Annotated in this window: 52 protein-coding genes and 2 pseudogenes (1 of these 54 cut by a window edge); 19 read left to right on the top strand and 35 right to left on the bottom strand. The window is 63.6% G+C overall.

Annotated elements, in window-relative coordinates:
* The 15 genes from pyrE to NG701_RS09335 form a co-directional block, all read right to left on the bottom strand.
* A protein-coding gene (gene pyrE / locus NG701_RS09405) for an orotate phosphoribosyltransferase (protein WP_193340778.1) crosses the window boundary here: on the bottom strand, positions 1 to 309 show its 5' portion. 273 nt of this gene lie to the left of the window's left edge; the window shows 309 of its 582 coding nt (coding positions 1-309); its start codon is at positions 307 to 309; the stop codon falls past the left edge of the window.
* A gap of 127 nt (positions 310 to 436) precedes the next feature.
* The gene (locus NG701_RS09400; RefSeq protein ID WP_252567172.1) at positions 437 to 2,704 is read right to left on the bottom strand and encodes a gluconokinase, GntK/IdnK-type; all 2,268 of its coding nucleotides are present in this window, start codon (positions 2,702 to 2,704) and stop codon (positions 437 to 439) included.
* Between the two features lie 53 nt (positions 2,705 to 2,757).
* Positions 2,758 to 3,987 (bottom strand): D-mannonate dehydratase ManD, encoded by a 1,230-nt coding sequence (gene manD, locus NG701_RS09395; RefSeq protein ID WP_160677348.1) that lies wholly within the window; start codon positions 3,985 to 3,987, stop codon positions 2,758 to 2,760.
* 45 nt (positions 3,988 to 4,032) lie between these two features.
* Entirely contained in the window at positions 4,033 to 5,463 is a 1,431-nt protein-coding gene (gene uidB / locus NG701_RS09390; protein ID WP_252566837.1) for a glucuronide transporter, read from the bottom strand.
* A gap of 297 nt (positions 5,464 to 5,760) precedes the next feature.
* A complete protein-coding gene (locus tag NG701_RS09385; RefSeq protein WP_252566834.1) occupies positions 5,761 to 7,188 on the bottom strand; it encodes a mannitol dehydrogenase family protein in 1,428 nt (475 codons plus the stop codon).
* The gene (gene uxaC, locus NG701_RS09380) at positions 7,185 to 8,591 is read right to left on the bottom strand and encodes a glucuronate isomerase (protein WP_252566832.1); all 1,407 of its coding nucleotides are present in this window, start codon (positions 8,589 to 8,591) and stop codon (positions 7,185 to 7,187) included. Before uxaC ends, NG701_RS09385 begins: the two co-directional genes overlap by 4 nt.
* Positions 8,592 to 8,671: 80 nt before the next feature.
* Positions 8,672 to 9,733, bottom strand: a complete 1,062-nt coding sequence (locus tag NG701_RS09375; RefSeq protein ID WP_252566829.1) for a LacI family DNA-binding transcriptional regulator — start codon at positions 9,731 to 9,733, stop codon at positions 8,672 to 8,674.
* Positions 9,734 to 9,838: 105 nt separating this feature from the next.
* The gene (locus NG701_RS09370) at positions 9,839 to 11,005 is read right to left on the bottom strand and encodes a Gfo/Idh/MocA family protein (protein ID WP_252566826.1); all 1,167 of its coding nucleotides are present in this window, start codon (positions 11,003 to 11,005) and stop codon (positions 9,839 to 9,841) included.
* A gap of 42 nt (positions 11,006 to 11,047) precedes the next feature.
* Positions 11,048 to 11,908, bottom strand: a complete 861-nt coding sequence (locus tag NG701_RS09365; RefSeq protein ID WP_252566824.1) for a sugar phosphate isomerase/epimerase family protein — start codon at positions 11,906 to 11,908, stop codon at positions 11,048 to 11,050.
* 47 nt (positions 11,909 to 11,955) lie between these two features.
* Positions 11,956 to 12,861 carry an ATP-binding cassette domain-containing protein gene (locus NG701_RS09360; RefSeq protein WP_252566822.1) on the bottom strand — a complete coding sequence of 302 codons (906 nt, stop codon included), beginning with the start codon at positions 12,859 to 12,861 and terminating at the stop codon, positions 11,956 to 11,958.
* Positions 12,858 to 14,732: a dipeptide/oligopeptide/nickel ABC transporter permease/ATP-binding protein gene (locus tag NG701_RS09355; protein WP_252566820.1), complete on the bottom strand. Its 1,875-nt coding sequence runs from the start codon at positions 14,730 to 14,732 to the stop codon at positions 12,858 to 12,860. Before NG701_RS09355 ends, NG701_RS09360 begins: the two co-directional genes overlap by 4 nt.
* A complete protein-coding gene (locus NG701_RS09350; protein WP_252566818.1) occupies positions 14,729 to 15,670 on the bottom strand; it encodes an ABC transporter permease in 942 nt (313 codons plus the stop codon). Before NG701_RS09350 ends, NG701_RS09355 begins: the two co-directional genes overlap by 4 nt.
* Positions 15,671 to 15,786: 116 nt before the next feature.
* A complete protein-coding gene (locus NG701_RS09345) occupies positions 15,787 to 17,313 on the bottom strand; it encodes an ABC transporter substrate-binding protein (RefSeq protein ID WP_252566817.1) in 1,527 nt (508 codons plus the stop codon).
* A gap of 193 nt (positions 17,314 to 17,506) precedes the next feature.
* Positions 17,507 to 18,520, bottom strand: coding sequence for a Gfo/Idh/MocA family protein (locus tag NG701_RS09340; protein WP_252566815.1), 1,014 nt, complete (start codon positions 18,518 to 18,520; stop codon positions 17,507 to 17,509).
* Positions 18,517 to 19,377, bottom strand: coding sequence for a sugar phosphate isomerase/epimerase family protein (locus NG701_RS09335; protein ID WP_252566811.1), 861 nt, complete (start codon positions 19,375 to 19,377; stop codon positions 18,517 to 18,519). The genes NG701_RS09340 and NG701_RS09335 overlap by 4 nt, the downstream gene beginning before the upstream one ends.
* Before the next feature lie 221 nt (positions 19,378 to 19,598).
* Between NG701_RS09335 and NG701_RS09330 the strand changes: the two genes are divergently transcribed.
* Complete coding sequence (locus NG701_RS09330) at positions 19,599 to 20,615, top strand: LacI family DNA-binding transcriptional regulator (protein ID WP_252567170.1); 1,017 nt, start codon at positions 19,599 to 19,601, stop codon at positions 20,613 to 20,615.
* 140 nt (positions 20,616 to 20,755) lie between these two features.
* A complete protein-coding gene (gene nadE, locus NG701_RS09325; RefSeq protein ID WP_252566809.1) occupies positions 20,756 to 21,577 on the top strand; it encodes an NAD(+) synthase in 822 nt (273 codons plus the stop codon).
* A gap of 206 nt (positions 21,578 to 21,783) precedes the next feature.
* Here nadE and NG701_RS09320 read toward each other — a convergent pair whose 3' ends face one another.
* Positions 21,784 to 22,566: an IclR family transcriptional regulator gene (locus NG701_RS09320; RefSeq protein ID WP_252566807.1), complete on the bottom strand. Its 783-nt coding sequence runs from the start codon at positions 22,564 to 22,566 to the stop codon at positions 21,784 to 21,786.
* Positions 22,567 to 22,765: 199 nt separating this feature from the next.
* On the opposite strand from NG701_RS09320, the gene NG701_RS09315 reads away from it, so the two are divergent.
* From NG701_RS09315 to NG701_RS09305, 3 genes are all read left to right on the top strand, one after another.
* Positions 22,766 to 23,485 (top strand): CoA transferase subunit A, encoded by a 720-nt coding sequence (locus NG701_RS09315; protein ID WP_252566805.1) that lies wholly within the window; start codon positions 22,766 to 22,768, stop codon positions 23,483 to 23,485.
* Positions 23,486 to 23,550: 65 nt separating this feature from the next.
* The gene (locus NG701_RS09310) at positions 23,551 to 24,273 is read left to right on the top strand and encodes a CoA transferase subunit B (protein ID WP_252566803.1); all 723 of its coding nucleotides are present in this window, start codon (positions 23,551 to 23,553) and stop codon (positions 24,271 to 24,273) included.
* Positions 24,270 to 25,466 carry an acetyl-CoA acetyltransferase gene (locus NG701_RS09305; protein WP_252566801.1) on the top strand — a complete coding sequence of 399 codons (1,197 nt, stop codon included), beginning with the start codon at positions 24,270 to 24,272 and terminating at the stop codon, positions 25,464 to 25,466. Before NG701_RS09310 ends, NG701_RS09305 begins: the two co-directional genes overlap by 4 nt.
* Before the next feature lie 142 nt (positions 25,467 to 25,608).
* Here NG701_RS09305 and NG701_RS09300 read toward each other — a convergent pair whose 3' ends face one another.
* Together NG701_RS09300 and NG701_RS09295 are read right to left on the bottom strand one after the other, a co-directional pair.
* Complete coding sequence (locus NG701_RS09300; RefSeq protein WP_252566799.1) at positions 25,609 to 26,394, bottom strand: ankyrin repeat domain-containing protein; 786 nt, start codon at positions 26,392 to 26,394, stop codon at positions 25,609 to 25,611.
* Between the two features lie 10 nt (positions 26,395 to 26,404).
* Entirely contained in the window at positions 26,405 to 26,989 is a 585-nt protein-coding gene (locus NG701_RS09295) for a GlcG/HbpS family heme-binding protein (RefSeq protein ID WP_252566797.1), read from the bottom strand.
* A 232-nt stretch (positions 26,990 to 27,221) separates the two neighbouring features.
* On the opposite strand from NG701_RS09295, the gene NG701_RS09290 reads away from it, so the two are divergent.
* From NG701_RS09290 to NG701_RS09280, 3 genes are all read left to right on the top strand, one after another.
* Entirely contained in the window at positions 27,222 to 28,484 is a 1,263-nt protein-coding gene (locus NG701_RS09290) for a sensor histidine kinase (RefSeq protein WP_252566794.1), read from the top strand.
* Positions 28,481 to 29,107, top strand: coding sequence for a response regulator (locus NG701_RS09285; RefSeq protein WP_252566791.1), 627 nt, complete (start codon positions 28,481 to 28,483; stop codon positions 29,105 to 29,107). The genes NG701_RS09290 and NG701_RS09285 overlap by 4 nt, the downstream gene beginning before the upstream one ends.
* Positions 29,108 to 29,335: 228 nt before the next feature.
* Positions 29,336 to 29,539, top strand: coding sequence for a cold-shock protein (locus NG701_RS09280; protein WP_013599688.1), 204 nt, complete (start codon positions 29,336 to 29,338; stop codon positions 29,537 to 29,539).
* Positions 29,540 to 29,619: 80 nt separating this feature from the next.
* Here NG701_RS09280 and NG701_RS09275 read toward each other — a convergent pair whose 3' ends face one another.
* Complete coding sequence (locus NG701_RS09275; protein ID WP_252567168.1) at positions 29,620 to 30,753, bottom strand: acyl-CoA dehydrogenase family protein; 1,134 nt, start codon at positions 30,751 to 30,753, stop codon at positions 29,620 to 29,622.
* A gap of 163 nt (positions 30,754 to 30,916) precedes the next feature.
* Between NG701_RS09275 and NG701_RS09270 the strand changes: the two genes are divergently transcribed.
* Positions 30,917 to 32,644 (top strand): AMP-binding protein, encoded by a 1,728-nt coding sequence (locus NG701_RS09270; protein WP_252566788.1) that lies wholly within the window; start codon positions 30,917 to 30,919, stop codon positions 32,642 to 32,644.
* A gap of 2 nt (positions 32,645 to 32,646) precedes the next feature.
* Positions 32,647 to 33,153, top strand: coding sequence for a MarR family winged helix-turn-helix transcriptional regulator (locus tag NG701_RS09265; protein WP_252566785.1), 507 nt, complete (start codon positions 32,647 to 32,649; stop codon positions 33,151 to 33,153).
* 33 nt (positions 33,154 to 33,186) lie between these two features.
* Here NG701_RS09265 and NG701_RS09260 read toward each other — a convergent pair whose 3' ends face one another.
* Positions 33,187 to 33,765 (bottom strand): helix-turn-helix domain-containing protein, encoded by a 579-nt coding sequence (locus NG701_RS09260; RefSeq protein WP_252566782.1) that lies wholly within the window; start codon positions 33,763 to 33,765, stop codon positions 33,187 to 33,189.
* A 66-nt stretch (positions 33,766 to 33,831) separates the two neighbouring features.
* On the opposite strand from NG701_RS09260, the gene NG701_RS09255 reads away from it, so the two are divergent.
* Complete coding sequence (locus NG701_RS09255) at positions 33,832 to 34,806, top strand: NAD(P)/FAD-dependent oxidoreductase (RefSeq protein ID WP_252566779.1); 975 nt, start codon at positions 33,832 to 33,834, stop codon at positions 34,804 to 34,806.
* 58 nt (positions 34,807 to 34,864) lie between these two features.
* On the opposite strand, the gene NG701_RS09250 is transcribed toward NG701_RS09255, so the two are convergent.
* Genes NG701_RS09250 through NG701_RS09235 form a run of 4 tightly spaced genes read right to left on the bottom strand, consistent with a single transcriptional unit; the run spans position 34,865 to position 39,166 of the window.
* Entirely contained in the window at positions 34,865 to 35,641 is a 777-nt protein-coding gene (locus NG701_RS09250; RefSeq protein ID WP_252566777.1) for an enoyl-CoA hydratase, read from the bottom strand.
* Positions 35,642 to 35,689: 48 nt separating this feature from the next.
* Positions 35,690 to 36,604, bottom strand: a complete 915-nt coding sequence (gene mmsB / locus NG701_RS09245; RefSeq protein ID WP_252566774.1) for a 3-hydroxyisobutyrate dehydrogenase — start codon at positions 36,602 to 36,604, stop codon at positions 35,690 to 35,692.
* Positions 36,597 to 37,667 (bottom strand): enoyl-CoA hydratase/isomerase family protein, encoded by a 1,071-nt coding sequence (locus NG701_RS09240; RefSeq protein ID WP_252566771.1) that lies wholly within the window; start codon positions 37,665 to 37,667, stop codon positions 36,597 to 36,599. Before NG701_RS09240 ends, mmsB begins: the two co-directional genes overlap by 8 nt.
* Positions 37,667 to 39,166 (bottom strand): CoA-acylating methylmalonate-semialdehyde dehydrogenase, encoded by a 1,500-nt coding sequence (locus NG701_RS09235; RefSeq protein ID WP_252566768.1) that lies wholly within the window; start codon positions 39,164 to 39,166, stop codon positions 37,667 to 37,669. The genes NG701_RS09240 and NG701_RS09235 overlap by 1 nt, the downstream gene beginning before the upstream one ends.
* 231 nt (positions 39,167 to 39,397) lie before the next feature.
* Here NG701_RS09235 and NG701_RS09230 point away from each other — a divergent pair, with 231 nt between their 5' ends.
* Entirely contained in the window at positions 39,398 to 39,616 is a 219-nt protein-coding gene (locus NG701_RS09230) for a hypothetical protein (RefSeq protein WP_252566765.1), read from the top strand.
* Positions 39,617 to 39,721: 105 nt separating this feature from the next.
* Here NG701_RS09230 and NG701_RS09225 read toward each other — a convergent pair whose 3' ends face one another.
* Entirely contained in the window at positions 39,722 to 40,996 is a 1,275-nt protein-coding gene (locus tag NG701_RS09225) for an AGE family epimerase/isomerase (RefSeq protein ID WP_252566763.1), read from the bottom strand.
* A 429-nt stretch (positions 40,997 to 41,425) separates the two neighbouring features.
* On the opposite strand from NG701_RS09225, the gene NG701_RS09220 reads away from it, so the two are divergent.
* From NG701_RS09220 to NG701_RS09200, 5 genes and pseudogenes are all read left to right on the top strand, one after another.
* Positions 41,426 to 42,205, top strand: a complete 780-nt coding sequence (locus NG701_RS09220; RefSeq protein ID WP_252566760.1) for a DeoR/GlpR family DNA-binding transcription regulator — start codon at positions 41,426 to 41,428, stop codon at positions 42,203 to 42,205.
* Positions 42,202 to 43,122, top strand: coding sequence for a 2-hydroxyacid dehydrogenase (locus NG701_RS09215; protein WP_252566757.1), 921 nt, complete (start codon positions 42,202 to 42,204; stop codon positions 43,120 to 43,122). The genes NG701_RS09220 and NG701_RS09215 overlap by 4 nt, the downstream gene beginning before the upstream one ends.
* Positions 43,119 to 43,642, top strand: a pseudogene (locus NG701_RS09210) (glycerate kinase). The gene NG701_RS09215 and the pseudogene NG701_RS09210 overlap by 4 nt, the downstream one beginning before the upstream one ends.
* Before the next feature lie 37 nt (positions 43,643 to 43,679).
* Positions 43,680 to 43,937, top strand: coding sequence for a glycerate kinase (locus NG701_RS09205; RefSeq protein ID WP_252566754.1), 258 nt, complete (start codon positions 43,680 to 43,682; stop codon positions 43,935 to 43,937).
* Positions 43,934 to 44,260: a glycerate kinase gene (locus NG701_RS09200; RefSeq protein ID WP_308292595.1), complete on the top strand. Its 327-nt coding sequence runs from the start codon at positions 43,934 to 43,936 to the stop codon at positions 44,258 to 44,260. The genes NG701_RS09205 and NG701_RS09200 overlap by 4 nt, the downstream gene beginning before the upstream one ends.
* Before the next feature lie 103 nt (positions 44,261 to 44,363).
* Here NG701_RS09200 and NG701_RS09195 read toward each other — a convergent pair whose 3' ends face one another.
* The 10 genes from NG701_RS09195 to NG701_RS09150 all read right to left on the bottom strand — a co-directional run bounded on the left by NG701_RS09195 (position 44,364) and on the right by NG701_RS09150 (position 54,489).
* Positions 44,364 to 45,824, bottom strand: a complete 1,461-nt coding sequence (locus tag NG701_RS09195; protein WP_252566751.1) for a phosphomannomutase/phosphoglucomutase — start codon at positions 45,822 to 45,824, stop codon at positions 44,364 to 44,366.
* 82 nt (positions 45,825 to 45,906) lie between these two features.
* On the bottom strand, positions 45,907 to 46,104 hold the full coding sequence (locus NG701_RS09190) for a hypothetical protein (protein WP_252566750.1): 198 nt from the start codon (positions 46,102 to 46,104) through the stop codon (positions 45,907 to 45,909).
* A gap of 83 nt (positions 46,105 to 46,187) precedes the next feature.
* Positions 46,188 to 46,931: a sulfite exporter TauE/SafE family protein gene (locus tag NG701_RS09185; RefSeq protein WP_252566747.1), complete on the bottom strand. Its 744-nt coding sequence runs from the start codon at positions 46,929 to 46,931 to the stop codon at positions 46,188 to 46,190.
* A complete protein-coding gene (locus tag NG701_RS09180; protein ID WP_252566744.1) occupies positions 46,931 to 48,370 on the bottom strand; it encodes an NAD-dependent succinate-semialdehyde dehydrogenase in 1,440 nt (479 codons plus the stop codon). The genes NG701_RS09185 and NG701_RS09180 overlap by 1 nt, the downstream gene beginning before the upstream one ends.
* 13 nt (positions 48,371 to 48,383) lie before the next feature.
* Entirely contained in the window at positions 48,384 to 49,409 is a 1,026-nt protein-coding gene (locus tag NG701_RS09175) for a M24 family metallopeptidase (protein WP_252566742.1), read from the bottom strand.
* Positions 49,410 to 49,492: 83 nt separating this feature from the next.
* The gene (locus NG701_RS09170; protein WP_252566739.1) at positions 49,493 to 50,308 is read right to left on the bottom strand and encodes a carbohydrate ABC transporter permease; all 816 of its coding nucleotides are present in this window, start codon (positions 50,306 to 50,308) and stop codon (positions 49,493 to 49,495) included.
* Between the two features lie 4 nt (positions 50,309 to 50,312).
* Positions 50,313 to 51,278 carry a carbohydrate ABC transporter permease gene (locus NG701_RS09165; protein ID WP_252566737.1) on the bottom strand — a complete coding sequence of 322 codons (966 nt, stop codon included), beginning with the start codon at positions 51,276 to 51,278 and terminating at the stop codon, positions 50,313 to 50,315.
* Positions 51,275 to 52,558 (bottom strand): ABC transporter substrate-binding protein, encoded by a 1,284-nt coding sequence (locus NG701_RS09160; RefSeq protein WP_252566734.1) that lies wholly within the window; start codon positions 52,556 to 52,558, stop codon positions 51,275 to 51,277. The genes NG701_RS09165 and NG701_RS09160 overlap by 4 nt, the downstream gene beginning before the upstream one ends.
* A 128-nt stretch (positions 52,559 to 52,686) precedes the next feature.
* Complete coding sequence (locus tag NG701_RS09155) at positions 52,687 to 53,571, bottom strand: aldolase (RefSeq protein ID WP_252566732.1); 885 nt, start codon at positions 53,569 to 53,571, stop codon at positions 52,687 to 52,689.
* A gap of 15 nt (positions 53,572 to 53,586) precedes the next feature.
* On the bottom strand, positions 53,587 to 54,489 hold the full coding sequence (locus NG701_RS09150) for a PfkB family carbohydrate kinase (RefSeq protein WP_252566729.1): 903 nt from the start codon (positions 54,487 to 54,489) through the stop codon (positions 53,587 to 53,589).
* A 139-nt stretch (positions 54,490 to 54,628) separates the two neighbouring features.
* Here NG701_RS09150 and NG701_RS09145 point away from each other — a divergent pair, with 139 nt between their 5' ends.
* Complete coding sequence (locus NG701_RS09145; protein ID WP_252566726.1) at positions 54,629 to 55,774, top strand: Gfo/Idh/MocA family protein; 1,146 nt, start codon at positions 54,629 to 54,631, stop codon at positions 55,772 to 55,774.
* A 283-nt stretch (positions 55,775 to 56,057) separates the two neighbouring features.
* Positions 56,058 to 56,889, top strand: a pseudogene (locus NG701_RS09140) (FAD-dependent oxidoreductase); the annotation flags it as partial.
* Between the last annotated feature and the right edge of the window lie 109 nt (positions 56,890 to 56,998).

The following is a 56,998-nucleotide window of genomic DNA, read 5'->3' as shown; positions in this document are numbered from 1 at the left end:
GGCGTCCACGGTGCGACCGGCGTCCACGGCGGAGTGCATAACAGCGGTGCCCACGGGGTCAGCACCCATGGTCAGGCCACCGGCGCACTCAAAGTCGATCCCGGCGTCGTCCGTCAGTGCCAGCATGACCTGGCCCACCAGCTTGGAGGCTTCATGGTGCAGCGTGATGCGGCGCAGGTCGATGTAGTAGTCGGCCTCGGCGCCGCTGGACAGGATCACCTTGCCGCGGACCACGGCCAGTTCCTTGATCAGTTCCAGCAGGCGGGCACGGGCAGCAGTGTTGGAAGCAGCATCAGGGGTGGCAGTCATGGTCTCCAGTTTACTGGAGGCCCCGACGCGGAAATGGCCCTGTGACGCAGAAATGGAATGGCGCTACGCGTATACGCGTAGCGCCATTCCATCTGCGAGTCGTCAGCCCAAAACCGCAGCGATAACCCTAGAGCCGGGTGTCGAAGGAATCGCAGAAAACGTTCTCGTTGAACGTCCCCTGGAACTCGGACTTGCCCATGATCTTCTCGATCGTGGCCCGGATGGCCTCCACGGTTCCCGCATGGGCGTGGATGGCGGTCTTGACCATCGGCACGTCGATGAGGTGGTTGGGCTGGTTCAGCGACACAAATACTGTGGGAACCTCGGTGGCGTACCAAGGGATTTCCGCGGCCATCGGGGTGGACCACTTGATCCGGATGGCCGCTTCCTGGGCGAAGCCCTTGACGTTGGCGAAGACAAACGCGGCGTCATACTTGTCCGCGTAATCGCCGGTGGCTTCCTCGGAGATGACGGACATAAAGTTGATGCCCGTCTCCCCCGCAGCAGTGCGCTGAGCGGCCGTTTTGAACAGGTGCACCTCGAAGCCGGCTTTCTCCAGCTCGTCCTTGACCGTGTCCAGGTAGCCGAGCGGATCGGCCATGGTGAAGTCCGAGCCGCCGGAGATGCCGTACAGGCGGATCCGCTTGTGCGTTTCCGGCCGGATGGGCAGGTTATGCGCCGTGTCCTTGACCAGGGTGACGGTCTTGTCCGCGATCTCCGCAGCGATGGCGCGGTGGGCGTCGCTGCCGATCACAGCGAGTGCCTCCACCGGAGGAACCAGTTCGTTGCGGTCCTTCAGGTGCAGCCCCAGCGAGGCCTTGAGGGCAAGGATGCGGCGCAGGGCGTCATGCAGGCGCTGCTCGGTGATGACGCCGGACTTGTAGCCATCCAGCATGTACTGGAAGTCTTCGTCGGCGTTGCGGAAGAACAGGAACATGTCGCAACCGGCGGCAATGGTCGCAGGAACCAGGTCCTTGCGCTTCATAGCCTGGGTGAGCCCGATCATCTGCGAGGCGTCCGTGAGGATGAGCCCGTTGAAGCCGAGTTCGCCGCGCAGCAGGTCCTGGAGCAGTTCCGGGGCCAGTGTGGCGGGACGGATGTCCTTGTCCGCCAGGCCCGGGCGGAAGTGCCGGGAAAGCTCCGGAGCGCCGATGTGCCCGATCATGATGGACTGCACGCCGTGCCCGATCATTTCGCGGTAGACGTGGCCGTACGTCTTGTTCCACTCGTCGTAGCCGAGGGTGTTGTAGGACGTGACCACGTGCTGGTCGCGCTCGTCCATGCCGTCGCCCGGGAAGTGCTTCATGGCGCAGGCAGTGGGTGATTCACTGATGCCGTCGAAGTACTCCTTGGCCCGCTCCACCACGATCTCCGGCGTGTTGCCGAAGGCCCGGGTGGAGATGACCGTGTTCCGCCAGTTGTAGTGGATGTCCACGATCGGGGCGAAGGCCCAGTTGCAGCCCAGGGCTGCGGTTTCAACGCCGGCAACCTGCCCCATCCGGTGTGCGATGGACTTGTCCGGGTGCGAACCTGCCTGCAGGTGCGTGGATACAAACGTGCCGTCGTCGCAGCTTCCGGCGCCACCCATTTCCGGGTTGGACGCCACCAGCAGCGGCACCTTGGACTTCGACTGCGCGTGCCGAATGTGTTCCTGCACGGCAGCGGACGGGCCTGGCCGGTACCGCATGCCACCCACATGGAAGTTCTCCAGCACACCATCGAGGTATTCCGGGGAGTAATCGTTGTTGTGGTTGATGAACAGCTGCCCGATCTTTTCCTCAAGCGTCATCGATTCCAGCGTGGTGTTCACCCAGGTGACCGCTGCATCGTCGAGGTAGAACGGCGCGGCCTGGAGGTCGACGTCGAACTGGCGCAGTGGGGTGCCCGTGGCACCGGTGGCGGAGGTTCCGACGGCGGCAGTCACCGCAGCTGCCATGCCCGCCAACGCGTCGGCCACGACCTGGTCCACTGGACCGGCGATGTCCACCACAATGCCTGCCTCGTCGGCTTCCAGCGCTTCGAGGGTGGCCAGCTGGGATTCCAGCAGCGCGGGCGGCATGAAGTGCCCGGAGCGGCCTTCGGTCCGTGCCCTAAGAACGTCTTTGCTGCCGTGCAGGTGCAGGAACACCGTGTCCGGCGCCTGGGCGCGGATGGCGTCGCGGTAGCTGCGGCGAAGAGCCGAGCAGGCCAGAACCAGGCCGCCCTTGGCGGCTGCCAGTTCAGAGCCCACCGTGGCGAGCCACGGCCAACGGTCCTCGTCGGTCAGCGGAGTGCCCGCTGCCATCTTGGCGACGTTCTCCACCGGGTGGAGGGAATCGCCGTCGAGGAACTGAACGCCCAGCTCGCGGGCCACCAGGTCACCGATGGTGGTCTTGCCGCAGCCGGAGACGCCCATAACGATGACGCGGGGACCGGAGGCTCCCGCTGTGGAGGGGGATGTAGTGGCGGTCACCAGTCGTGCACCGTTCCGTCCACCAGGCGGTTGTACGGCAGGTAGGCCTGCTGATACGGGTACGCCGCTGCGGCTTCCTCGTTGAATTCGACGCCGATGCCAGGCTTGTCGCCCGGGTGCAGGTAGCCGTCCACGAAGGTCATGGACTGCTCGAAGACCTCGTTGGTCTTGTCGGAGTGCTGCATGTATTCCTGGATGCCGTAGTTGTGGATGGCCAGGCCCACGTGCAGCTGGGCGGCGAAGCCTACCGGGGAGATGTCCGTGGGGCCGTGGAAGCCGGACTTGATCTGGTACTGGGCGGCGAAGTCCATGACCTTCTTCAGCGGGGAAATACCGCCGAAGTGGGTGGAGGCTGCGCGCACATAGTCGATCAGCTGTTCCTTGATGATGGTCTGGTAGTCGTACACGGTGTTGAAGATTTCACCAATGGCCAGCGGGGTGGTGGTGTGATGGCGGACCCAGCGCAGTGCTTCTTGGTTTTCGGCCGGGGTGCAGTCCTCGAGCCAGAAGAGGTCGTACGGTTCCAGGGCCTTGCCGAGCTTGGCGGCCTGGATGGGGGTCATGCGGTGGTGTCCGTCATGCAGCAGCGGCAGCTCGGGACCGAATTCGTTGCGCACGGCTTCGAAGACGGTGGGCAGGTGGCGCAGGTACGCGCGGGTGTCCCAGTCTTCCTCCACGGGGAAGGCGCCGCGGCCGGCGGGCTCGTAGTCGTAGCGCTCGCCCGAGGCCTGGGCTTGGGCAGCAACACCGTAGACGGCCTTAATGCCGGGGACAGCGGTCTGGATGCGGACTGACTTGTAGCCCAGTTCCAGGTGCTCACGGACGGAATCGAACAGCGACTCGATGTCCGCGCCGGACGCGTGGCCGTAGGCCCGCAAGCCGTTGCGTGACGCGCCGCCCAGGAGCTGGTAGACCGGCATGTTCGCCATCTTGCCCTTGATGTCCCACAGGGCCATGTCGACGGCGGCGATGGCCGCCATGGTGACCGGGCCTCGGCGCCAGTAGGAGCTGCGGTACAGGAACTGCCAGGTGTCCTCGATCCGGTGCGGATCCTTGCCGATCAGCAGCTGGGCCACATGCTCTTTGAGGTACGCGGCAACAGCCAGTTCGCGGCCGTTCAGGGTGGCGTCACCGATGCCGGTGACCCCGTCGTCCGTAGTGATGCGCAGGGTCACGAAGTTACGTGACGGGCTTGTCACGAAGACTTCGGCGGCAATGATTTTCACGGCAGATCCTTTCGGGGACTTCTGGTCAGTTGGTGGTGCTGGAAGTTAGTGGCTGGCAGTTTTGCCGGCGCCAACCGGCGTGCCGGCGTCAGCGGTGGTGCTGGCGTCAGCGGCGGTGGCGTCAGCGGCTTCGCCGGCGCCGACAGTTTTGGTCCGGCGTTCCTGGATCTCCTTGAGGATTTCCGCGTGCTTGGCGTCGGTCAGCGTGTACTTGGACATTACTAATACGGCAAGGATAGTCAGCACTGCAGGGATCGCACCCGCAGCGATCTGAATGCCGAACAGGGCGTCAGCGGTCTGGGCCGCGCCGGACTTGTAGCCGCCCAGTGCCAGGGCGTATGCCGCCAGGGCGCCGCCCACAGCCTGGCCGGACTTGCGGGTGAAGGAGAACAGGGCGTAGGTGATTCCTTCGGTGCGGACACCGGTCCGCCATTCGCCGTACTCCACTGTGTCGGCTTCCAGGGCCCACACCACGATGTTGACGGCGAGGACACCCACCAGGCTGACCACGAGGCCGGTAAAGCCCATCCAGACCTGGCCGGCCGGGGTGAAGAAAATGATCGCACCGCCGAGGACAGTGACCAGCGAGGAGTAGATGTAGACGCTCTTCTTGCCAACGTTTCGGACCAGCCTGGGCATAAAGGCGGCCAGGAAGAAGGTGAGCGCCAGCTGGATGATGGACAGTACGGGGTACAGGTCCAGGCGGCCCAGGACGTCGCGCAGGTAGTACAGCTGCACGGAGGTCAGGGCGAGGTAGCCGGAGAGGAAGAAGAAGGAGCTGAGGCACAGCATCATGAGGGGCTTGTTGCCCTTGAGGGTTTCCACACTCTGCTTGAACGTCACCTTGGGGACCGCTCGATGCACGCGCTCCTTGGCGGTCAAGGCCGTGAAGAAGTACAGCGCCGTTCCGATGACCACGAAGACCACGGTGATGGTGGTGAACGTCGACTGGAGGTCGGCGCCCGGCTTGATCAGCGGTGCAACGAAGATACCCAGGGCAGAGCCCACCAGCAGTGCACCCACCATGCGGGCCGAGCCCAGCTTTGCGCGCTCTCCCGGATCCTGCGTCATAGCGCCGGCCAGCGAGCCGTACGGAATGTTCACGAGGCTGTAGGCAAGGCCAAGGGCTGCGTAGGTGACGTAGGCGTACAGCAAGGTGCCGGATTCACCCAACTGCGGGACGGAGAACGTTGCCACGCTCAGCAGGAGCAGCGGGATGGAGCCGAACATGATGAACGGACGGAACTTGCCGAAGCGCTTGCTGTAGGTCCGGTCTACGAGCCGGCCGGCAAAAACATCGGCGAAGGCGTCAAAGAGCCTGACTACCAGCAACAGGGTTCCGGCGGCTGCGGCGGAGATACCAGCAACGTCGGTGTAGTACACCAGCAGGAACATGGTGGCGGTGGTGAAGGCGAGGTTGTTGGCTGCATCGCCGGCGCCATAGCCGATGATGCTGAGCTTGTTTAGCTTTTTCATGAATTGGGCTCCTTTACCCTTGCCGCCGTGTTGGCCAGCGAAAATTATTGAAATGCTATGAAGCGGTGAATCTTTGGCGATGCTGCAGTGGGGAGAATCCGCATCGCTCGGCATACCGCCGGGTGTTTCTCGTTGCCTGTAATCCTAGTCACTTGGCAATAAGATGGCAAGCGGTTGCCATAAATTTCTGTTAATGCTTCATAAACTGCCCGTCATCGAAACAGCACTGCCCGGTCCAGGACCCTGGACCGGGCAGTGCTGTTCATTACGCAGCAGAAGTGCGCCTTGGCATAGTGCTTAGGAGCCCGCCGCGAATGTTCCGAGCAGGCCGGAAACGAGCTCCACGACGGCGTCGTCCGCTGCGACAGCGGGATCCACCAGCGCCAGGACCGCCCGCACGCGCTCCGTGCCTACCAGCTGGTTGGCCGCGGCTACCTCAGTTGCCAGCGGATCGTGGAACGTCCCGGCCGCTGCGCTGAAATCAATCCAGGCCGCGATCATCAGTGCCGCAGCGGCACCGGACTTGCCCTGGGCCCGTTCGGCCAAGAGGACAGGCACAGCCCGCATGCGCAGCTTGGTGCTGCCGTCCATGGCGATCTGGGCCAGGTGGTGGGCAATGCGCGCATTGCTGAAGCGGGCCAGCAGGGCCGCGCGGTACGCCGGGATCTGCAGGTCCGCGCCACCGGCCGCGGCGCCGGACAGGTTCGCCTCGGCTTCGTCCCAGAAGCTTTCGACGGCGGTCAGGCACTGCGGGTCCGCGAGGGCCTGCGCCACCGTGGTGTGTCCGCGGAGCTGGCCGGCGTAGGCCAGCAGGGAATGAGCGCCGTTCAGGAGCCACAGCTTGCGGTTCTCGTAAGGCTCGATGTGGTCAACGAAGACCGCGCCGGCATCTTCCCAGCGCGGACGGCCGGCCGGGAAATCGCCGCTGAGCACCCAGTTGGTGAAAGGCTCTGCCACTACAGGCGAGTTGTCGCGGTAGCCGCAGGCGGCCTCGACGGCGGCGATGTCCGCTTCCGTGGTGCGCGGCGTGATGCGGTCCACGGACGTGCTGACAAAACTGACATTTTCCTCGACCCAGGCAGCGAGCTCCGCGTCCCAGGCCTGTGCCAGGCCCGCCACGGCGTTGCGGGCTACCGTGCCGTTGTTGGCGAGGTTGTCGCAGCAGACAACGGCGAGCGGCCCGGCTCCCGCAGCCCGGCGCGCGGCGAGGGCGAAGACCAGCCGGCCCAGCGGCGTCGACGGGTTTCCGCTGCCGGAAGCCAGCAGCGCAAGGTCGCTGGCGACGTCGGGCGCCGTAGTGTCCAGCTGTCCGTCGGCACCGAGGCGGTACGCCGCTTCGGTGACCGTCAGGGTGACCATGGCGGTGGCAGGTGCCGAAACGAGCTCTGCGAGCCGCTGCACGTCCGCGCCGTCGACCGCTTCAACGATGCTGCCGACGACGGCGAACGAGTCGCCGCTGTCAGCGCGCTCCACGAGCGTAAAGAGGCCGTCCTGCTCGGCAAGAGCCAGCGCAGCGTCTGGGCGGCGGCCGGTGAAAGCGGCAATGCCCCAGTCCGAGGCGTCGCCGGCCTGGCTGGTGTACCAGGCCTGGTGCGAGCGGTGGAAGGCGCCGAGCCCGAGGTGGACGATCCGGACCGGCGGTTTGGCGGCAGCGTGGACGGTCCGGTTCAACTGCGGCAGTGAAACGACTGCCTTGACTGCTGCGTCCGTCTGTTCGATGCTCACAGTTTGAAAACCCTTCGCGGGGAGGAATCAACGGTATCCACGATGATTTCGTGGGCACGGTCTTCGCTGACACGGTGCTCGGCCACGAGACGGGCCAGGAAGGAGGCCTCGATCCGGCGGGACGCATCGTGGCGGGCGGGGATGGAGCAGAAGGCCCTGGTGTCGTCGATGAAACCGGACGAGCGGGAGAACCCGGCCGTTTCGGTCACGGCGGAACGGAACCGGAGCATGGCATCCGGGGCGTCCAGGAACCACCAGGGTGCGCCGAGGTAAACGGACGGGTAGAAGCCGGCCAGCGGTGCGAGCTCGCGGGAAAACACGGTCTCGTCCAGGGTGAACAGCACCAGGTGGAAGTCCTTGGCCGTGCCGAAGTCCTGCAGCAGCGGCCGGATGGCCTCGGTGTAGTTGGTGGCGAAGGGGATGTCGTGGCCGGTGTCCGCACCGAAGGCCTCGAACGTGGGCGTGTGGTGGTTGCGGAACGAACCCGGGTGGATGGTCATGACCAGGCCGTCCTCCACCGACATGCGGCCCATCTGGTACATCATGTGGGCTTCGAAGGTGTTGCGGTCCTCAGCCGTGGCCTTGCCGGCGCGGGCGAGCTCGAAGATCCTCTCGGCTTCGGCGCGGTCCAGCTTAAGCGTTGCCGGGGTGAGGACGCCGTGGTCGGCGGAGACTGCGCCGTGCTCCACGAAGTAGCGGCGGCGGTTTTCCAGGGCCGTGATGTAGCCCGCGTAGCCGTTGGCGCCGTCACCGGCAGTTTCGATCAGGCGGTCAACGTTGGCGCTCCACGTGGGGTGCGCAATGTTCAGGTAGGCGTCCGGGCGGAACGTCGGCAGGACGCGGCCGTTGAAGGTGGAGTCCTCGGCGATGGCCTTGTGGCTGGCGAGGTTGTCCAGGGGATCGTCCGTGGTGGCAAGGACTTCGATGTTGAAGTCCTTGAACAGCTGGCGGGGACGGAAGCCCGGTTCCACGAGTTTGGCGGCGATGGCGTCATAGCTGGCGTCAGCGGACATCTCGCCCAGGTCTGCGCCCAGGTTGAAGACGCTGTCGAACTGATTGCGCAGCCAGTAGCCGGAGGCCGTGCCCTCGAAGAGGGGCCAGGCATCCACGAACGTGCGCCAGATCTCGCGTGACTCGGGCGTGGTGGGACCGCCGGCGCGCAGCTTGTCCAGTGGTGCGCCGTTGGCGTGGATCAGGCGGGTGACGTAGTGGTCCGGGCTGACGAGCAGCGCTGCCGGGTCCGGGAACGGCGTGTTGAGCTCGATGACGGCGGCGTCAACGTGGCCATGCGGGGAGATAATGGGGAGGTCCTGTACGCGCGTAAGGAGGTCCCGCGCAATGCTGCGCGTTCCGGGGTCGGCGGGCAGGAGCCTGTCTGGGTTGGCAGCAATCGACTGTGACATAGATCAATAATCTGCCTCGCGCCTCGCTTTGTCAACCGGTTGCCATAAATTGCCAAATGCTGGAATCGGCCCGTCAGTATTCACTTCGCGGGCAGGATCCTACCGCTGGACCCGCGCAGCACCAGCTCAGTCTCCACGCTCAAAGTGCCGGTCTGCTCCCCGCTCCCGTGGAGAAAGTCCAACAGGCGCGTCGCTGCAGCTTCGCCGCACTCCCCCAGCGGCGAACGCACCGTGGTGAGCGGCGGCGTCGTGAAATCCGCGCCGAAGATATCGTCAAAGCCTATGATGCTGATGTCGTCGGGCACCACCATGCCGGCGGCCTGGAGTTCCTGCATGAGCCCGATGGCTAGCAAGTCGTTGTACGTCATGACCGCGGTGGCACCGCTGGCGCGGACATCGCGCGCAGTCTGCCGGCCGCCGTCGACCGTTGGTTTGGTTGACTCAAGCCGCACGGCCTCAAGCCGGGACCATTCGCAAGCTGCCTGCACACCCTCCCAACGGCGTTCGGACATCCAGGACTGCGGCGGCCCCGCTACATAGGCGATCCGCTGGTGTCCGTTGGCGGCCATGCTCCGGATCGCCTCGCTGATCCCCTTGTTGACGTCCGGCACCACGCACGGCACGCCCTCTACTTCGCGGTTGATGACCACCACGGGCTTGTCCTGGGCCAGGGCGCGGATGTTGTCATCGTCCATGCGCGGGCTAGCGAGAATAAGGCCGTCGACGGTGGCCATGAGCCGCCGGGCGGCAGTCAGTTCAGTAGCCGGGGACTCCGCCGACTCGGCGAGCACCAGGGTGTAATCCCTGCTGGTTGCGGTGGTCTCGGCGCCGCGGATGATGTCAAAGAAGGTGGGGTTGGTGATGTCCGCGACGATGAGGCCGAACGTGTTGGTCTTGCCCGTGGGAAGTGCGCGCGCAAACGGATTGACCTGGTAGTTCAGCTGGGCGGCCGCATCCTCGATGAGCTTCTGTGTTTTGGAGCTGACCCTGCCCGGCTTGCTGAGTGCCCGGGAAACGGTGGACGCGTTGACGCCGGCCATCTTGGCGATATCGTAGATGGTCGCGTTGGATTTGCCGTCGCGGCCATGCTTTTTGACCGAACCCGTTGACGGGGCGGTGTCCGGCGTTTGGGGTTCACTCACCGCCCCATCCTAACGATGAAAAAACCCAACTGGGTCGCAGTTAATGTCGTTTCGGGCGCTCATAACGACATTAATTGCGACCCAGTTGGGCTTAGGGGGCAGCGACTAGGCGCGCTGCGGGAACTTGCCCTCTTCGGCGATGCGCTTGTTGAGCTCCGCCAGGAATTCGTTCTCGTCGAAGTCCAGTCCAACTTCCTTGCCGGTCCAGGCCGAAAGGTGGATGGCGTTGGCCAGGCGGACTCCGTTGATGCCGTCCGAGCCCGGAGCGAGCAGCGGCGTGCCGTCCAGGATGTTGGCGGCGAAGTTCTCCAGGACGCCGGCGTGCTGAGCACCCCAAGCGGACTCGAACTCGATGACCTCAGTGGTGTAGTACTCCTCCGGGTTCAGCTCGCCCATAAAGAGCTTACGGACATCGTCCATGCCCATGCCGTCGCTGAGCTCGCGCTCGGGCTTCTTCAGGCGTGTCACGGTGGCGGTCTTGCTGCCCTCGACGACGATCTTGCCCTGGTCGCCCAGGATCTCGAAGCGGTCGGTTCCGGTCAGATCGTGCGTGGCGGTGACAAAGACGCCGGTAACGCCGTCTCCGTAATCAACCACCGCGGTCACTTCATCTTCGACGGCGATGTCGCGGCGGAAGCCGAAGGAAACCTTGGAGTAGACGGACTTCGGCACGCCGCAGATCCACTGCCACAGGTCCAGCTGGTGCGGTGCCTGGTTGACCAGGACGCCGCCGCCTTCGCCGCCCCACGTCGCGCGCCATTCGCTGGAGTTGTAGTAGCCCTGGGGACGCCACCAGTTGGTAATGATCCAGTTGCTGCGGCGAATCTTGCCGATCTCGCCGTTTTCCACGATCTCTTTGAGCTTCTTGTACAGCGGGTTGTTGCGCTGGTTGAACATGATGCCGAAGGAGAGTTCCGGCTTGCTGGCAGCGAACTCGTTCAGTTCCTTGACCTGCTTGGTGTAGACGCCGGCCGGCTTCTCCACCAGCGCGTGGATGTTGCGCTTGAGGGTCTCGATGCCCATTTCGGGGTGCAGGAAGTGCGGAACGCAGGTGACGACGGCGTCAACGTCGCCGCTTTCCAGCATGGCGATGTAGTCGTCATAGAAGGGAGCGTCCGGGTACGTGGCCGAGGCAAGTTCCTTCTTGGCCGGATCAGTGTCGCAGATGGCACCGATCACCATGTTGGGGACCATGCAGTCCGTGATGAACTTGGCGTAGGCGCCGCCCTGCTGGCCCAGGCCGATGATTCCGAGGCGTACTTTCTTGCTCATGAAATGAATCTCCGTATTCTGTAGTGCTGGGTCTTGGAAGTCTTAGAAAAGATCGGACTGGCCCAGGGCAATCAGGTTGTCGTAGGAAGTCTGCAGCGCTTCCCAAACCGTGCGGCCATAGAGTTCGTCCTGCTCCACCAGCAGGTACTCGGCGCCGGCAGCCTGCGCGGCCGGGATGATGGATGCGAAGTCCAGGTTGCCTTCGCCCACTTCGGCGAACTGGACAACATTCTTGAACTCGGCCATGAAGCCCATAAAGTCGCCGGAATCCAGCAGACCCATGGCCGACTCCGGCATTTGGCCTATCCGGTAGTCCTTCAGGTGGACCATGGCCGTGCGGCCGGCGTACTTTTCCAGGGTGCGGACCGGGTCCAGGCCGCCGCGCTGGACCCAGTGCACGTCGATTTCCATGCCCATGGCCGGGGAGTTCTCCGCAATGATGTCCAGCATGTATTTGCCGTCGAACTTCGCGAACTCGATGTGGTGGTTGTGGTAGTACAGCCCCAGGCCCTGCTCCTGCAGGCGCTCGGCGTACTCGTTGGCCTGCTTGGCGAAGTCAATCACCGCGCCGATGGACGTCATTGCCTCGAACGGCAGCATACCGATCCGCAGCAACTTCGAGTCCAGGCTCTTTGCGTCATCCACGATCTTGTCAAAGTGCTCCGCCAGGGAATCGCCAGGCCGGCCCTTGGGGGTCTCCATGGCCACGGAAAGGGCTGCGATGTCCATGCCCAGCTCGCTGCGGGACCGGTCCAGTTCCGCGACGTTTTCCGGCGTCATCGGGATCTGGGAGATCTCGACGGCGTTGTAGCCGATGTCGCTGACCTTACGGAGCGTTTCGAACGCCCCGATTTCGGTGAAGCTGTCCTTCAGCATCATTGCCTGCACGCCAATTTTGGCCACGTTATTCCTCCATTGTTGTTGCTGTTGAGTTAGTTCGGGCACGAGCCCTAGGCAAGGACAGCGGCCTGCTCGTTCTGCTGGCGCTGTTCTTCGAGCAGCCGGTGACGGTCGGCACGGCGCTTCTCCTGGCGGTCCGGATCCGGCACCGGGGAAGCGAGCAGCAACCGCTGGGTGTAGGGGTGCTCGGGGTTGCGCGTGACGATCTCTGCCGGCCCCTGCTCCACGATTTCTCCACGGTACATCACGGCTACACGGTGGCTGATGTGGCGGACCACGTCAAGGTCGTGGGAGACAAACAGGTAGGAGACGCCAGTGTCCTTCTGGATCTGCAGGAAGAGATCCAGGACGCGGGCCTGGGTGGACAGGTCCAATGCGCTGACCGGCTCATCACAGACGATGAGCTTGGGAGACAGCGCCAGGGCGCGGGCAATCGCCACGCGCTGGCGCTGGCCGCCGCTGAACTCGCGCGGAAGCCGGTGGATGGCATCCGACGGGAGGCCAACCTGGTCCAGGAGTTCCTTCACGCGCTTCTTTGCTGCTGCCTGCTCCATGCCCTGCACGCCCAGGGGTTCGGCCAGAATGTCGCCAATTTCCAGGGCGGGGTTCAGTGACGTGTAGGGATCCTGGAAGACCACTTGCATGTCACGGCTGAGGACGCGCCGCTGCTTGCGGGTGGCGTGGCTGATGTCCTGGCCTTCGAAGGTGATCTTGCCGCCGCTCACCGGCGCGAGACCCAGTACAGACCGGCCCAGGGTGGTCTTACCCGACCCTGATTCGCCCACCAGGCCCAAGGTCTCACCCTGGCCGATGCTGATATTAATGTCGGTCAGGGCGCGGAATTTCCGTGCACGGAATCCTTTGCCGGGGTACTCGACCACCAGGTTTTCCACGCGAAGGAGTTCTTCGCGTGCCGGGGCTGATACCGCGGCGCTTGAGGCTGCAGTTTCCGTCACAGGACATTCTCCTTAGCACTTGATGACGCAGTTGAAGACGAAGCAGCTGAAACCAGCATGGTCATCGGTTCTTTGCCTTCCAGCATCGAAGCCAACAGAGTCTGGGTATAGCGTTCCTTCGGTTCGCGCAGGATCTCCCGCACGGGGCCTTCCTCCACCAGCCGGCCGTTCTGCATGACCACAACACGGTCGCAGAGGTCAGCCACAACGCCGAAGTTGTGGGTCACCAGGATGACGCCGACGCCGAGCCGGCGCTGGAGGTCGCGGATGAGGTCCAGCACATCGGCCTGGACCGTGACGTCCAGTGCCGTGGTGGGCTCATCGGCAATGATGAGGTCCGGTTCGCAGCTGATGGCGCCGGCAATGAGCACACGTTGGGCCATGCCGCCGGATACCTCGTGGGGGTAGGCCTTGAAGGTGCGCTCCGGGCTGACGATGCCGACGTCGGAGAGGAGCTTCATGGCTCTCTTGGTGGCCTCTGCCTTTGAGATTCCCAGGACGCGCATCATGGGCGTAACCAGCTGGTAGCCGATAGTGAAGGCCGGGTCCAGGTTGCTCATGGGTTCCTGCGGGATGTAGGAAATCCGTTTGCCGCGCAGCTTGGAGAGGCGGTGCTGATTGACCTTGTCCTCACCTGGAGCGACCGTGTAGTTGCCATCGAACTGGATGGCGCCGCCCACGATTCGTGCGGTGTCCGGCAGCAGGCCCAGGATGGAGAAGGCCGTCTGGGACTTACCCGACCCGGATTCGCCCACGATGCCGAGGATTTCGCCGCGGTCAACGTGGAAGGAGACGTCATCCACCACTTTCTTGATGGATCCGTCGGCCTGGGGGTAGCCGACGCCGAGGTTGGTCACCTTGACGAGGTGGTGTTCGGTTCCGGCCTCGACGGCCGCAATGGTCTTGCGCGCCGCCTTGGCGGCGCTGGCTGCGGCCGCATCTTCGGCTTGATGAGCTTTCTGCCTGCGGTGCTTGATCTTTTCGCCGTCTTCCAGGGCGTCGCGGATGGCGTTGCCCAAGAGGACAAGGGCACCGATGGTCAGCGCCATGGCAAATGCAGGCCAGAAAAGCAGCGTCGGGGTGAGGTAGACGTTTTTGAAGCCTTCGCTGAGCATCACACCCCAGGTGGCCTTGGCCGGATCGCCCAGGCCCAGGAACTCGAGTCCGGACTGGATGGCGATGGCCACGCCGGCGATCGCCGCCGTCTGGATGATGATGGGCGCGCGGACCACGGAGAAGATGTGGCGGGTGATGATGCTGAGGTCTGACAGCCCGGAGACGCGCGCGGCGTCAACGTAGAGCTCGTTGCGGACCGACTGCACCGCTGAGCGCGTCAGGCGGAAGTAGGAAGGGCTGATCAGCACACCGAACGCGATCATGGCAATCCACACTGACGGACCGAAAGCGGCCCGGATGGTCAGCAGGACGATCAGGCCGGGGAGGCTCATGAGGATGCTGACAACCCAGTTGGAGACGGCTTCGAACTTGCCGGCGTAGTAGCCAGCCACGAGGCCGGCGGGCAGGCCGATCGCGATGGCGACGGCGGCGCAAAGGAGCGCGGAGCTGAGCGTCAGCTGCGCCCCGAAGAGCAGCCGGCTCCAGACGTCACGGCCTGAGCTGTCAGTGCCCAGGATGTTAACCGCGTCCGGGGCTGCGAGAGTCTTGGAGATGTTGGCGAAGTTTTCGTCGAACGGGGCCAGGACATCGGCGAAGACGGCCATGCTGGCCATGGCCAGAAGGATGGCGATGGAGATGATGCCCATTGGATTCTTGAACAGCCGTTTGAGGACTGTTGACCGGACGACAGTTCCGGTCTGGCCTGACGTTCCGGGGATGGGTGTCAGGGCTGAGGTTTCGACGGACTCGGTCACGAGGCACGCACCTTCGGGTTAAGCCAGCCGTTGAGCAGGTCAACGATGAGGTTGACCACAATGACGACGGCGACAGTGTACATAACAACGCCCATGACCACCGGCTGGTCACTCTGGCTGGTGGCGGCTACGGCCAGCGGCCCCATGCCGGGAAGGGCAAAGATCTGCTCGATGATGACCACGCCGCCCAGCATGCCGATCAACTGGAGGCTGAGCACGGTCAGTCCAGCCGGAGCTGCGCTGCGCAGGACGTGCTTGAACAGGACCTCGCGCTCACCGATGCCGCGGCTGCGCAGGGTGCGGACGTAATCGCGTTCGAGCTGCTTGATGACTGCGCTGCGAATCTGCTGGGCACCGCCGGTGACGCCGTTGATCAGCAGGGCGATCACCGGAAGGGTCAGGGAAAGCACCCAGGCATCCGCGCCGACACCGGGCGAAATGGTACTGGTGGCGGGGAACAGGCCCATCTGGATAGCAAGGATGGTCACCAGGATGATGCCGATGACAAAGCCGGGGACAGAATCGCCGATGATGGCACCGATCTGGACCACGCGGTCCACCCAGCCGCGCTTTACTGCTGCGGCGACGCCGATGAGGGTGGCGATGATGGAGATCAGGAGCATGGCTGCAATCACCATGGTCATGGTCACCGGAATGCGCGTGGCGAGGGCGTGGGAGACGGGTTCAGAGGTGAACCAGGATGTGCCCAGGTCCCCCTGCAGGGCGCCCGTGAGCCAGCTGAAGTAGCGCGTGATGATGGGCTGGTCCAGCCCCAGCTCGGCTTCCTTCACGGCCAGCTGATCCGGCGTGGCCTGGTCGCCCAGGATGTTCCGCGCAATGCTGCCGCTCGATACGTAGAGCAGGGAAAAAACGAGGATCGAGACGGCGAACAGGACTACGAGTCCGCTGCCGAGGCGTTTAAGGATGAAAGTGATCATTGCTGGCTCCATTGAACTGGCATGGATTGGTTGCCCGGTCCGGCAGCCCACCGTTGGTTGGGCTGCCGGACCTGCGCCTGAATTGTGTGGCTACGTGCCCGGTGCTTCCTTGCGGGTTACTTGGCGGGCGAGTAGTTGTAGATCGACGGAACGGCCTGCTGGACCTGCGGTTCCACGGTGATCTTGGAGTTGTGGTAATACATCTGGTTCACGCGGAACATCGGGGCGAACCAGGCCTGCTCCACAACGTACTTGTTGACTTCCTGGGCCAGCTTGCCAGCGTCCTTGCCGCCCTTCTCGACTGCATCGATCTTGGCCTGCAGCTCGGGAGTGGTGTTCTTGAACGGGTTGTAGAGGGCCTTCGTGGAGATGATCTGGTTGGTGGCAACCCACGGCTCACCCTGGAAGAGGGAGAAGAACATGGTGGTGAACTTCTGGGCGGCGACATCGCTGGTGAACGTGTTGGTGATGGCGGCACCAATGTTCACGGTGATTCCAACGTCCGCCAGCTGCTGCTTGATCACTGCGAGCTGGGTTTCCCAGCCCGGAACCGACGGGATGTCGAGGACGACGCCGGTCTCGTAGCCGGCTTCCTTCAGGAGGGCCTTGGCCTTGGCCGGATCGTAGCTGTAGTAGTTCTCCAGCTCTTCGGTCCATGCACCGCTGGCCTTGCCGAACGGCTGCGACGTGGGGGTGCCCTGGCCCATCAGGACCTGGTCCAGGATGGTCTTGCGGTCAAAGGCGTAGTTGATCGCCTGGCGGACCTTGACGTTCCCCAGCGCGGGGTTCTTGGTACCGTCGCGGTCCATCAACAGGAGACCCTGCCAGTCCACCTCGGTGGCGACCAGGTTCATCTTGGCGCCTTCAGCCTGCTTGCCGGTCTTGGGGTCCAGCAGCGTGGCGTCCACCTGGCCCGAAACGAGGGCGTTGGTGCGGGCGGTCAGGTCAATCAGGATCTTGAAGGTGACCTTCTCGAACTTCTGGAGGTCCTTGTTCCAGTAGTCCTTGCGGGCGGCGAACACCGACTGCGAGTCCTTCACTGTGGCGGCCTTGTCCATAACATACGGGCCGCTGCCTACGGGCTCGGTCTTGATGGCGTCGGTGCCCAGCGCCTTGGGGCTGCCCATCAGGCCGGCGGCCTGGCTGAGGTAGAACTCCAGGGACGGATCCGGGGCGGTCAGGTTCAGTTCGATGGTGTCGGCGTCAACAACCTTGACGTCTGAGACGGCGGTCAGCTGGGCCATCTGCGGGCCGTTGGCCTTCTTGAAGTGGTCCATGTTGGCCTTGGCGGCCTCAGCGTCGAACTTTGCGCCGTCGCTGAAGGTCACGTCCGTGCGGAGGTCAACGGTGAGCTTGGTGTTGGTCTCGTTGTACTTCCACGCGGTGGCCAGCATGGGGCTGAGCTTGCCGTCCGGTTCCCGCAGGATCAGGGAGTCGTACGCTGCCTGGTAAGGCTGGAGATAGTGACCGACGTGGGCCTGTGCCGGGTCCCAGGAGCGGAGTTCCTGAACTGCACCCAGTGACAGCGTCGCTGTTTTGGCCGTTGCGCCGGCGCCGGCGGGAGCGCCGCCGCCGCAGGCGGTCAGCGCCAGTGCTGAGCTGATGATAAGAGCGGCAGCTGCCGCCTTGGGACCTAACTTCATTGTTGGCTCCTGAATCTGTGGAACGTGAGAGTTGCGATTGGGCCGGTGTGGCGTGGGCCACACCGACCTTCCGAGATTCAGAGTACGCATGATTGCCAACTTTGGCAACCGATTGTCAATATTGTTGCAATCTAAGCGAGAATCGCCGTGAATGAAACGTTCTAAAGGCCTTCAACCGGTTGCCGCGAGGAGGTCAGGAGTCTTTCGCCGCCGCGTCCGGGTAGCTCTGGCGGTAGATTTCCTTGACGATCTTCAGAGATTTCTCTGCTTCTTCCGGATCGATCCAGAACGGGCCTTCGTCACCGAGCCGGGCATAGAAGTCACTGATGAGCAGCTCATGCGAGACCCCCCAGTAGGCGCGCCCGCCGGACTCCACCACACGCTCGGGGACCACGTCCACGCGGCCGTCCGCATAAGTGACCGTCAAGTCCCCACGAAGACTGAGAGTCGCTCTTTCCGTGACAATGTCCAGCGTGACCGGCGCGTTCACGGCGTTGGCCAGCGTTGCGTAGAAGGCGCTGCGCGCACCGTTGGCGTGCTGGGCAACAAACTCCGCCGTATCCTCCACCTCGATGGTTTCGCCCAGGAACCTGGTGGCCGCGTTGCCGGACAACGAAACGACGTCGCCCACCAGCCACTGCAGCAGGTCCACGGTGTGGATGGCCTGGTTCATCATGAGCCCACCACCGCCACCCGCCCAGGTGCCGCGCCAGGGCCGGCTGCGGTAGTAGTCGGCGTCGCGGTGCCACAGCACCGTAGCTGACGCCCCTAGTACCGCGCCCAGTTCGCCGGAGGAAAGCAGTGCGTGCATGGCCTGCGCGGTGGCGTTGTAGCGGTTCTGGAAGCAGACGGCGATCTTGGCAGTGGACGCTTTGGCGGCCTCCACCAGCCGGCGGCCCTCCTCGAGCGTATGCGCCAGCGGCTTTTCCACAATGACATTCACGCCGCGCTCCAGGCAGTCCGCCGCGATGGAGGCATGCATGTTGTGCGGCGTCGTAATGTGCACAACATCCGGCCCCACGGCCTCGATCAGGCTGAGGTGATCCGGGAATCCCGGGACGCCATAGGCGGCCACAGCGGCCGCAAGGCGGCCGGGATCTGAGTCACAGACACCGGCCAGCCGCGCGCCGTCGAGCTTTGCGATGGCCTCAAAGTGCACTGCCGAAACATCACCGCAGCCGATGACTGCGGCCCTGAGGCCGGTCACGAAAGTACGATTCCGTTCTTGGCAGCCAGGCCCGCGAAGGCGCGGGCGGCGGAGCCAAAGGCAACCGGCCCCGAGAAGCCGCCCAGTTCGTGGTGGCTGGCCAGGTGGGGCTCAAGGGAGGCAAAGCCGGCATAACCGTCCGCCTTCAGGGCGGCAATGGTGGCGTCGAGTTCGCCGTCGCCCTCGCCGGAAGGCACAACTTCACCCGTAGCCATGATGGCGTCCTTAACCTGGAGGTATTCGAGGTACGGGCGCAGCATGGCGTAGCCGTCGGTGTAGGGCCGGACGCCCACCTGGACGAAGTTGGCGTTGTCCCAGGCGATCCGCAGTGCGGGAGAGTCCACGGACTCCATGATGTCCAGGACGCGCTGCGGCGTATCGCCGTAGATGTCCTTTTCGTTCTCGTGCAAAAGTACGACGCCGGCGCTTGCGGCTTCAGCGGCCAGTGCCCGCATGCGCGTGATGACGTCGTCGCGGATTTCCTCCGGCGTCTGGTCTTCGCTCCGGAAGAAGGAGAAGATCCGGATGTACTTGGTGTCCAGGCCCTTGGCCACGGAGATGATCTGGCGGAGGCGCTCGACCTCGTGCTCCACGGGCAGGCTGATGTCCACCTTGCCGATGGGGCTGGCGACGGCGGAGACCTTCAGGCCCTTGGCGTCCAGGAGTTCCTTGAGCTCGGATACCTGCCCAGGCGTCAGTTCGGAGACGTTAACGCCCCAGGCGCTGCGTACTTCGATGTAGCTCGCCCCAAGTGCCAGCAGGACAGCGGCCTGGATGGCGGGGTCCGTATCCACTTCATCGCCGAATCCTGAGAGCGTCCAGACTGTGCTGGCCGCTTCGGTTGTTGCTTCGGTCACGGGAATCTCCTTCGGTATGCCCGCGACGGGACAGCCTTGGTGCCGCTCCGGCGCGCGGGTGACTCAGTTCACAAAAAGTGCTGCCCTAAGTCTAGACACGTCAACCATCAATGACAACCGATTGCCAAATGATTGCATGCTGTGGCAACCTAGAGCTACAGGGATGTGGCAACCGTCACAAGCCCCCTGTCATCCCGTTCAGTGAGGAGCGCGCCATGGCGATGCAAGCAGCCGGAACAGACCGCCCGGCCACCATCCATGACATCGCCGCGATCTGCGGGGTGGCCGCCTCCACCGTGTCCCGCGCACTTTCCACTCCGGACCGGGTCAACATCCGTACCCGTGCGCGGATCGAAGCGGCAGCGGCCGAGCTGAACTACACGCCGAACAGCCAGGCGAAGGCGCTGAGCTCCGGCCGCACCGGCGCCGTCGGCGTCCTGGTGCCTGACATCACCAATCCGTTCTATTTTGACCTCATCCGTGGCACACAGCTGCAGCTCAAGGCGGCCGGATACACCCAGCTGCTTGTGGACACGGAAGAGTCCGACGAGGTGGAGGCCTCCACCGTGGAGCAGCTGCGCAAGAGCGCTGACGGAATCATCGTCACCGCGTCCAGGCTCAGCGATGAGGCGCTGCTGGCCGCGGCCGCCAAGATTCCCATGGTGACCATCAACCGCGACGTACCCGGCGTTCCCGCCGTCGTCATTGACACGCCGTCCGCCACCAGCCAGGCACTGGACCACCTGATTTCCCTCGGCCACATCCGGATCGCCTACATGGCGGGACCACTGACATCCCAATCCAGCACCCTCCGCTGGACAGCCCTGGCGGCCGCCGCCGAGGACCGCGGCGTGGATGTGCGCAGGCTGGGCCCGTTCGCCCCTAAGACGCAATCAGGTGCCGCCGCAGCAGACGCGGCCGTGCACTCCGGTGTCACCGCCTGTATTGCCTTCAACGACCTCATCGCCATCGGCATGCTCCAGCGGCTGCGCGAACGCGGCATCCGGGTCCCGGAGGACATGAGCGTGGTGGGCTGCGACGACATCTTCGGCGCGGACTTCTGCAATCCCCCGCTGACCACCATGGCTTCCCCGATCGAACAGGCCGGCCGCGTGGCCGTGTCCATGCTCCTGGCCCAGCTCAACCCGCTGGCGGGCGGTGGCAGCCGCAGCCGCTCCCTGATGCCCACGCATCTCACAGTGCGCGGTTCAACCGGAGCGGCACCCGCAGCGCTGTAGCCCCGGGGCCCCAAGTGTCCCTTCGCGCTGGGTTTTCAATTGTCCGTTCGCGCCGGGCGGTGAGTGGTTCGGGTGGACACGTGGGTGGTTCGGGTGGACACAGTTGAGCGTTGTTGACAGCGCTGACTAGGCTGGATCACATGCGCGAACTCCAAGCCACCATCATCGAAGAAATGGGCGTGCAGCCCCGGATCGACCCCCTCGGGGAGGTTCGCAAGCGGGTGGATTTCCTGAAGGATTACCTCCGGGCAACCCACACCAAGGGCTTTGTCCTGGGCATCTCGGGCGGGCTGGACTCCTCCCTCGCCGGCAGGCTGGCCCAGCTGGCTGTGGAGGAGCTGGAAGCCGAAGGCGTGGAGGCCAACTTCGTGGCGGTCCGCCTTCCGTACGGCGTCCAGCATGACGAGGACGACGCCCAGGCCGCACTGGACTTCATCCAGGCCAAGACGGAATGGACCTTCAACATCTCCGCCGCCGTGGATGGCTTCGAGGACGAATTCGAGAAGACTGTGGGCAACGGAATCTCCGATTTCCACAAGGGAAACACCAAGGCACGCACGCGGATGATCGCCCAGTACGCGCTGGCCGGCGAGCACAACTACCTGGTGATCGGCACCGACCACGGCGCAGAGTCCGTCACCGGGTTCTTCACGAAATTCGGCGACGGCGGCGCGGACATCCTGCCGCTGTTCGGCCTCAACAAACGCCAGAACCGTGAACTGCTGGCCGAACTGGGCGCCCCTGCCCGGGTCTGGGAAAAAGTACCCACCGCGGACCTTCTGGACGGCAAGCCCGGACGCACCGATGAGGACGAACTGGGCCTGAGCTATGACCAGATCGATGATTACCTAGAAGGCCGGGACATCCCCGAGGCGGCCGCCGAGCTGATCGAGCAGAAGTACCTCCGCACGCGCCACAAGCGCACCGTGCCGGTCACCATCTTCGACACTTGGTGGAAATAGGCGGCAGCCGAGGTACGCCGGGTCGGGCTGTCAGCCGAACCGGGGCACTTTGAACCCTGTCTGGACCGGTCCCGCCCGGAACACGGCGTGTCCGTGTCAAAGTGCCCCACAATGGCCCGCGGGGTATCCCTGGCGCGCTCCAGCCGGCGCGCTCCAGCCGGCGCACTCCAGCCGGCGCGCGGGTCAGTCACACTCCGCCGAGCAGTTCAGACGGCGCCCGCCGAACGGGTCAGCACCGTGGTGATCCGGTGGGCTTCCTCCATCAGCAGTTTGCCGAGGAACTCCTGCCGTTCCGGCCGGAACCGGGGTTCGATGCCGGTGAGGGACAGCGCGCCAACCGGCCGGCCCAACTGGTCGAACACGGCCGCCCCCATCCCCCAGCTTCCCTCAAGCACCAGGCCGGGATTCACGGCGAATCCATGCAGCCGGGTCCGTTCCAGATTCCTGCGCACCACGTCCACGCTGTGGCCTGCTGCGAAACTGCCGGCGTGATGGTCCCAGCCGGACAGGATGGCGTCCTGAACGTCATCCGGGAGGAACGCCATGATCGCAGTCCCGGCCGAGGCCACGCCCAGCGGAAAACGGACTCCCTCATGCAGCACAAAGGAGCGTACCGGGAAGCTGCCCTCCTCCCGCAGCACGCAGACCGTCTCCTGGCCCCTGCGGATGGAATAGAAGGCGCTTTCGCCGGTCTCCTCGGCCAGCCGGCGCAGGCTTGGCCGCGCCAGGTCCTCAAACGGGAAGCGGGCCGCCGCCACTGATCCCAGCAGGAAAATCTCCGGGCCCAGGATCCAGTTTCCGCTGCGGGCATCGTGGTCCAGGAGGCCCTCCGCGGCAAGGGATCTCAGGAGCCGGTGGACGGTGGGGCGGGTCAGCCCGGACTCCCGGACCAGCCCGGCAATCGAGCTGCCCTCCGGCTTCCGGCCGACAAGCCGCAGCAGTGACGCCACACGGCCCACCACCTGCGCCCCTTGGACTGGATTTGTCATTCGGCTTACCAACTCTCAAAAATCCTCCACAATGTGGACACCTCAAAGTCTAGCGTCCACGCTGTGAAATATCTGTCATTCTGGCAAGTTTTCGCCGTTGACCAGCTTCAGCGCGCCGTCTAGGCTCCCTTATCAAGACCCATGTCCACAAAGTGGATATTCCCGAATGGCTCTGCATGCTCGATGACGAGGAGACGGAATGTCCAAACTGAAATCCAACGCCGCCGCTACCCTGGCCGAAGTGCTCCGGGACGGCATGACGCTCGCCGTCGGCGGATTTGGCCTGAGCGGCATCCCGGCTGACCTCATCGAGGCCGTGCGGGACTCCGGCGTGCGTGATCTGACCGTGGTGTCCAACAACATGGGTGTGGACGGGAAAGGTCTCGGCGTGCTGATCGAAGCCGGCCAGGTCCGCAAGGTGATCGCCTCGTATGTGGGCGAGAACAAACTCTTCGCCGAGCAGTACCTCGCGGGCCTGCTTGAAGTGGAGTTCACCCCGCAGGGCACCCTGGCCGAGCGCCTCCGCGCCGGCGGCTCCGGCATCCCGGCCTTCTACACCAAGACCGGCGTGGGAACGCTGGTTGCGGAAGGCAAGCCGCTGGCAGAGTTCGACGGCGAAACGTACGTCCAGGAGCGCGCCATCCGCGCCGACGTCGCGCTGGTCCACGCGCACACCGCCGACACGGACGGGAACCTGATCTACCGCTACACGGCCCGGAACTTCAACCCGGTGGTGGCCACCGCCGGCCTGGTGACCATCGCCGAAGCCGAAGTCATAGTGGAGCCGGGCTCACTGGATCCCAACCACATCATCACCCCGGGCGTGTACGTCCAGCACCTGGTCCAGGCGAGCGGCCGGGTGAAGGACATCGAACAGCGCACCGTCCGCCCCCGGACCGCGGCAACAATCCCCGCCTGAACGCCACCCCACCGGCGCGAACGAACACTTAAGCCCCCACAAACTTTGAACCCAAGGAGAACCCCATGGCCTGGACCAGGGACGAAATGGCTGCCATCGCGGCCGAGGAACTGAACGACGGCGACTACGTGAACCTGGGCATCGGCATCCCCACGCTGGTGGCCAACAACCTGCCCGACGGCGTCCGCGTGGTCCTGCAGAGCGAAAACGGCCTGCTCGGCATGGGCCCGTTCCCGTATGAGGGCGAGGAAGACGCGGACCTCATCAACGCCGGCAAGCAGACCGTCACGGTGCTGCCCGGCGGCAGCATCTTCGACTCCGCCACATCGTTCGGAATGATCCGCGGCGGCCACGTTAAGGTGGCCATCCTGGGCGCCATGCAGGTCTCCGGCAACGGGGACCTCGCCAACTGGACCATCCCCGGCAAAATGGTCAAGGGCATGGGCGGCGCCATGGACCTCGTCGCCGGCACCCCGCGCGTGGTGGTCCTGACCGAACACAACGCCAAGGACGGCACGGCAAAGATCGTCACCGAGTGCACCCTGCCGCTCACCGGCCTGCGCTGCGTGGACCGGATCATCAGCGACCTCGCGGTTTTCGACATCGTGAAGACCGAACAAGAAGCGGACGACGACGGCGGGCGGCAGCTCACGCTGACCCGACTTGCGCCGGGGGTCACCGTAGAGGAAATCCGCGAAAAGACCGACGCCGGGTTCACCGTCGCCCTGGAATCAACACTGAACGAAGCAACACTGAACGAATCAACGCTGGAAGGAGCCAGGGCATGAGCCTGAAGGAACAGTTCGGCAAGGACGTCCTGCTCACAGGTTGGGGCCACAGCCGGTTCGGCAAGCTCACCGACGAGACCCTCGAGTCCCTGATCGTCCAGGTGGCCGCCGAGGCCATCGGCAACGCCGGGATCGAGCCCGGCCAGATCGATGAGATCTACCTGGGCCAGTTCAACTCCGGCATGATGCCGCTGGCCTTCCCGTCGTCCCTGGCGCTGCAGGTCTCGCCCGACCTGGCCAACGTCGCGGCCACGCGTGTGGAGAACGCCTGCGCCTCCGGTTCGGCCGCGTTCCAGCAGGGCACCAAGTCGCTGCTTGCCGGGACGGCGAAGACCGTGCTGGTGATCGGGGCCGAGAAGATGACCCACGCCGGTGCCGACGTTGTGGGAGCCGCCCTGCTGGGCGCCGACTACGACATGGCCGGCCAGACGTCCACCACCGGCTTCACGGGCCTGTTCGCGGACGTCGCCAAGCACTACGAAAAGCGCTACGGTCGCGGCGACGGACAGCTGGGCGACGTGCTGGGCTCCATCGCGGCCAAGAACCACCGCAACGGCGTGGACAACCCCTACGCCCAGCTCCGCAAGGACCTCGGCGAGGAGTTCTGCCGCACCGTTTCGGACAAGAACCCCATGGTGGCCGATCCGCTGCGCCGCACCGACTGCTCCCCCGTGTCCGACGGCGCCGCCGCCGTTGTGCTCAGCACCTCGCCAACCGGCGGGGCCGCTGCGCCGGTCAGGCTGGCCGGTTTCGGCCACGCGAACGACTTCTTTCCGGCTGAACGCCGGGACCCTACCGCCTTCGCCGCCACGCGCATGTCCTGGCAGCGTGCGCTGGGGATGGCCGGCGTCGGGCTTGAAGACCTGGACTTCGCTGAGGTGCACGACTGCTTCACCATTGCCGAGCTGCTGATGTATGAGGCCATGGGACTGACCGAACCGGGCCAGGGCGCCCGCGCTGTGCAGGAAGGCTGGGTCTTCAAGGACGGCAAGCTGCCCATCAACGTCTCCGGCGGGCTCAAGGCCAAAGGCCATCCCGTCGGCGCCACCGGCGTCTCCCAGCACGTCATCGCCGCCATGCAGCTCACCGGGACCGCCGGCGACATGCAGCTCGCCAACCCCCGCCGCGCCGCCGTGCAGAACATGGGCGGCGTCGGCATCGCCAACTACGTCAGCGTGCTCGAAGCCGTGTAACCGGGATCTCCGGGATCTCCGGGGGCGGCCTGGCTGCGTCTCCCCACCTTTTACGCCCGACGGCGGCGCGTCGCACCAAAAGTGCGGCGCGCCGTCGTACGTTCATGGCAAAGGTGGGGAATATAAGCGGGGCACTGCGTTACTAACCGTGGCCACGAATCACGTTGGCGATCTCCACAAAGCCCAGCCGTTCGGCGTTCTCCAAGGCGGTCCGCCCCTGGGGATCCCGGATGTTCGGGTCTCCACCCGCATCCAGGAGTTGGCGCACGACGTCCTGCTGCCTTGGCCCGCCGTTGTTGAGCAGGATAGCCTCCTGCATGGCGGTCCAGCCCAGGTTGTTCACATGGTTCACTGGCACTCCGGCAGCCAGGAGGATGCGGACCGTCTCCACATGGCCGTGTTCGCTGGCCGGGATCAGTGCCGTGCCGCCGTACCGGTTGGTACTGGCAACGTCCGCGCCGGCCGCCAGCGTCAGCCGGAGCACCTCGTTGAATCCCTCGGCCCCGGCATAGAGGAAGGCGGAATCCTGGATGGCGTCCTTGACGTTCACGTCGCCGCCGCGGCCAATGAGTTCACCTACCAGCGCCACGTCGTTGGCCTTCGCTGCAGCGATCAGCTCCTGGTCCAACAGGGCCTGGGCTTCGGCCGATAGGGCTGGCGGCTTGGTGGCCGCCGGGTTAGGGGCGGACGGTGATGCGGCCGGCGTGGAAGTGGCCGGAACCGGGGGCTCCGGGCTCGCCAGGACGGACGACGACGGCGACTCCACCCGCGGCAGCTCACCGGGACCCGTCTGGCAGGCGGCCAGGCACACTGCAACCCCGCCCGCGATCGCGAGTATCGCCGCTGCCCGGCCTGCCCGGCACCCGGTCCTGAACCGCGAGGTCCTAAACCGCCAGGTCCTAAACCGCCAGGTCTTGAACCGCCTCATGGAGCCGAGCCTACTTGCCTGGGCCGGCAGCCGCAGCGGCAATGGCCTCGGCGCCTGCGGTGGCGCAGGCTTCGTCCAGGTTGCCGTCGGGGGCGCCGCCCACGCCAATGCCTGCTACGGACACACCATTGACCTTGAGCGGCACGCCGCCGGGCAGGAACAGGGTGCCGGGAAGGTCCGCGATGCTGGGGCCGTTGCCGTTGATGCGCTTGGCCAGCTCGCTCGTCGGCGCACCGAAGGCGGCCGCGGTGTACGCCTTCTGCTTGGCTGCTTCGATCGTGTGCTCGGCGGCGTTGTCCCCGCGCAGGAGCGCCTGGACGGTGCCGAACCTGTCCACGAGTGCCACCGTGACGAACGGCAGCTTGTCGGCCTGGCATTTGGCGAGGGCTGCGCTGACGGCGTCGGATGAGGCGCCAACGGTGATGCGGTTCTGCGCCGCGACGGTTTCCGGTGCCGGCGGGATGTCGACGGCGGGTACCGCAGCGGGAGCGGCCGCCTGGCTGGTCCCGGCATTGGCCGCAGCGGTCAGCCCTCCCGTCAGCAGCAAAGCTCCGGCGGCAGCAGCGGCGGCGGCAATCTTGTTGTTCTTCTTCACGGTGTTTCTCCTTGGGTTAATGGACGCACGTTGATGGACTCACGTTGGCGGAATCCAGTGGAACGGGCATCGGCTCCATCCATCCTGTCCAGCCCCGCCGCGGTAAGCATCGGGCCTTCGGCTGCCTCCCGGTCCCCCGGATGGCCAGCAGCATCAGCTAAAAGGCGGAGAGACCAGCAACGGCGCGGGCAATAGCATGGGATAGGAACGCCCCTGACCTGAACCGGACCCCATGCCCTCCCCAGCCACTCCCTGTAAAACCCTGACCGACGGATCCTCGCTGACCACCGGGCCCGCTCTGCCTGCCAGTCCGGCCGCCGCCTCTGGCCGGTTCGGCCGGATCGACGCCGCCGTCCACCTTGGCTTCGCGGTCCTGCTTGTTGCTTCGGCCGTCCGCTATGCCATGCGGCACAGCCTTCAGGACAACGTCCTGGTCCTCGGCCTCGCGGGTGCCGTCTGTGGCCTGTATTGCGTAATCGCCGTGCTGGCCCGTCAGAGACGCCAATGGGCGGTCTGGATGCTCGTGTTTGTGGCCGTCTGGGCAGCCTTGGTCATCGCCGCGCCCAGCTTTGCGTGGTGTTCCTTTGCGATCTTCTTTCTGTGCCGGACTGCCTTTACGGGCGCCGTGGGCTATGTGGCGGCGGGCGCGACGGCGGCCGCCACCGCGGTCGGGCTGTTCCGGCTCAGCGACGGCACGGACCTCGCGATGCTGCTGGGGCCGCTCGCCGTTGGCGTGATGCTGACGCTGATCTACGACCGGATCGAGCACGACGCCGCGGAGCAGCGCCGTCTCCATGCCGAGGTATCGCTGGCACACGGGCAGCTGGCGGCCAGTGAGCGCCGGGCCGGCACCATCGCCGAACGCGAGCGCGTATCGCGGGAGATCCACGACACCGTGACGCAGGGCCTGGCCAGCAGCCTGCTGCTCCTGGAGGCCGCTGACCGTTCGTGGCCAGGCCCGGGATCGCGCCAGGAGCTCAACCAGGCTACGGAACTGCTGCGCCGGAATCTCTCCGAGACGCGCAGCCTGGTCCACGAGCTCGCCTCCCCGGGCCTCGACGCATCGCCTCTGCCGGAGGCCCTGCACCAGGCGGCCGCCCAGTACGTCCCGCACGCCCGGCTCCTGGTCACCGGCGAACCGAGGGACGTCCCGGCGGAAGTCCGGCACACCCTGCTGCGGGTGGTCCAGAGCGCGGCCGCGAACATCCAGCAGCACGCAAACGCCGCCACCACAACCCTGACGCTGGGGTTCCTTCCCGGCTCGGTCACCCTTGACATCTACGACGACGGGACGGGCTTTGACCCGTCAGCGGCAGCACCGCCGTCGGACGCCGGAGGATACGGGCTGCGGGCGATGCGCCAGCGCGTGGAGCAGCTGGGCGGGGTATTCTCGGTGGAAAGTTCCCCCGGCGAAGGGACCATCGTGGCCGCACAGGTGCCGGCACGGTTGCAGTCAGCGCCACGTGGCCAGCAGATGACACCGGAGGACGCATGACTACCATCACTGTCCTCCTGGTGGACGACCACCTGGTGGTCCGGAGCGGCCTCAAGGCACTGCTGGGCACGCAGCCTGACTTTGACGTGGTGGCCGAGGCCGCTTCCGGAGAGGATGCCCTGGGGCTGGTGGAACAGCACTCCCCTGCCGTGGTGGTGATGGATCTGGCCATGGGCGCCGGAATGGACGGGATCGAGGCCATCAAGCTGCTGCGGCAGCGCAACAGCCGGCAGGCCATCCTGGTGTTCACCACCTACGATTCCGACGCGGACATCGTCCGGGCAGTCGACGCCGGCGCCATGGGCTACCTCCTCAAGGACGCCGCCCCGGACGAAATCTTCGCCGCCATCCGCGGTGCCATACAGGGGAAGAGCGTCATGAGCGCCCCGGTGGCCTCCCGGCTCTTCCAGCAGCTGCGCAATCCCGACGAGGTCCTGACGCCCCGGGAGGCGGAGCTGCTGAGCCTCCTGACCGAGGGGCTCAGCAACCGGGAGCTGGGCCAGCGGCTCTTCATATCCGAGGCCACAGTCAAGACCCATTTGGCGCACATTTACGCCAAGCTCGGGGTGGAAACCCGCGCCGCTGCCATCGCCACGGCCATCCGCCGGGAGGGTATGCGCTAGCCCGCAGCGGCTAAGGCAAACACAGCCATGGAGCGGGGCGGCAGCTGACGTCGGCGGCCCGAATAGGACCAATTCGCGTGTACCACTTCTGTAACAGGGGTGACACTTGATGACTGCAGCTATTGCACGCCCACCGCGCAGCCCCTAGGTTTGAGACAGCGGACTACAGACTCCGCGTCTGCCTGCCGTCCGAGCAGGACCAGAAAAGGGTTACAAAGGAAGTTAGCAATGGCAACAGGCACAGTTAAATGGTTCAACGCTGAAAAGGGCTTTGGCTTCATCGCTCCGGACGACGGATCCGCCGATGTTTTCGCGCACTACTCCGCAATCGCCAGCAGCGGCTACCGCTCGCTGGATGAGAACCAGAAAGTCGAATTCGATGTGACCCAAGGTCCCAAGGGCCCGCAGGCAGAGAACATTCGCCCGCTCTAAGGTTCTGATCAACTGCCCTGGCCGTGCTGCAAAGCATGGCCAGGGCAGTTTTTTGTTAAGTTGTTGTTATTTGCGAATTTCTACACGAAGGCCGATTTTCCGGTGACGGCCCGGCCAACAATCAGCGAATTGATTTCGTAGCTGCCCTCATAGGTATAGAGGATTTCGGCATCACCAAAGAGCTTACCCATTTCAAAGTCCGAGCTGATCCCGTTGCCGCCCAGCAGCGAGCGTCCCATCGCCACTGACGCGCGGGCCAGCCGGGTGCACGTGGACTTTGCCATGGCCGCCTGCGCCATCTCCAGCTTGCCGTCCGTCTGGATCCGGGCGAGCTGGGCCATCAGCGCCAGTGACGCGGAGGCGTTGCCCAGGATCTCCGCCAGTTGCTGCTGGACCAGCTGGAAGCATGCCAGTTCCTTTCCGAATTGCCTGCGCTCCAGGGAGTAGGAACGGGCGACGTCGAACGCGGCCAGCTGGATCCCGGCACCTTGCCAGCCGACCCAAGCGCGCGAATCCCGCAGGAGGTCGTTGGCTTTGGAGAAGTCCGTGGCGCCCGGCAGCATGTTGGACGCCGGAATCCTGACGTTGTCCAGCAAGATGTCCGCGTTCTGCATGATCCGCAGGCCGATCTTGTTGGCAATCTTGGTTGCCCGGTAGCCAGCGCGGTCCGTCTCCACAATGAATCCTTTGATGTGCCCGTCCGCTGCGTCGCGCGCCCACACCAGGGCAAAGTCCGCGATGGTCCCGGAGCCGATCCAGCGCTTCGCGCCGTTGATCACCCACTCGCCGCCCTCCAGCCGCGCGGATGTTTCAAGCCCGCCGGCGATGTCCGAGCCGTGCTCCGGTTCGGTCAGGGCGAAGGCGCCCAGCTGGGTAAAGTTCTTCAGGCCAGGCAGCCACTGCTGCTTCTGTTCCACGGAACCGAGGGCGTCGATCATCCCCACGATCAGTTCGTTGTGGATCCCCACGAGTGCCGACAGAGAAACGTCCGCCCTGGCCACTTCGACGTACATCAGGCCCTTGAAGAGCTTGGATGTGCCGTCCGTCTGCAAGGCGCCAAGCCCGTGCTTGCCCATTTCCGCCAGCAGCCCGAACGGGAATTCCTCGCGGTTCCAGTAGTCAATGGATGCCTGCCGCACCGTGGACTGCAGGAACGCCCGGATCTCCAGGTAGCGCGCGCGCTCCGCTGCGGGCAGGAGGTCCACGATGTGCATCAGGTCTGCCTCTGGAAAGGGCGGGGCTTCGGTCACAACACGCTCACGTCCTTGTGGCTGCACGCTTCATATCCCTTCGGTCTTCCAAACCCTTGGATGTCCTAGTATATTGCACAGGGATGGATTCTTAGTGATGCGCATCACTGGACGAAAGGTGTCCCCCATGTCAGTCACCGATGACTTCCGCGAGGCACGCGACCGCCTGCTGACTCTGCATTCCGACTACCACCAGGCCAGGCGCGAGTTCGTGTGGCCGCGCTTCACGGAATTCAACTTTGCCCTCGACTGGTTCGATCAGATCGCCGCCGATCCTGAGAAGGCCAACAATCCGGCCCTGGTCATCGTGGAGCAGGACGGTTCGGCCACCCGCCGGAGCTTCGCGGACCTGGCCGCCCGTTCCAGCCAGGTGGCCACCTGGCTGAGAAGCCAGGGCATGCGCCGCGGGGACCGGATGATCATCATGCTGGGCAACCAGGTGGAGCTCTGGGAGCTGATGCTGGCCGGCATCAAGCTGGGCATCGTCCTGATCCCCACCACTACCCTGATGGGTCCGGAGGACCTGGCCGAACGCGTGGAGCGCGGCGAGGCGGGCTGGGCCGCCGTCGGACGTTCCAACATCGGTAAGTTTGCCGGCGTCCCCGGGAACTACAAACTGATCGAAATCGCCGCCGGTGGCGGTTCAGCCAGCACCCCCGGGGCCCTCCAGTACACGGATTCGACGACGGCGGCAGTCACCTTCACCGCCGACGCCCCCACCCACGCGGACGAGACGCTGCTGCTGTATTTCACCTCCGGAACCACGTCGAAGGCCAAGCTGGTGGAGCACACCCATACGTCGTACCCGGTGGGGCACCTCTCCACTATGTACTGGATCGGCCTGGAACCCGGCGACGTGCACCTGAATGTGGCATCGCCGGGCTGGGGCAAGCACGCGTGGTCCAATTTCTTCGCCCCGTGGATCGCCGAGGCGTGCGTTTTTGTGTACAACTACGAACGGTTCGACGCCCGTGCCCTGATGGAGCAGATGGACCGCGAGCACGTCACGAGCTTCTGCGCCCCGCCCACGGTCTGGCGGATGCTGATCCAGGCGGACCTGAAAGTGCTGAAAACCCCGCCCACCAAGGTGGTCTCCGCGGGCGAACCGCTGAACGCCGAAGTGATCGAACAGGTCCAGCGCGCCTGGGGCCAGACCATCAGGGACGGCTTCGGCCAGACCGAAACCACCGTCCAGGTGGCCAACACGCCCAGCCAGCCGGTCACCATCGGCGCCATGGGGCGGCCGCTTCCCGGCTACGACGTTGTGCTGGTGGATCCGAACACGGGGGAAGAAGCCGAAGACGGCGAGCTGTGCCTCCGCCTGGACCCCCGGCCGGTGGGGCTGATGAAGGGCTACTATGGGGACGCGGAACGGACTGCCGAGGCGTTCCGCGGCGGCTATTACCACACGGGCGACATGGCCAGCCGGGACAAACACGGTGTCATCACCTACGTGGGCCGCGACGACGACGTCTTCAAATCCTCCGACTACCGGCTCTCGCCGTTCGAACTGGAGAGCGTGCTGCTGGAACACCCCGCCGTGGCCGAAGCGGCTGTGGTTCCGTCACCGGATGCGCTTAAGCTCTCCGTCCCCAAGGCCTATGTTGTCCTGGTGTCGGGACTGGAGCCGGGGCCGGAGCTGGCGGAGGACATCCTGCGGTACTGCCGCGAACACCTGGCGCCGTTCAAGCGGATCCGGCGGCTGGAATTCGCGGCGCTGCCCAAGACCATCTCGGGCAAAATCCGCCGTGTGGAGCTGCGGCACAATGAGGAGCTCCGGCATGGCGGGGGCGCCCATCCCGACGGCTTGGGCGTGGAGTACGCCGAGGCGGATTTCCCGGGGCTGAAGGGCTGAGGATGGCCGCGCCACTGCCCCGGGACCCCATCGCGGACGCCCAACGGAACTGGGAGGAGCACGGCTGGGCCGACGTCGCCGCTCCCATGGCTGCGATCACCGCGATCATGCGCACCCAGCAGATCCTGCTGGCCCGGATCGAGGGCGCCCTGAAGCCGTGCGGGCTGACATTCGCCCGCTACGAACTGCTCGCGCTCCTCAGCTTCGCCCGCAGCGGCGCGCTGCCAATGAACAAGGCGAGCGCCCTGCTCCAGGTCCATCCCACCTCGGTGACCAACGCCGTCGACCGTTTGGAAGGCTCGGGACTGGTGGCCCGTTCGCCGCATCCCACGGACGGCCGCACCACCCTGATCGAGCTCACCGCGGAGGGGCGGATCGTTGCCAAACGCGCGACGGCGGTGCTCAACACCGAGGTGTTTGGCCAGTCAGGTTTCGACGCGGCCGATGTGGACCAGCTGGTCCGTATCCTGGGCACGTTCCGCCGGAATGCCGGGGACTTCACGGGCTAAGGGCGTCCCTTAGCGTTTGGCGGCCCAACGGGTCTAGGAGCGCGGTATGGCTCTCACGTGCATGCGTTCGCCCTGGGTTCCGAAGAGGCTGAGGAACTCCACCGCTTCGGTGTCCGCCCGGCCGAACCAGTGGGGTACCCGGGTATCAAATTCGGCTGCTTCGCCGGGACCCATCACCAGGTCCTGGCCGCCCAGGACCATCCTGAGTTTTCCGTTGAGCACATACAGCCATTCGTACCCCTCATGGACCTGGGGGTCCGGCTGGTCCGGCGTGCCGGCCGGCAGGATGTGCTTGTAGGCCTGGATCCCGCCGGGCCGCCTCGTCAGCGGGATGATGGTCATGCCGTGGCGGACCATGGCGCGCAGGTGCAGGCGGGGATCGCCCGTGGCGGGAGCCCCGACGAGTTCGTCCAGCGGGACCCGGTGCGCTTTGGCCAGAGGCAGCAGCAGCTCCAGGTTGGGGCGGCGCTGACCGGATTCCAGCCGTGAAAGTGTGCTGACTGAAATCCCGGTGGCCTCGGCGAGGGCCGCCAGGGTGGTGTTGCTGTTGCGGCGGAGGGCCCTGAGCCGCGGCCCCACCGCTGCCAGCACGTCGTCGAATGCTTCATCCATGTTCCCAGTTTGCCATTCCAGCAAATTTACTTGCCACCCGGAGCAGGTGCCGCGAACCATGGAGGCATGAGAACAGAAAATGACAACACGTACGATGTCCTGATCACCGGTGGAGGGGCCGCCGGCCTGAGCGCCGCGCAAATGTTGGGGCGGTCGCGCCGCTCCGTGGTGGTGGTTGATAGCGGCGAACCCCGCAACGCCCCCGCCCAAGGGGTCCACGGATTCCTGTCCCGCGATGGTGTCAGCCCCGCCGAACTCCTGAGGATCGGACGTGCCGAAGCCCAGCACTACGGCGCACGGCTAGTGGAGGGCGAGGCCGTTGCCGCTGCGGGCAATGCCTCCGACGGTTTTTCCGTGACCCTGGCGGACGGCAGCGTGATCCGCGGGCGCCGCCTGCTGATCACCACCGGGCTGGTGGACGAACTGCCGGAGATTGCCGGGCTCCGCGAGCGCTGGGGCAAGGATGTGCTGCACTGCCCGTTCTGTCACGGCTGGGAAGTGCAGGACCAGGCCATCGGCATCCTGGGCAACGGTCCTTGGTCCGTGCACCAGGCCCTGCTCTTCCGGCAGTGGAGCGGCAACATCACCCTCTTCCTGAACGACCTGACCCTGCCCACCGACGACGAGTCGGAGCAGTTGGCCGCCCGGGGCATCAGGGTGGTGGCGGGTGCCGTTGAATCCTTGCGGGTGGAGCAGGACGTCCTGCGCGGCGTCGCCTTGGCTGGCGGACCCGAGATCGCCGTGGACGCGGTGGTGGTGGGACCCCAGGTGCGCGCACGGCTGGATGCCTTCGCCGGGCTTGGCCTCGAGCCGGCAACCTATCCAATGGGGATCGGGGACTTCCTGGAGACCGATGCCGACGGCGCCACCGCGGTCCCGGGGGTGTGGGCGGCGGGCAACGTGACGGACATGCGCGCGCAGGTCCTGGCCTCCGCGGCGGCAGGGGCGTGGACCGCCGTCGTGATCAACAACCATCTGATGGCCGAGGAACTGGCCGCAGACGTTACCGCCCACCGGGAATCCCTGTCGGTTGCTCCGTAACTGCCCTTTAGGGCGCTGAAAAGGGCCGTTGCGGAGCAATGGATGGGTACGGGGTGGGTCAGCGGTGGTTGAACTCGGGCTGGCGCTTCTCCGTAAAAGCGGCCATGCCTTCCTTCTGGTCCTCGCTGGCGAAGAGCGAGTGGAAGATCCGGCGTTCGAACAGGACCCCCTGGGCGAGTCCCGTTTCAAAGGCCGCGTTGACGGCTTCCTTCGCGAGCATGGCCACGGGCTTGGACTTGGACGCGATGACCTCCGCGGCCTTGAGCGCCTCCTCCACCACGCTCTCCGCGGGCACCACTCGTGAGACGAGGCCGGAGCGTTCGGCCTCCTCGGCGCCGATGAAGCGCCCGGTGAGGATCATGTCCATGGCCTTGGCCTTGCCCACCGCGCGGGTGAGCCGCTGCGAACCGCCCATGCCCGGCAGCACGCCGAGGTTGATCTCCGGCTGGCCGAACTTGGCGTTGTCCCCGGCGATGATGAAATCGCACATCATGGCCAGCTCGCAGCCGCCGCCCAGGGCGAAGCCGGACACGGCCGCGATGACAGGGATCCGCAGCCGGGTGAAGTCCTCCCAGCCCCGGAACCAGTCTGCGGCGTACATGTCCATGTAGCCCTGCGACGCCATTTCCTTGATGTCGGCCCCGGCCGCGAACGCCTTTCCCGAGCCGGTGATCACCACCGCGCCCACGCCCGGATCGGCGTCCATGGCGGAGACTGCTGCCACGAGCTGCTCCATGGTGGCCTTGTCCAAGGCGTTCAGCGCCTCCGGCCTGTTGAGCGTGATCAGGCCTACCCGGCCGCGCTGTGCCACCAAGATGTTCGTGTACTCCGTCATGCCTGACCTTTCAGCTGTTTTCGCGAGTTGCTGGTGCTGCAGATGGTGCTAGTGCTGCGATTTGTCGCGGATGTCCGTAATGATTCCGGAGAAGTCCCGGCCGGCTCCGCCTTCAGCGGCAAACGTATCGTAGATTTCCGAGGCGAGCGGTCCCAGGCGGGCCGCCACCCCGGCACTTTCCAGCGCATTCAGCGCCAGCCGCAGGTCCTTCGCCATCAGCGCCCCCGCGAAGCCCGGCTGGTAGTCGCGGTTGGCGGGGCTGGTGGGGACCGGTCCGGGAACAGGGCAGTTGGTGGTCAAGGCCCAGCATTGTCCGGAGGCGTTGGAGGCGACGTCGAAGAGCGCCTGGTGCGTCAGGCCCAGCTTCTCGCCCAGCACAAAGGCTTCGCTGACCGCGATCATGGAGACCCCCAGGATGAGGTTGTTGCAGATCTTGGCGGCCTGGCCGCCGCCGTGCCCGCCGCAGTGGACCACCCGTTTGCCCATCACCTCGAGCAGCGGCCGGACAGCTTCGAAATCCGCCGCCTCGCCGCCCACCATAAAGGTCAGCGTGCCGGCTTCCGCACCCACCACACCGCCGGAGACCGGGGCGTCCACAGCCCGGTGGCCGGCCGCAATGGCGAGCGCGGAGGCTTCCCGTGCCTCGTCAACGTTGATGGTGGAGCAGTCCAGGAACATGGTCCCCGGCTTGGCCTCGGCCAGCAGGCCCGGCTGTCCCTCCGCGCCGCGGTAGGCGTCCAGCACATGCTGGCCGCTGGGGAACATGGTCAGTACAACGTCGGCACCGGCAATGGCGTCCAGCGGACTGGCCGCCGTGGGGACACCGTGCGTTTGGGCGGCCGCCAGGGCGGCGGGGACCACGTCGAAGCCCGCCACGGTGTAGCCGGCACGAACCATGTTAACTGCCATGGGCCCGCCCATGTGGCCCAGGCCCAGGAAAGCAACGGTAGTTTGTTCAGGCATTGTCCGGCTCCTTTGTGTGCAGGTTGAGCTCCCGGTCCCCCAGCGGCGCGAAGAACCGTTCCACGTCCGCCTCGTGCACCTCGTGCAGCGTGGCCGGCTTCCATTGCGGCGTACGGTCCTTGTCCACCACCTGCGCGCGGATCCCTTCGCGGAAGTCCGGCGCGGCCAGGAACCGAAGCCCCACCCGGTATTCCTGCGCCAACGCTTCGTCCAGCGTCAGTTCCTTGGCCCGGCGGAGAGACTCCAGGGTCACCTTCACAGCCGTAGGGGACTTCGCCTCGATGGTCGTAGCGGCCTCGGTTGCTTCAGACCCAGGCTCCCCGCCCGGCGCGCCGCCCAAGGTCCGCAACCGCCGGACAATGTCCTCAGCGTCATCACTGGCATAGGCGGCATCGATCCAGTCGCGCTGCGCCTCCAGCCCGGAGGGCGGCGGGTCCTGGGCAAAGCGGACGACGGCGGCTTCCGCACTTTCGAGTTCCAGCGCCGCCGCCAACTCCGGCAGGCTCCCCGACGGGACAAAGTGGTCCGCGAGACCCAGGAAAACGGCATCCGCCCCGGTCAGGTGGGCTCCCGTCAGGGCCGCATGCGTGCCGGTTTGCCCAGGTGACTTCGCCAGCAACCAGGTCCCGCCGACGTCGGGCACAAACCCGATGGTGGTCTCCGGCATTCCTGTCCGGGTCCGTTCGGTAACCACCCGCACCGAGCCGTGCGCGGAGATTCCCACGCCGCCGCCCAGCACGAGGCCATCCATAAAGGCCACATAGGGCTTGGGGTAGGCGGCGATGAGGGAGTTCAGCCGGTATTCGTTCTGCCAGAAGTCAGCAGTTTCCGTACCGCCGCCAAGGATGTCCCGGTAGATCGCCACAATGTCGCCCCCGGCGCAGAGGCCACGCTCGCCGGCGCCGTGCACCAGGACAGTGGCCACGCCGTCGTCGTCCGCCCAGGCGGTCAGCTGCGCCAGCAGGGCGTCCACCATGCCGGCATTCAGGGCGTTGACGGCTTTGGGCCGGTTGAGCGTGATGACGCCAAGGTGGCCGCGCTTCTCGAACAGAACCTCCGTCATCAGCTGCCTTCCGGCATGATGAAGCTGGCACCCTGGCGGATGCCGGAAGGCCAGCGCGTGGTGACTGTCTTGGTCTTGGTGTAGAAACGGAACGCGTCGGCGCCGTGCTGGTTCAGGTCGCCGAACCCGGACGCCTTCCAGCCGCCAAACGTGTAATAGGCGATAGGAACCGGAATGGGCACGTTGATGCCCACCATGCCCACCTCCACCCGGCTGGCGAAGTCCCGGGCGGCGTCGCCGTCGCGGGTAAAGATGGCCACGCCGTTGCCGAATTCGTGCTCGGAGCACAGCCGGAGGGCTTCGTCGTAATCGGCGGCACGGAGCACGCTGAGGACGGGGCCGAAGATTTCCTCCTGGTAGATCTTCATGTCCTTGGTGACGTGGTCGAAGAGCGTAGGTCCCACCCAGAAGCCGTCGTCATAGCCTTCCACCCTGAGGCCGCGACCGTCGGCCAGCAGGGTGGCACCCTCGTCCACGCCGGACTGGATGTAGCCCTCGATCCGTTCCTTGGCACTCGCCGCCACCACGGGCCCGAAGTCCGAGTCCTTGTCCAGGCTGTGGCCTACCCTGAGGTGTTTGACGCGCTCGGCCAGCTTGGATACCAGCGCGTCCGCGGTCTTCTCCCCCACCGGGACGGCCACGGAAATGGCCATGCAGCGCTCGCCGGCGGAACCGAAGCCGGCGCCGATCAGGGCGTCGGCAGCCATGTCCAGGTCCGCGTCCGGCATGATCACCATGTGGTTCTTGGCCCCGCCGAAGCACTGGGCCCGCTTCCCGTGGGCGGCCGCGGTGGCGTAGATGTACTGGGCGATGGGCGTTGAACCCACAAAGCCGATGGCCTTCACGCGGGGATCCTCCAGCAGCGCGTCAACGGCCTCCTTGTCCCCGTTGACCACGTTGAACACCCCGTCCGGTAGCCCGGCCTCCGTGAACAGTTCGGCCAGGCGCAGGGGAACCGAGGGGTCCCGTTCGGAGGGCTTGAGGATGAAGGCGTTTCCGGCGGCGAGGGCCGGGCCAGACTTCCACAGGGGGATCATGGCCGGGAAGTTGAACGGGGTGATGCCCGCGACCACCCCAAGTGGCTGGCGAAGCGAGTGGACGTCGATGCCTGCACCGGCGTCGTCGGAGAACTCGCCTTTGAGCAGGTGCGGGGCTCCCGCCGCGAACTCCACTACTTCAATGCCGCGCTGGATATCGCCCTTGGAATCGGCGAAGGTCTTCCCGTGTTCGGAGGACAGCAGCGTGGCGAGTTCATCCATGTTCTCGTTGACGAGGTCCACGAATTTAAGCAGGATCCGGCCGCGGCGCTGCGGGTTCATGGCGCCCCACTGGACCTGTGCCTTCTCGGCGGCGGCCACCACGTTCCGTACCTCCTCCCCGCTTGCCAGGGGCAGATGCGCCTGAACTTGGCCCGTGCAGGGGTCAAAAACGTCACTGAAGCGGCCGGAGGTCCCCGTCACCCGTTGTCCGTCTACGTAATGGGATAGTTCGCGCACCATGATGCAATGCTCCTTCGCATGTGATCCAGGTCATCTCTGCAAGCGAATATACTCGGACTTCCTACTAAATTCCAGACTGGCCCGGCAGCGGTGGACAACGGCGTCAGTTTCCGAAGTCCTCTGCACGGAATGTTCAAAGTCGTCTGCACCAGCTCACGGATGGTCCTAGAGGGACCCCATTAGGGGACTGTGCAAACCGTGGGCGTTGACCACAGCGATACGCTGTGGGAAATGTCTACGCAGTCCGAGAGGGGACACAAGATGAACGCCAGGGCCGTCATGGTCGCCCTCGTCGGTACCGCCTTCTTGGTCTTCGATTTCCCCCACATCCTTGCCTCGTTCAGCATGGCCCCGAACGTCACGGAGACCCTTTGGCTCGGCGTCGGCTTATGGGCCGTCTGCTGGGTAGCGAGCCGCGGCCTGGATAAGCGCCGCCGGCTGCACCGTTGATCGAAGCTAGAAGAGGCCTTCCCGATCCATAGCTACAAGGCACTCGTCGTCCAACAGGCCAAGTCCCGCAGAAGTCTGAACCAAGGCCTCCGCGGGACTTCGGCCTCAGCGGGCGACGGGTTCCTTGACTTGCTCGATTGCACTAAGCCGTGCATCCAGCAGGCCTGCCGCGACTGCCGGAGCAAGCCCGGGCGCCAGCGGAAGACGCGGGACCACCAGGCAGTGCCACAAGTGATAAATGTCAGCCTTACCGGACCAGACGGTCGAGGTGACATTGCCGTTCTCGTCGAGCTCCTGCTTCCAAGATCCGTGCTCGTAGTCGATGAACCAGTCGCGGACGTGGTCCCAAATCCGCTCGTACCAGTCCGCATACTTCTTGTCGCCGGTGGCGCTGTAAAGAGCTGCCGCACCCCCGATTGCCTCGGCGGGAACCCAGCGAATGCGGGTCGTGACAACCGGCTTGCCTTCCCAGTCGACCGTGTATACGAATCCAGGATGACCGTCCGGCTCCCACGCGTCGCGGATGGCAGCGTCGAACAAGCCTCGCGCGTCTTCAAGTAGCCAGGCTGGGACCTCCATCCCACGAGCTTCAAGCCCGGCGCGGACGTGGAGGAGCAGGCGCGCCCACTCGGTCCAGTGGCCGGGGGTTCCGCCGTACGCTCGGAATTGGCTGGCCCGGTCATCGGCGTTGTACTCCGGCAGCGGGTTCCACTCCGGGTCGAAGTGCTCGAAGACCCGGTAGTTATTGTTGCGCGCAAATTTGTGGATAAGCACCTCGGCGATATGAAGGGCTCGTTCGAGCCAGCGGTTCTCCCCAGTCACATCAGCGACAATAAGGTACGCCTCGACTGAGTGCATGCTCGCGTTCCCACCACGGTATGCCTCAGTCTCCGTGAAGTCGCGGTTCCACGAGTCAAGGCACATGCCGGCTTCGTGGTCCCAGAACTTCGTGTCAGCTATCCGCAGCGCCTCGTCGAGCAGTTCTCGGGCTCCGGGGCGCCCCGCCGCAACCGCGCTGGCAGCAGCGAGGAGCACGAAGGAGTGCTGGTAGCCGGACTTGGTGTCGTTCACCGGCCCGTTCTCGTCGACCTCAGCGTACCAACCGCCGAACTCATCATCATGGAAAACTCCGTTGAGCGCGGCGATTCCATGGTCGACGAGTGTCGCTGCACCCGGGCGTCCCATCAGGGCGGCGACAGCGAAGCTGTGGATCATCCGCGCGGTAATCCAGAGATGGGTCGCCTTGTCGGTGAATACCGCGCCTTTGTTATCGAGCCAGCCGAATCCCGTCGGAACCTTTGAACCTGCGGCGAAATTGATAAGCCGATCGGTTTCCGCTTCGAGCCATCGCGCGTGAGCGGCACTGTTCAGCCACATCATGTTGTTTCCTCTCTGTTCTATTGCAGCCACTGAACAGCGACTGTTTCCGATCCTACGCCAAATGAAGGAAATCGACCATGAAATGTTGAAATTCGGACATATCGAGCCCGGCCATCGACCGTACCGGGCTGATACACCGCGCCCATAGGAAAGTTGTAGAGACGTCCACCATCAAGACACCCGGCCCTCAAGAACAGAGGCGCTGGCAGTGTCCGCGCCGGCGCCTGAACTGAACCAGGCATGGAGCTATGGTGACTTTCCGACACTTTGTGTTAATTTGATAACATGGGCGCGTGAGACAATTCCCGTGGATCACCGTCCACGGCAGGGAGAAAAGCGGGAGCAAGAATGTCAACGTTGGAAAACGGCGGAGCCGCCGGGCAAGGGTCAACCACCCCCTGCCACATTAGGGTTCGAGGATGATGTCTCATGGGGCCTAGTAGTGCTGTTCGGCTGACACCACGCCAGACAGCGATCCTGGATCAACTGGGGCGACGTGGCTTCATCTCTACTACCGAGCTGGCCGAAAGTTTTGAAGTCTCTGACATGACGGTACGACGCGATACGCGTGTCTTGGCCAAACGCGGGCTTGTCCGCGTCGTCCATGGTGGAGTCAGCGGAACAGCGATGCCGGGCCAGACGGCAGATTTTGCTGCCAGGGTAAGGGAAGACGCGGACGCCAAGCACAGGGTTGCCGTGGCTTGCCTGTCCCTGATTGGCAGCCAGGACGCCATCATTCTCGACGCGGGTACGACGACTTTTCAAATCGCGAACGAATTATCCTCCTCGTTCACCGGAACGATAATCACTCATTCCGTACCCACAATCCAGCGATGCATGCAGCTCACTGCAGCTCGAACTATATGCCTCGGCGGTGAGCTGCTAATCGATAGCCAAGCGTTTACAGGTCCAATGACGACCACAGCTGCAGAGGGACTCCGTGCTAGAACCGCTTTCATAGGCGTGAGCGGAATTCATGACGAGGCTTTTTATATCGAACGCGACCTTGAGCGCTCGACGAAAATAGCCCTTATGGCGGCCGCCGAGCGCGTCGTTGTAGTAGCGACTCATCAGAAAATGCAGCGTTCTGCTTTGGCCCGACTGACGGCATTCAGCGACGTTGACGTCCTTGTCACGGATGCTCCGCCACCGCTCGAAATTGCAGAAGCCCTGGAAGCTGCATCCGTTCAGTTGATTGTGGCCTCATGAGCCGCACACTGAGCGTCAGCTTGCCAGATCAAAAAATCTTGCCCTATCTGACCGGCCGCCCGGAAGCAGAGTTCTTAGTTTGGGACATGACGGAACCGCCCCCGCGACCGGTGATTGACATCGTCGTACCGCCCTACATGGGCAGGATAGATCTCCTAAGAGCCCTCGACGGAGTGACTACAAGCCTTGTTCAGAGCCAATCCATTGGTTTTGATGGCGTGGCAGAGGTCCTTCCCCAGGGAAGCATTTTTGCAAATGCTGCGGGCGTCCATGAGACGTCTACTGCCGAACTGGTGTTGGCATTGCTTCTTGCGAGCCAGCGAAGCCTACCAGAATATGTCCGGCAACAGGACCGGGGCGAGTGGAAGCAACTAACCAGCCCCAGCCTCGCAGACCGGCGGGTTCTTATTGTCGGCTACGGCGGCGTAGGAAAGGCCATTGAAGAGCGGCTGCTGCCCTTCGAAACGCATGTAACCCGCGTTGCAAGGAACGAACGGACGGATGAGCGCGGCACCATCCATGGGATGGCGCAACTGCCGGAGCTGCTGCCCCTGCAGGACATTGTCATAGTTGGAGTCCCTTTGACTCCGGGGACACGGCACCTTATCGATGATGACTTCCTGTCGGCCATGGCTGACGGCTCGCTCCTGGTCAACATCGCCCGAGGACCGGTGGCCGATACCGAGGCGCTGGTAAGGCACACGTCCACCGGCAGGCTTCGGGCAGCGCTAGACGTAACAGATCCGGAACCGTTGCCCTCGGAACACCCGCTCTGGCGGACACCGGGAGTAATCATTACCCCTCACGTCGGCGGAGCCAGTTCCGCAATGCTTCCGAGAATGGCACGGCTCCTGGAACGGCAAATTAACCTGCTGCTTTCAGGCCAGACACCCGTCAACGTGGTCCTGAGCGTATGAGCCTCCCGGACCTGCGGGTGCTCGTTGCCCCTGATTCGTTCAAGGGCTCGGCAACCTCCTTTGAAGCATCCTCGGCGATCGCTTCCGGTTGGCTCCGCATGAGGCCAGGCGACACCGTGCAGCTGACTCCTATGGCCGACGGGGCGAAGGCACCCTGGACGCCGTCGAGGCAGCGTATCCTGACTCCCGGCGGATGCCCGTCAGGGTCACCGGCCCCGCGGGAGATCCCGTTTCGGCAGAATGGCTGTTGCTGGCCGACGGTCGAGGTGTTGTTGAACTTGCAAACACGAGCGGCATTACCTTGCTCAGCGAGTTGGTTCCGGATGCGCACACGGTCGGCTTTGGACAGGCTATAGCGGCAGCGCTTGACTTCGGCGTGCAGGGGCTCATTCTTGGAATCGGTGGCAGCTGTTCCACTGACGTCGGTACGGGAGCGCTCTCCGCTTTGGGAGCCCGATTTCTTAGTTCAGAAGGGTGCGAAATCCCTGCTGGCAACTGGGTCTGGATTCTCTCGTTGTAGCTGATTTTCGGCTGTTCGGCCTCTCCCGCCCGGAGGGGTGGTCGTCATCACAGACGTCACCAGCCCCCTGCTGGGTGAGGAAGGCGCGGTAGCTGTATTTGGCGCGCAGAAAGGAATTTCGGCAGCAGACAGGTCCGCTTATGAATGCAGACTCGCCGGCTTTGCTGGGAAGATCACTCATGCATCGCCTGATATCTCCGGCGCAGGCGCTGCGGGGGGACCGGCTTTGGCCTTCACGCCTGGGGCGCGCAGCTGGTTCCCGGCGCTAGGGCGGTTGCCTAGGCTCTTCAGATAGGGTCCCTGCTTCTGGAAAGCGATCTGCTGATCACCGGCGAAGGCTGCTATGACGGCCAGTCCGCAGCGGGAAAGGTTCCGACCGAACTGGCAGGCCTTGCCGATGCTGCTGGCATCAGGACCGCCTTGGTTGCCGGATCGATCCGGGCCGGAACCGAGCACTTCACTACCGCCGTCTCTCTCGCGGAGACGGCCGGAAGCGTCGAGGCAGCCATCAGCAGCCCAGGCCATTGGCTGGAAGAGGCCGCAGCCATACTGGCCCTGCGTATCTCGGAGCAAACCGAGCCGCCTCTGCCGGCGCCCGGGAGCGCGAAGGTTTCCTGAGTACAGGCACCTGCCATTGCGCACGGGCGCCATGGCAAGTGACGAGGGGGTGATGACTGGCGGGCGTGGGGGAACACCGCTGTGGCCGATGGCCTGGTTCTGGCTACTGCCGGATCAATGTAAGAACCTTGTCCCGTATTGATTCCATGGTCGGGACGTCGATGCCCTCCGCGTTCAGCCGCAAATACGGTTCTGTATTGGAAGGCCGGAGGTTGAACCACCAGTCCCCCGATGCCGCGGTGAAGCTCATTCCGTCAAGATCATCGATCAGGACGCGGACGTCATCGAACTCTGCCCGTACCCGATTCATTGTTTCCAGCGGTTCCGGGACCACGGAGTTGATCTCGCCGCTGGCAGCGTAGGGGTCAAACTCCCGAGCCAGTTCCGATAACAGCTCTTCCTGACTTCCAAGGGCAGCGAGAACATGCAGGGCTGCGAGCATGCCCGTGTCTGCGTTGTAGAAATCACGGAAATAGTAGTGACCTGAATGCTCTCCTCCGAAAACAGCGGAGTTAGCGGCCATTTCAGCCTTAATGAACGAGTGGCCCACTCGTGTCCGAACAGGTCGCCCTCCTGCGGCTGACACGATTTCCGGAACTGCCCGTGAGGTGATGAGGTTGTGGATGATGACCGGCTCCGCTTCACCGGCGGCAGTTGCGCGTGCTATTTCACGAGTGGCGATGAGCGCTGTGATTGCCGATGGCGAAACCGCATTTCCGTTTTCGTCCACAACGAAGCAGCGGTCAGCGTCTCCATCAAAGGCAAGACCCAAGTCGGCCTGCTCTTCTATGACTGCCCGCTGGAGATCGCGAAGGTTTTCCGGCTCCAGGGGATTTGCGGGATGGTTGGGGAACGAACCGTCCAGCTCAAAGTAGAGCGGGACGAGCTGCAACGGGAGGGCGGGGAGGATGTCATCGCCCAAAACCGCCGGTGCGGTTAGTCCGGCCATGCCATTGCCTGCATCAACAACCACTTTCAGCGGTCGGATTGCGCTCAGATCCACGAGACTGCGCAGAGCCCTGGCGTACTCACCCAGTACGTTGCTGTGGCTGACGTCTCCACAATCAGGAAGTGCCCCGATCCCAACCTGGAGGTAGTGCTCAGCACGAATCCGGATATCGTCAAGGCCACTTTCGGCTGACACTGGAATAGCACCGGCCTTGGCCATTTTGATCCCGTTGTAGCCGGCCGGGTTGTGGCTGGCCGTGAAGATGACGCCCGCCTTATCCCAGGCTCCGCAGGCGTAATAGAGCTCATCTGTTGAGATAAGGCCGAGGACGGTAACGGAAGCTCCGCGGGCGACAGCGCCGTTGGAGAACGCCTGAATGAAGTCTTCAGACGAAGGCCGCATATCCCCACCCACCAGGATGGTCTCACCACTTAAGCCAAAGACGTCTACGAAAGCGGCTCCCACCGCTTCCACGATTTCCGTGGTTATGGTTTCGCCGACGACGCCGCGCACGTCGTACGCCTTAAAGCAGGATTTGAGGTTCAAGTTACTCCTTACACGGCAGCAAGCCGAAACGGCAAGAGCGTTCGTATAGGAATGCCCCAGGAACGTCATTGACGGTTCTTCAACATTGTATGTCAGTTTACGAACATCAGCATGCTGCCGGGAAAGAAGTAACTAGGGAAGGAATAGATGGCTAGGACTTTCGCGCCGCCTGCTCGGTGTAGGTGTAGGAGCCTGGTTGCGTCGCTGAATGCGGATGATGGCAGCACGCGTTGTCGGCTACTTCCAAGCGAATGACAGCAAGCTCGGGGCCACCCACTCGTAGGGTGATGGGCTCGGCGTCTCCGACGGCCACCGTGATTGTGTTGACTGTACTGGTTGATTCACTCATGGTTTTCCTTTTGGTTATTGTTCGGTACTTCTTGTGCTTTGCTGCTTTGGTTGTGTAGTCATCTGTGGTTGCCCTTGGCACAGCTAGGCAATGGTGTCGAAGACTCCCCGCGTCACCGTTGCTGCCGCGCCTAGATATGCCAGGACGATGAGGACAATCTGGGCAGCCTTAGGGGAAACCCGTTTGGCAAACAGTTCGCCAACTCCAAGACCAACCAGACAGGCCACCGAGATCGCGACCCACATGTGCCAAGGGATATCGGGAAACTGAGCCGGTGTGGTTGCTGCCTTGGCCACGAGAGACAACGAACCAATGGTGAAGAAGTAGGGCTGCATGGTTGCTGCGAATGAACGGTGCGGCCATCTGGTTGCCAGAGAGTAGATACTGACGGCCGGCCCCCCGACGCCGGCGGAGGCGTTCATGAATCCGCTCATCGCACCCGCGGCCCAGAGGAACCGACGTCGTGGAGCCAGGTGGGCTGACCGCATGGCCAGCAAAACCGTCAATCCAGCAGCAAGCAGAAGGCCGATTCCTATTTCGAGTACCGCGGGGGGCATTATTCTGACAGCGAATGAGGCAGGGACGATACCGACCACTGCAGCCGCAGTCAGGATGCCGTATGTCCTCCAGTTCACGTCGCGGAAGACCCTGAAGATGATTGCTCCAGCGGTGACCGCGCCACAGAGGTTGACCAGAATGACGCCTTCGACGGGCCCCAGGAGGAGAACGAGAAACGGTGCGGCAACCAGTGCAAAGCCCATTCCCGTAAATCGCTGCATACCCGCCCCCACAAAGACGGAAACTAGCACCAGAACAGTTGTGGTCATTACGGCTTCCAGGCCACGTACTGAACCTCCTCAAACTCTTCCATTCCCAGTTCGGCACCTTCCCTACCCAGACCGGACTGTTTGACCCCGCCCATCGGCGCAAAAGCAACGGAGGGCAGGGGGTCATTGACGCCGACAATTCCTGCTTCTATACGTTCCGGAAGCTCCCAGCTCCGCTTCGGCGATTGAGTCCACAGGTAGGCTGCCAGGCCCATCTCGGTTGCGTTCGCCTTCTCGACGGCGTCTTGCTCATCGGAGAACGTGACGACGCCAGCAGCAGGCCCAAAGACTTCTTCGGTAATCAAGCGAGCATCGCCGGGAACATCTGCCAGCAGCGTCGGTGCGAGGAAGGAGCCGCCTGCTGGAACGTCGGTCCTTTTGGTGACACGCCGGGCGCCCCGGTCAATGGCGTCATCAATGAGCGCCTGGACGGCTGCGACCCGGTCGTTGTCGATGACAGGTCCCAGGTCAGGCACCGCAGAACCGTCCATGGGCGCCCCGTGGCCGATGGTCATGGCGTCAAAACGCTCTCCCAGCCGAGCAGTGAACTCTTCAGCAACGCCCTCTTGTACCAGGAACCGGTTGGCGGCAACACAGGATTGGCCGGTGTTGCGTAGACGCCCCAGAACGGCGCCTTCCACCGCCAAGTCCAGATCGGCGTCGTCAAAAACAATGAACGGGGCGTTTCCGCCCAGCTCGAGCAAGGGTCGGACGATCCGCCCCGACGCCTGTCCCATGATCTGGGCGCCTACGCCAGTTGATCCAGTGAAGCTGACGGCCCTGACCGCAGGATGCTCGAGCAGGGCGGCCGTTGTTTCTCGAGAGGGGCCATGTACCAGATTAACGACTCCCGCAGGGAACCCGGCATCGACCAGAACTTCGAACAGGCCGGTTGCCGCCAGGGGTGCCTTTTCAGATACTCGACCCACCACGGAGCAACCAGCAGCGAGCATCGCAGCCAGTTTGCGTGCCTGGATCGATACCGGGAAGTTCCATGGGGTGAGACTCAATGCGACGCCGATGGGCTTGCGCACGGACATGTGCCTGCGGCCGTTCATCTCGGGGGGCCGGATGGTGCCAGTGGAGCGGCGGGATTCCTCAGCGAACCAACGGAAGTATTCGACTGAGAAATCAACCTCGCCCTGGGCTTCGGGCAGTCTCTTGCCGGCTTCCAGCGCGAGAACATGGGCGAGCTCATCTCTGCGCTCAGCCAGAAGGTGTGCAGCATTGCGGAGAAGGTCTGCCCTGATACGTCCCGTGGTCCGGGACCATGAGGGGAAGGCAGCTGCTGCAGCGTCGGCTGCAGCAGTGGCGTCCACTGCAGATCCCCACGACACCTGGCCCACGACAGCGCCGTTGCCCGGATCAATGACGTCCTTGCTCGCGTCACCTGCGTACCAAGTGCCATTTACCAGGTGCTGGGCTTCTTTCAGGTTCACGTGTCTCTCTTTTCTAAAGTTCCAGGAGGTCGGGGCGTTCCCGACCCCCGATGTTCAATGTCGGCCACCGGCTGTCGGCAGTGAGTATGTCCACGCCGGTGGCGGTGACCAGTGCCGTGTCTTCGACTTTGAAGCCGGCCGCGGAGGGGTTCCATCCGAGGACCATCCCCTCTTGAAGGACCAGGTCCGTATCTGGAGTGGCGATCAGCTCACGCGGGCTGTAGCCGGTGATGCCTCCCTGGTGGTGTCTGTGCCACTCGTCCGGATCAAACCTATTCGCTGCGTAGGCGTTTGCCCCCCTGGAAAACACTTCTCCAAGGACAGCCCCGGGTTTGCTGTGATCGAGAAACGCGCGTTCTACCTCAAGAAGCGCGGCGTATTTGCGGGCCTCGTTGCGCAGTGGTCTGAAGGAAGCCATCCGGGTGATCGAGCCGACGAGTCCGCGGCGCCGCCCACAGCATGCGACCATGACCCTGTCGTGCGCCGTGTTGCTCGTCGGCAGGGGGTGCCTGTGCGCGCCAATCCTTTCATCGCTTCCGACGAAAATCGCGACGCACTCGATTCCCTCCTTCAGCAATGCCGCGATCAGGGTCCCGGCGATGTTCTGCTCGGTGATTCCCGGTCGTAGGGCCGAGACAACGTCCCCGGTAATCCGCGCCAAGTCTGCGCTTAGATCCGTGAGATCGGCGCGTTGTTTTTGGTTGAGGATTCTGCGGAGCCCTGCCAAATCCGCCCGGACGTCAAGCGATGCACCATCACCGGTGTCGACTGCCACTGACCGTCCCGTCGGCAGCCGTGACGCTCGGTTCTCCGTCCAGGGCACGACGTTAAACTCGACGTCTTGGCCCGCGAACTCAATATCACGCAGCCGTGGAGCTTCGATGGCGTTGGTGACGACACGAACCTCAGGGATAGTGCCGGGTCCCAAGCCAGTGAGAACAACGTCAAAACAGGCGGTGTTCAGCGTGAGCGGAACGTGCCATCTCGCGCCCGTGAACCACGACAGGTTCGGTGGATCCCTGAGGACTATGGTGTCCACGCCAAGCTTTTCCGCAAGATGAGACAGTGAAACCAGTTGGTCATCCCACCTTGCCCGTGTCAGGGCAGGATATTCCTCCAATTTCATCCCTTGGTCGCGCCCGATGTGATTCCGGCGACGAAGTAGCGCTGAAGGAATATGTAGGCCAGAACAACGGGCAGGGATGCCAGGATGACCCCAGAGAAGAGCAGCGGATAATTGGTCTGGAACTCCCCCTGGAAGCTAAGCAGCGCCAACGGGAGTGTCCTGTTTGCGGGCGACTGGATAAACAGGAGCGGGTACAGCAGTTCGTTCCAGTGAATGACGAATAGGAAGATCCCCGCCGCCGCCAGGGACGGCGTGGACAGTGGCATCACGATCGAAGAGTAAGTCTTCCACGGGCCGGTACCGTCAATCGAGGAGGCTTCATAGAGCTCTTGGGGAAGGGTGCGCATGAATCCTCCGAGAATGAACACCGCGATCGGCAAGGTGGAAACGACATTTGCCAGAATGAGGCCGGTGAGGTTATCCAACAGCCCGAGGCGTCCAAAGAGTACATAGAGAGGCACCATGTTTGCCTGTGCGGGGATGGCCATACCCAAGACGAGGAATCCGAATATCGCGGCTGACCAGAATCCTCTGATCCTTGCCACGCCGTATCCGGCGAGACTGGCCAGAAACAACGTCAGAGGCACGGACACCAGGGTGACTATGGTGCTGTTCATGAACGACTGGCCCATATCCTGGCCAGTCATAACCTCAGCGAAGTTGGTGGGCGCCAGAGATTGAGGGAGATTGAAAGGTCCTTCGAAGAGCTCCTGCGTGGACTTGAAGCTGCCAAAGATCACCACAGTCAATGGGACGAGAATGATGACGGTATAGATGGCGAGGATACCGCGGCGGGATATTGAGGCGAACATGACGCTATGCCTCCTTCTGGGTAAGGCGTAGTAGTCGACGCTGGAGCCAAGTGACGAATGCGATCATGGCCATAAAGATGATTGACTGGGCAGCGGCGTAGCCGAAGTCGGAATTGGCGAAGGTGCTGTAGATCCGGGTTGAAAGGATGTCCAGAGACTGTTTTGGAGGGTTTCCTGCGATGCCGAGGATCAAATCAAAGGCCTTAAAAGATTGAATCGTTGTGTAGGCGACAACAATGGCAGTGGCCGGGGCCACGAAGGGCCAGGTAATCGTTTTGAACCGCTCCCACTTACCGGCGCCATCCATCTCCGCGGCCTCGTATAGTTCCTTGGGGATGGCCTGAAGGCCGGCGACATAGACCACCATCATCTGCCCGGCATGGAACCAGACCTGAGTGACGGCCACCCAGTAGAGGGCTTGCGCGTTGTCGCCCAGGTATGACCCCTGCAGCCCTTGAAGTCCGATGGCTCCCAAAACGGAGTTCGCGAGCCCGAAGTTCGGGTCGTAGATGAACTTCCAGATGAACGCCACGGAGACTGAAGAAAGGATCGTCGGAAAGAAGAAGATTGCTCTCAAGGCGACACTGCTACGGGAGTTCTTTGTCAGGAGCAGCCCGAGCATCAGCGAGAATGCGGTCTGTGCAATCACCACAACCAGCATAAACTTCAGGTTGTTCGCCATGGCGTTGGCGAACAGTGAATCGTTGGTAAAGGCACGAACGAAGTTATCCAGGCCCACGTAGTTGAAGGCTGCGGAGAACCCGTTCCAGTCGGTCAGTGCGTACTGGAAAGCCTGAAGAGTCGGCAAGACCAGGAAGAACATGATAATGACGACAGCCGGCAACGGAAACAGATAGAGAGCCGGATTAACACGGGTCGGCGACCGGCGCCGGCCGTTCCTGGCTGGCGGTGTGGGAGGAGACTTTTTCCCCTTGGCTATCGAGGATTTCCCTCCAATGTTGACGCTCATAGCCGTTCGTCTACGATCTTTTGTGCTGCTTCCGCCGCCTGCTGGGGGGAAGTGCCAGATATGACGGAGGTCGCCGTGGCTTCTACAGCATTCCGGACATCGAGGTTCTGGAACTGGAACCTTGGCGCCAAAGCCGTCTTTTTCTTCAGCCAGGGGCTCATGCGCTGCAGATCGGGGTTGGTGTAGTCCACGCCGGACACTGCGACGTGCTGCGCCGTTCCGTTGGCGTAGTAGGAGGCATTCTCCGGGGTGGACAGGAAGTCGACCCAGGCCATCGCGGCCGGTTGGACGTCGCTGGCGGAGTTGACGCCAAGGATGAATGTCGCGTTGTAGACCCCTTCAAATTTGGGCGTCCCGGACGTCGTCGTTTGGGGAAAGATGAGGTCCATGGGGAACGCCGCTCCGAGGTTACGGACTGCTGCGATGTGGTATGAGCCGGTGGCAAGCATCGCCGCCTGCTGCTGGGCGAAGAAGTTCTGTGCGGGCTCAACCGCTGTGCCCGTGGCGTTCGGCTGCAGAAACGGGATCAGGTCACGGTACTGCTCGAGCATCCTGATGAACCAGTCGTCAGTGAGCTTGAGCTTTCCCTGCTCGATCTGTGTACCCACATCGACTACGGGTGCGTTGTTGACGATCATGCAGTTGAAGAGCTGCCCGCCGTTTCCGACGTCACCGCCGGGCCAGGAGATCGGTATGACCCCGGAGGATTTGAGTGAATCGCAGGTGCCGAGGAATTCATCCCACGTCTTAGGGGTCAGGTTGGCTCCGGCTTTGTCGAACAGGTCCAGGTTTGCCAGCGGCATGGGGAAGACTACCTGATAGGGCAGGCCAACGACCTTGTCCCCATTCTTTCCGGCAGCCAGCAACTCGTCCGTGTACTGAGAGGCCGCCTTGGTGGACGTCAAGTCGGTGTAGATGCCGGCCTCGTTGAAGTTCTTGAACTGCGACCCCCGGAAAGTGGCGAACGCGTCACCGATCGCAGCCCCACGGACCTTCTGCAACCCCTGCGCGTTGTAGTCATTCGAGGTAGAAATGTCCTGCGTTACGGTCGTCCCCGGGTTCGCATCCATGAAGCGCTTAATGAGCTCATCAAAAACGACTTTGTCCTCGCCACGCCAGTGAGCGAAAGACACCTTACCCGTAACGGCTCCGGTAGCGGGGCCGCCCGCTCCTGTTGTCGGGGCAGTAGTGCCACCGGGTCCTGCGCAGCCCGCGGCGGCTACGCCGATACCGGCAAGCCCGAACAGGCTGAGTGCGTGTCGGCGGGAAATCTGGTTCACGGTATTCTCCTCATTGAGTACTGATTGTGCTGGTGTAGGAATTGCGTATTTGCTGCGGTGTCACCATCGATAACGAAGGTCGGCCGGCAGTGGCGAGCATCAGGACGCGGGGCTTGCGTTTTCCTGGCTCATGCGATGGTCCGCTGCGCCGAAACCACCTCATCGACAACGTCGCAGAGTCGGGTCAGCCGCTGCACGGCGTCCGTTTCCAGCGACTGGATTACATCCTCGGATCCAATGCATGACAGCCACACGGCGCGGCCGGCAAGGAAGCCGCTGGCACCTTCAAGGCAGGCCCAGCGCACCGCAACCGGGAAGACGTCTTCGGGGACGCCGGAGGACAAGACCACCCAGGGACCGTCTACGGCGCGGGTAATTTCAGCACACGCTGCGCGGACCTCGGACTCGGATGCCTGACCATGGAACGGAATTTCGGCCTTGTACAAGTCGGCGCCGAGTGAACCCAGTTCCTTTGCGGCCTCAATGACTCCCTTGTCCCAGTCGAATTCGCCGCCACCGAGCGGTTTGCGGGACAGTGGTTCGATGATGCTGATCAGTCCTGCGGCGCGGCACTGCTCCACAAATTCCTTGACCATCGCGACTCGACCCCCAGCAGGCTGGTCCGGACGGTAGAGGACGAGGAGCTTGAGCGCTTTGACTCCCAGTGCGGCGTATTTGTGGGGCTCAACCTCGCGGTCGATGCTGACTTCCCCGACCAGTTCACCGTGGGCTGTCTCGAAGTGGTCAGCTGAGGCAATTAGCCCGCACTGGTCGGCCACGACGCCAGCCTCAATAGCCTGATCAAGCGCGAACTGCTTGTCGATCAGGATCGCTGAAGCGTAGGGCGTAAGAATACGAGCTGCGTTCAGCTTAAAGTTTGTCAGGTCGGCATCGGTGACGGGCTCATCCTGGTGTTCGGCGAACATATTTCGCATGGCTTCACGTTGGTCAACGGCGAGCATGGCGAAGGCACCAGACGGGCGCTGGAGGGCGGAAAGATCGGTACGTGACATGACTGCTTCTTTCAATTAGACGGATTGAGTAAAAGTTGAGGAGGCTGTGAGGGTCAGCCGTGGGATCATCGACCGGCCATCAAGGCCCTCGCAGGACGTCGTGGCCACCTGGCCTGCTACCGCTGCGGCTTCGACCAAGTCCAGACCGGCCGATACTGCTGCCAGTAGGGCGCCGTGGTAGACGTCCCCGGCTCCTAGAGTCGAGACGATGGTTGCTGTAGTCGGCGGGACGTGGACCGCGCTTCCGGTCCCCCGATGTACCCACGAACCCTGGGATCCTGCCGTGGCCACAACGCACGAGGCGCCTTCGTCGATGGCCCGCTGCAGGAGCACCACTTCGTCCAGGTCAGCCCCGTATCTTGAAGACAGCTGCTCGATAGTCGGTACGTAGAGACTCACTTCGGCCGGATGGAACCCCGGAATAGGATTACCGGCGTCCACGCTGATGTTGAGTCCTTTGAATCCGGACACCGCACCCCACCCCAGGTGGTCCACATGGACCCAAGCGGCGGCTTCCACCGCATCGCGGAATGCGCCCGTTGCGGGGAAACGTACAGGGGGAAGGGGCCGGGTCACGATAGCCCGGCTCTGACTTTCGCGGCTAACGACAATGACACTCGCCCCAGTCCGGACACTTTTATCGCGGACAACGGCGGTTGTGTCTATGCCCTCTGCATTGAGCCCGCTGATGACGCGGTCCCCTTCTTCGTCGTCGCCGACTATTCCGGCAAAGGCAGCCCGGGCTCCTAGCCTGGCTGCCGCCACTGCCGCAGTTGCTGCCGGCCCGCCGCCGGCGGTGACGAAGTCCTCTGCGATCGTCCGGCTGTCAGCGGTCGGGTATTCCGATACCAGCGCAATCGAGTCGAGAGTTGCGCAGCCCACGAACAGCAGGGTTCCGCTTGATGACGTATCGGACACAGTCCACCTCGTTGTAGATAACGGCTAATACTGATGAAATATACACACGCTATGTTGGAAAGACAACACTTTCTGTATAGTTCTTAGGGTAAATACTCAGGCTTACCCCACCCTCAACGTAGAGAAAGCGGAGCATCTCATGTCAGCACCGAGCACCGAAGAATCAGTACGGACAGTCCGATATGGCCTGATTGGAGCTGGACACATGGCTAGGGAGCATGTCCGGAACCTGGCACTCATCCCAGGGAGCCAGATCGTGGCCGTTTCGGACCCTGAACAGTCATCCCTGGATAAGACGCGTGACCAGATCGGATATGGCGTGGAGAGCTTCACCAGCCACAAAGAGCTGCTGGAGCACGCAACCGTGGATGCGCTCGTCATCGCCAGCCCCAATGACACGCACATGGAGATACTTAAGGACATCTTCAGCAGCGGCAGGGAACTTGCCGTGCTGGTCGAAAAGCCGGTCTGCACCACAGAGAAGGATGCCGCTGAACTGGAAAGCCTTGCAGCCTCCTACCCGGCCCCTGTGTGGGTCGCAATGGAATACCGCTACATGCCTCCTGTTCAGGAGCTCATTCAGGCGGTGCACAACGGTCGGCTTGGTAGGCCCGTGATGCTGTCAATCACCGAACACCGGTTCCCGTTCCTGGAGAAGGTTGGAGACTGGAACCGTTTCAATGAGCGGACCGGCGGGACTCTGGTCGAGAAGTGCTGCCACTTCTTTGACCTGATGCGCCTCATCCTGCAGGACGAACCCACGCGTATTTACGCAAGTGGCGGAAGCGATGTGAATCACCTGGACGAGAAATACCAGGGACGGACACCGGACATCATCGACAACGCCTTCGTCATCGTCGATTTTCAGAGTGGAAAGAGGGCCATGCTGGATCTTTCCATGTTCGCTGAGGGCTCCAAGTTCCAGGAGCGGATTTCGATCATCGGAGATGAAGCAAAGATTGAATGTCTCATCCCGGTTGCCGCCAGCCACTGGATCGAGGGCGATGAGCATGAAGCAGTGGTCGAATTCAGTCCCCGGTCACCGCTGGGACCCGAAAGCCACGAAGTTCCTGTAGATGAGGCTGTCCTGGCCGCCGGTGCACACCATGGTTCGACGTATTACGAGCACTTAGGTTTCCGCAAAGCCATCCTGGGAGAAGGCCCGGTGGAAGTAACCATTGCAGACGGTGTTCAGTCTGTGCGCATGGGCTTGGCCGCCGAGCGCTCGATCGCGGAGGGCCGTCCGATCGAGCTTGCCAACGCTAAGGCGGCAGTAGCGGGCTAATCGCTAAGAACCGGCGGAAGAGGGGCAAGGTTCGGGCAGCACAAGCTGCCCGAACCTGAATCAGCACGCCCAAAATGCCCTCCAGCCGGTCATTCTCTCCTCTCAAGCCGGCCGAGGGGGACTAGTCGACGCCATACCGCTGGGCATCCGCTACTGCCACCGACTCCGGATCTGGGCCTGCTTCGTGGCCACCAGTGCAGCAAGCCAAGAACGACCAACAGCTATGACGACGAAAACGGGCGCGAAGTCGCCTCACTGATGCCCCATCAAGAAGAGGAATGCTTTGACCAACCATCATCTTCCCCAGCTCCCCGATGCCAAGAAGCGCCGGCAGTCCGTCACGAACCTGCAGGACCGCCCCCCGCGCGCAAGTACTGATTATCGGTGGCGGTGTAAACGGAGTGGGTACCTTACGCGATCTCGCGTTGCAAGGCATCGACGTCGCCCTTGTGGAACGCGGCGACTTCTGCCAGGGAGCATCCGGCGCCTCCTCGCACATGATTCACGGCGGGATCCGTTACCTGGAAAACGGGGAATTTCGCCTGGTGAAAGAATCTGTGACCGAGCGCAACGCACTGCTCAACCTTGCTCCTCACTACGTCAAGCCGCTGAAGACCACGATCCCTATTTTCAGTACTTTCTCCGGAGTACTCGCTGCTCCCCTCCGCTTCCTCACCCACAAACAGCAGTGCAGGCCGAAAGAGCGGGGAGCGTTCCTCATCAAGGTCGGATTAAGTCTTTACGATGCGTTTTCCAGGGATGGGGGTTCGGTTCCCCGACATGAGTTCAAGGGACGCAAGAAAGCCCTGCGCGAGTTGCCTCGGCTCAATTCCGGGATTAAGAACACGGCCACCTACTTCGATGCTTCCGTACACAATCCCGAACGAATGACGCTTGACCTCCTTCAAGACGGCGAGCGTACCAACGAGAACGCCCGGTCCTGCAACTACGTCAACGTATCGGGCATCCGCCAGGACGGCATCGAACTGACCGATGAGCTGACCGGAGAATCCTTCACTTTCGCCGCCGACGTCATTGTTAACACCACAGGAGCATGGGTCGATCTGACCAACCAATCCCTCGGCGCTCCGACATCCTTCATGGGCGGCACTAAACCTTGATCCACCGATCCGCCTGGGCGGATGAGCTGAATTCGGTTTCGGCTCGTTGTGCGGGCGAAGGGCGTGCTGGGGTGCCGGGCCTCGCTGCCCCTTGAGTGTTCCA

Origin of the sequence: Pseudarthrobacter cellobiosi (assembly GCF_023913815.1) — a bacterium.
Classification (GTDB): domain Bacteria; phylum Actinomycetota; class Actinomycetes; order Actinomycetales; family Micrococcaceae; genus Arthrobacter; species Arthrobacter cellobiosi.
Note: the sequence above shows the minus strand (reverse complement) of the source record. Positions and strands in the feature narration are given on the sequence as shown.

What these genes read in the sequence shown, in the direction of transcription:
- NG701_RS09170 (WP_252566739.1), bottom strand. Translation starts at nt 50,308, where the DNA reads ATGTTCGCCTCAATATCCCGCCGCGGTATCCTCGCCATCTATACCGTC.
- NG701_RS09320 (WP_252566807.1), bottom strand. Translation starts at nt 22,566, where the DNA reads ATGACAAATCCAGTCCAAGGGGCGCAGGTGGTGGGCCGTGTGGCGTCA.
- NG701_RS09275 (WP_252567168.1), bottom strand. Translation starts at nt 30,753, where the DNA reads ATGCACATCGTGGACCTCCTGCCCGCAGCGGAGCGCGCGCGCTACCTG.
- NG701_RS09290 (WP_252566794.1), top strand. Translation starts at nt 27,222, where the DNA reads ATGCCCTCCCCAGCCACTCCCTGTAAAACCCTGACCGACGGATCCTCG.
- uxaC (WP_252566832.1), bottom strand. Translation starts at nt 8,591, where the DNA reads ATGTCACAGTCGATTGCTGCCAACCCAGACAGGCTCCTGCCCGCCGAC.
- NG701_RS09195 (WP_252566751.1), bottom strand. Translation starts at nt 45,824, where the DNA reads ATGACGTTCCTGGGGCATTCCTATACGAACGCTCTTGCCGTTTCGGCT.
- NG701_RS09240 (WP_252566771.1), bottom strand. Translation starts at nt 37,667, where the DNA reads ATGACGGAGGTTCTGTTCGAGAAGCGCGGCCACCTTGGCGTCATCACG.
- NG701_RS09345 (WP_252566817.1), bottom strand. Translation starts at nt 17,313, where the DNA reads ATGAAGTTAGGTCCCAAGGCGGCAGCTGCCGCTCTTATCATCAGCTCA.
- NG701_RS09280 (WP_013599688.1), top strand. Translation starts at nt 29,336, where the DNA reads ATGGCAACAGGCACAGTTAAATGGTTCAACGCTGAAAAGGGCTTTGGC.
- NG701_RS09400 (WP_252567172.1), bottom strand. Translation starts at nt 2,704, where the DNA reads ATGGGCGTCTCCGGCTGCGGCAAGACCACCATCGGTGACCTGGTGGCC.
- NG701_RS09235 (WP_252566768.1), bottom strand. Translation starts at nt 39,166, where the DNA reads ATGGTGCGCGAACTATCCCATTACGTAGACGGACAACGGGTGACGGGG.
- NG701_RS09145 (WP_252566726.1), top strand. Translation starts at nt 54,629, where the DNA reads ATGTCAGCACCGAGCACCGAAGAATCAGTACGGACAGTCCGATATGGC.
- NG701_RS09285 (WP_252566791.1), top strand. Translation starts at nt 28,481, where the DNA reads ATGACTACCATCACTGTCCTCCTGGTGGACGACCACCTGGTGGTCCGG.
- NG701_RS09220 (WP_252566760.1), top strand. Translation starts at nt 41,426, where the DNA reads ATGGGGCCTAGTAGTGCTGTTCGGCTGACACCACGCCAGACAGCGATC.
- NG701_RS09300 (WP_252566799.1), bottom strand. Translation starts at nt 26,394, where the DNA reads ATGAGGCGGTTCAAGACCTGGCGGTTTAGGACCTGGCGGTTTAGGACC.
- NG701_RS09350 (WP_252566818.1), bottom strand. Translation starts at nt 15,670, where the DNA reads ATGATCACTTTCATCCTTAAACGCCTCGGCAGCGGACTCGTAGTCCTG.
- NG701_RS09250 (WP_252566777.1), bottom strand. Translation starts at nt 35,641, where the DNA reads ATGACGGAGTACACGAACATCTTGGTGGCACAGCGCGGCCGGGTAGGC.
- NG701_RS09155 (WP_252566732.1), bottom strand. Translation starts at nt 53,571, where the DNA reads ATGTCACGTACCGATCTTTCCGCCCTCCAGCGCCCGTCTGGTGCCTTC.
- NG701_RS09265 (WP_252566785.1), top strand. Translation starts at nt 32,647, where the DNA reads ATGGCCGCGCCACTGCCCCGGGACCCCATCGCGGACGCCCAACGGAAC.
- NG701_RS09260 (WP_252566782.1), bottom strand. Translation starts at nt 33,765, where the DNA reads ATGGATGAAGCATTCGACGACGTGCTGGCAGCGGTGGGGCCGCGGCTC.
- NG701_RS09255 (WP_252566779.1), top strand. Translation starts at nt 33,832, where the DNA reads ATGAGAACAGAAAATGACAACACGTACGATGTCCTGATCACCGGTGGA.
- NG701_RS09185 (WP_252566747.1), bottom strand. Translation starts at nt 46,931, where the DNA reads ATGACCACAACTGTTCTGGTGCTAGTTTCCGTCTTTGTGGGGGCGGGT.
- NG701_RS09315 (WP_252566805.1), top strand. Translation starts at nt 22,766, where the DNA reads ATGTCCAAACTGAAATCCAACGCCGCCGCTACCCTGGCCGAAGTGCTC.
- nadE (WP_252566809.1), top strand. Translation starts at nt 20,756, where the DNA reads ATGCGCGAACTCCAAGCCACCATCATCGAAGAAATGGGCGTGCAGCCC.
- NG701_RS09230 (WP_252566765.1), top strand. Translation starts at nt 39,398, where the DNA reads ATGTCTACGCAGTCCGAGAGGGGACACAAGATGAACGCCAGGGCCGTC.
- NG701_RS09330 (WP_252567170.1), top strand. Translation starts at nt 19,599, where the DNA reads ATGCAAGCAGCCGGAACAGACCGCCCGGCCACCATCCATGACATCGCC.
- uidB (WP_252566837.1), bottom strand. Translation starts at nt 5,463, where the DNA reads ATGAAAAAGCTAAACAAGCTCAGCATCATCGGCTATGGCGCCGGCGAT.
- NG701_RS09270 (WP_252566788.1), top strand. Translation starts at nt 30,917, where the DNA reads ATGTCAGTCACCGATGACTTCCGCGAGGCACGCGACCGCCTGCTGACT.
- mmsB (WP_252566774.1), bottom strand. Translation starts at nt 36,604, where the DNA reads ATGCCTGAACAAACTACCGTTGCTTTCCTGGGCCTGGGCCACATGGGC.
- NG701_RS09190 (WP_252566750.1), bottom strand. Translation starts at nt 46,104, where the DNA reads ATGAGTGAATCAACCAGTACAGTCAACACAATCACGGTGGCCGTCGGA.
- NG701_RS09165 (WP_252566737.1), bottom strand. Translation starts at nt 51,278, where the DNA reads ATGAGCGTCAACATTGGAGGGAAATCCTCGATAGCCAAGGGGAAAAAG.
- NG701_RS09225 (WP_252566763.1), bottom strand. Translation starts at nt 40,996, where the DNA reads ATGATGTGGCTGAACAGTGCCGCTCACGCGCGATGGCTCGAAGCGGAA.
- NG701_RS09310 (WP_252566803.1), top strand. Translation starts at nt 23,551, where the DNA reads ATGGCCTGGACCAGGGACGAAATGGCTGCCATCGCGGCCGAGGAACTG.
- NG701_RS09370 (WP_252566826.1), bottom strand. Translation starts at nt 11,005, where the DNA reads ATGAGCAAGAAAGTACGCCTCGGAATCATCGGCCTGGGCCAGCAGGGC.
- NG701_RS09305 (WP_252566801.1), top strand. Translation starts at nt 24,270, where the DNA reads ATGAGCCTGAAGGAACAGTTCGGCAAGGACGTCCTGCTCACAGGTTGG.
- NG701_RS09215 (WP_252566757.1), top strand. Translation starts at nt 42,202, where the DNA reads ATGAGCCGCACACTGAGCGTCAGCTTGCCAGATCAAAAAATCTTGCCC.